Source organism: Streptomonospora salina (assembly GCF_014204715.1).
Taxonomy (GTDB): Bacteria; Actinomycetota; Actinomycetes; order Streptosporangiales; family Streptosporangiaceae; genus Streptomonospora; species Streptomonospora salina.
In genome coordinates this window covers 338,315-395,985 of the sequence record NZ_JACHLY010000002.1, presented here as the reverse complement: position 1 = coordinate 395,985, position 57,671 = coordinate 338,315, and the positions used below count along the sequence as shown (strand labels likewise).

The 57,671-nt window shown below is 74.0% G+C and carries 45 protein-coding genes (2 of these 45 running past the window's edge); 28 read left to right on the top strand and 17 right to left on the bottom strand.

Features of this window, described 5'->3' with window-relative positions; genetic code table 11:
• A protein-coding gene (gene hemE / locus HNR25_RS24625; RefSeq protein WP_221459580.1) for a uroporphyrinogen decarboxylase crosses the window boundary here: on the top strand, nucleotides 1-1,012 show its 3' portion. It extends 14 nt beyond the left edge of the window; the window shows 1,012 of its 1,026 coding nt (coding positions 15-1,026); its start codon lies beyond the left edge, outside the window; it ends in the stop codon at nucleotides 1,010-1,012.
• Nucleotides 1,013-1,115: 103 nt separating this feature from the next.
• Here the strand turns inward: hemE and HNR25_RS24620 are convergent, their stop codons facing one another.
• Entirely contained in the window at nucleotides 1,116-2,111 is a 996-nt protein-coding gene (locus HNR25_RS24620) for a DUF4349 domain-containing protein (RefSeq protein ID WP_184640351.1), read from the bottom strand.
• Nucleotides 2,112-2,269: 158 nt separating this feature from the next.
• On the opposite strand from HNR25_RS24620, the gene hemG reads away from it, so the two are divergent.
• Complete coding sequence (gene hemG / locus HNR25_RS24615) at nucleotides 2,270-3,766, top strand: protoporphyrinogen oxidase (RefSeq protein WP_184640349.1); 1,497 nt, start codon at nucleotides 2,270-2,272, stop codon at nucleotides 3,764-3,766.
• The gene (hemQ, locus tag HNR25_RS24610; RefSeq protein ID WP_184640347.1) at nucleotides 3,763-4,473 is read left to right on the top strand and encodes a hydrogen peroxide-dependent heme synthase; all 711 of its coding nucleotides are present in this window, start codon (nucleotides 3,763-3,765) and stop codon (nucleotides 4,471-4,473) included. Before hemG ends, hemQ begins: the two co-directional genes overlap by 4 nt.
• Nucleotides 4,474-4,534: 61 nt before the next feature.
• Here the strand turns inward: hemQ and pssA are convergent, their stop codons facing one another.
• From pssA to msrB, 3 genes are all read right to left on the bottom strand, one after another.
• On the bottom strand, nucleotides 4,535-5,356 hold the full coding sequence (pssA, locus tag HNR25_RS24605) for a CDP-diacylglycerol--serine O-phosphatidyltransferase (RefSeq protein ID WP_312862776.1): 822 nt from the start codon (nucleotides 5,354-5,356) through the stop codon (nucleotides 4,535-4,537).
• Between the two features lie 31 nt (nucleotides 5,357-5,387).
• On the bottom strand, nucleotides 5,388-6,056 hold the full coding sequence (locus HNR25_RS24600; protein WP_184640345.1) for a phosphatidylserine decarboxylase: 669 nt from the start codon (nucleotides 6,054-6,056) through the stop codon (nucleotides 5,388-5,390).
• A 117-nt stretch (nucleotides 6,057-6,173) separates the two neighbouring features.
• A complete protein-coding gene (gene msrB / locus HNR25_RS24595) occupies nucleotides 6,174-6,596 on the bottom strand; it encodes a peptide-methionine (R)-S-oxide reductase MsrB (RefSeq protein ID WP_184640343.1) in 423 nt (140 codons plus the stop codon).
• Between the two features lie 218 nt (nucleotides 6,597-6,814).
• Between msrB and HNR25_RS24590 the strand changes: the two genes are divergently transcribed.
• Complete coding sequence (locus HNR25_RS24590; RefSeq protein WP_184640341.1) at nucleotides 6,815-7,249, top strand: hypothetical protein; 435 nt, start codon at nucleotides 6,815-6,817, stop codon at nucleotides 7,247-7,249.
• 244 nt (nucleotides 7,250-7,493) lie between these two features.
• On the opposite strand, the gene HNR25_RS24585 is transcribed toward HNR25_RS24590, so the two are convergent.
• The 8 genes from HNR25_RS24585 to HNR25_RS24550 form a co-directional block, all read right to left on the bottom strand.
• Nucleotides 7,494-8,249 carry a GntR family transcriptional regulator gene (locus HNR25_RS24585; RefSeq protein ID WP_312862775.1) on the bottom strand — a complete coding sequence of 252 codons (756 nt, stop codon included), beginning with the start codon at nucleotides 8,247-8,249 and terminating at the stop codon, nucleotides 7,494-7,496.
• Between the two features lie 270 nt (nucleotides 8,250-8,519).
• Complete coding sequence (locus HNR25_RS24580; protein WP_184640337.1) at nucleotides 8,520-9,290, bottom strand: pyrimidine reductase family protein; 771 nt, start codon at nucleotides 9,288-9,290, stop codon at nucleotides 8,520-8,522.
• A 103-nt stretch (nucleotides 9,291-9,393) separates the two neighbouring features.
• Nucleotides 9,394-11,517, bottom strand: coding sequence for a glycogen debranching protein GlgX (gene glgX / locus HNR25_RS24575; RefSeq protein WP_184640335.1), 2,124 nt, complete (start codon nucleotides 11,515-11,517; stop codon nucleotides 9,394-9,396).
• A 206-nt stretch (nucleotides 11,518-11,723) separates the two neighbouring features.
• Nucleotides 11,724-13,358: an acyl-CoA dehydrogenase family protein gene (locus HNR25_RS24570; protein ID WP_184640333.1), complete on the bottom strand. Its 1,635-nt coding sequence runs from the start codon at nucleotides 13,356-13,358 to the stop codon at nucleotides 11,724-11,726.
• Nucleotides 13,359-13,632: 274 nt separating this feature from the next.
• The gene (locus HNR25_RS24565; protein ID WP_184640331.1) at nucleotides 13,633-14,409 is read right to left on the bottom strand and encodes a sirohydrochlorin chelatase; all 777 of its coding nucleotides are present in this window, start codon (nucleotides 14,407-14,409) and stop codon (nucleotides 13,633-13,635) included.
• An 11-nt stretch (nucleotides 14,410-14,420) separates the two neighbouring features.
• Entirely contained in the window at nucleotides 14,421-15,113 is a 693-nt protein-coding gene (locus HNR25_RS24560) for a phosphoadenylyl-sulfate reductase (protein WP_184640329.1), read from the bottom strand.
• The gene (locus HNR25_RS24555) at nucleotides 15,110-15,316 is read right to left on the bottom strand and encodes a hypothetical protein (RefSeq protein WP_184640327.1); all 207 of its coding nucleotides are present in this window, start codon (nucleotides 15,314-15,316) and stop codon (nucleotides 15,110-15,112) included. The genes HNR25_RS24560 and HNR25_RS24555 overlap by 4 nt, the downstream gene beginning before the upstream one ends.
• Before the next feature lie 121 nt (nucleotides 15,317-15,437).
• The gene (locus tag HNR25_RS24550; RefSeq protein ID WP_184640325.1) at nucleotides 15,438-17,117 is read right to left on the bottom strand and encodes a nitrite/sulfite reductase; all 1,680 of its coding nucleotides are present in this window, start codon (nucleotides 17,115-17,117) and stop codon (nucleotides 15,438-15,440) included.
• A 446-nt stretch (nucleotides 17,118-17,563) separates the two neighbouring features.
• On the opposite strand from HNR25_RS24550, the gene HNR25_RS24545 reads away from it, so the two are divergent.
• From HNR25_RS24545 to HNR25_RS24530, 4 genes are all read left to right on the top strand, one after another.
• Nucleotides 17,564-18,766 (top strand): YihY/virulence factor BrkB family protein, encoded by a 1,203-nt coding sequence (locus tag HNR25_RS24545; RefSeq protein WP_312862774.1) that lies wholly within the window; start codon nucleotides 17,564-17,566, stop codon nucleotides 18,764-18,766.
• Nucleotides 18,767-18,820: 54 nt separating this feature from the next.
• Nucleotides 18,821-19,585 carry an HNH endonuclease family protein gene (locus HNR25_RS24540; RefSeq protein ID WP_184640603.1) on the top strand — a complete coding sequence of 255 codons (765 nt, stop codon included), beginning with the start codon at nucleotides 18,821-18,823 and terminating at the stop codon, nucleotides 19,583-19,585.
• Between the two features lie 1,066 nt (nucleotides 19,586-20,651).
• A complete protein-coding gene (locus HNR25_RS24535; RefSeq protein ID WP_184640321.1) occupies nucleotides 20,652-22,061 on the top strand; it encodes a hypothetical protein in 1,410 nt (469 codons plus the stop codon).
• Nucleotides 22,062-22,087: 26 nt separating this feature from the next.
• Nucleotides 22,088-22,930, top strand: a complete 843-nt coding sequence (locus HNR25_RS24530) for a hypothetical protein (protein ID WP_184640319.1) — start codon at nucleotides 22,088-22,090, stop codon at nucleotides 22,928-22,930.
• Between the two features lie 91 nt (nucleotides 22,931-23,021).
• Here HNR25_RS24530 and HNR25_RS24525 read toward each other — a convergent pair whose 3' ends face one another.
• Nucleotides 23,022-24,296: an MFS transporter gene (locus HNR25_RS24525; RefSeq protein ID WP_312862773.1), complete on the bottom strand. Its 1,275-nt coding sequence runs from the start codon at nucleotides 24,294-24,296 to the stop codon at nucleotides 23,022-23,024.
• Nucleotides 24,297-24,505: 209 nt separating this feature from the next.
• Here HNR25_RS24525 and HNR25_RS24520 point away from each other — a divergent pair, with 209 nt between their 5' ends.
• Nucleotides 24,506-25,072, top strand: a complete 567-nt coding sequence (locus HNR25_RS24520; RefSeq protein ID WP_184640316.1) for a GNAT family N-acetyltransferase — start codon at nucleotides 24,506-24,508, stop codon at nucleotides 25,070-25,072.
• 184 nt (nucleotides 25,073-25,256) lie between these two features.
• A complete protein-coding gene (locus tag HNR25_RS24515; protein ID WP_184640314.1) occupies nucleotides 25,257-26,579 on the top strand; it encodes a phosphoribosyltransferase in 1,323 nt (440 codons plus the stop codon).
• 189 nt (nucleotides 26,580-26,768) lie between these two features.
• Here the strand turns inward: HNR25_RS24515 and HNR25_RS24510 are convergent, their stop codons facing one another.
• Both HNR25_RS24510 and HNR25_RS24505 read right to left on the bottom strand, forming a co-directional pair.
• Nucleotides 26,769-27,068 carry a WhiB family transcriptional regulator gene (locus HNR25_RS24510; protein WP_281387821.1) on the bottom strand — a complete coding sequence of 100 codons (300 nt, stop codon included), beginning with the start codon at nucleotides 27,066-27,068 and terminating at the stop codon, nucleotides 26,769-26,771.
• A 533-nt stretch (nucleotides 27,069-27,601) separates the two neighbouring features.
• Nucleotides 27,602-28,252 carry an MBL fold metallo-hydrolase gene (locus tag HNR25_RS24505; protein ID WP_184640312.1) on the bottom strand — a complete coding sequence of 217 codons (651 nt, stop codon included), beginning with the start codon at nucleotides 28,250-28,252 and terminating at the stop codon, nucleotides 27,602-27,604.
• A gap of 314 nt (nucleotides 28,253-28,566) precedes the next feature.
• Here HNR25_RS24505 and HNR25_RS24500 point away from each other — a divergent pair, with 314 nt between their 5' ends.
• The 8 genes from HNR25_RS24500 (at nucleotide 28,567) to HNR25_RS24465 (ending at nucleotide 37,619) form a co-directional block, all read left to right on the top strand.
• A complete protein-coding gene (locus HNR25_RS24500) occupies nucleotides 28,567-28,974 on the top strand; it encodes a YccF domain-containing protein (protein ID WP_184640309.1) in 408 nt (135 codons plus the stop codon).
• Nucleotides 28,975-29,141: 167 nt separating this feature from the next.
• Entirely contained in the window at nucleotides 29,142-30,533 is a 1,392-nt protein-coding gene (locus HNR25_RS24495) for an AI-2E family transporter (RefSeq protein ID WP_425579694.1), read from the top strand.
• Between the two features lie 160 nt (nucleotides 30,534-30,693).
• Complete coding sequence (locus tag HNR25_RS24490; protein WP_184640307.1) at nucleotides 30,694-32,292, top strand: ABC-F family ATP-binding cassette domain-containing protein; 1,599 nt, start codon at nucleotides 30,694-30,696, stop codon at nucleotides 32,290-32,292.
• A 211-nt stretch (nucleotides 32,293-32,503) separates the two neighbouring features.
• The gene (locus HNR25_RS24485) at nucleotides 32,504-32,710 is read left to right on the top strand and encodes a helix-turn-helix domain-containing protein (RefSeq protein ID WP_184640305.1); all 207 of its coding nucleotides are present in this window, start codon (nucleotides 32,504-32,506) and stop codon (nucleotides 32,708-32,710) included.
• A 321-nt stretch (nucleotides 32,711-33,031) separates the two neighbouring features.
• Entirely contained in the window at nucleotides 33,032-33,856 is an 825-nt protein-coding gene (locus HNR25_RS24480; RefSeq protein WP_184640304.1) for an enoyl-CoA hydratase/isomerase family protein, read from the top strand.
• A 296-nt stretch (nucleotides 33,857-34,152) separates the two neighbouring features.
• A complete protein-coding gene (locus HNR25_RS24475) occupies nucleotides 34,153-35,538 on the top strand; it encodes a DEAD/DEAH box helicase (RefSeq protein WP_184640302.1) in 1,386 nt (461 codons plus the stop codon).
• Nucleotides 35,539-35,796: 258 nt separating this feature from the next.
• Nucleotides 35,797-36,870: a permease gene (locus HNR25_RS24470; protein ID WP_312862771.1), complete on the top strand. Its 1,074-nt coding sequence runs from the start codon at nucleotides 35,797-35,799 to the stop codon at nucleotides 36,868-36,870.
• Nucleotides 36,867-37,619 carry a TIGR03943 family putative permease subunit gene (locus HNR25_RS24465; RefSeq protein ID WP_184640298.1) on the top strand — a complete coding sequence of 251 codons (753 nt, stop codon included), beginning with the start codon at nucleotides 36,867-36,869 and terminating at the stop codon, nucleotides 37,617-37,619. Before HNR25_RS24470 ends, HNR25_RS24465 begins: the two co-directional genes overlap by 4 nt.
• 71 nt (nucleotides 37,620-37,690) lie before the next feature.
• On the opposite strand, the gene HNR25_RS24460 is transcribed toward HNR25_RS24465, so the two are convergent.
• Both HNR25_RS24460 and HNR25_RS24455 read right to left on the bottom strand, forming a co-directional pair.
• Nucleotides 37,691-38,140, bottom strand: a complete 450-nt coding sequence (locus HNR25_RS24460; RefSeq protein WP_184640296.1) for an SSI family serine proteinase inhibitor — start codon at nucleotides 38,138-38,140, stop codon at nucleotides 37,691-37,693.
• 197 nt (nucleotides 38,141-38,337) lie between these two features.
• On the bottom strand, nucleotides 38,338-38,508 hold the full coding sequence (locus HNR25_RS24455; RefSeq protein ID WP_184640293.1) for a hypothetical protein: 171 nt from the start codon (nucleotides 38,506-38,508) through the stop codon (nucleotides 38,338-38,340).
• 238 nt (nucleotides 38,509-38,746) lie between these two features.
• Between HNR25_RS24455 and HNR25_RS24450 the strand changes: the two genes are divergently transcribed.
• From HNR25_RS24450 to HNR25_RS24405, 10 genes are all read left to right on the top strand, one after another.
• Nucleotides 38,747-39,055 carry an STAS domain-containing protein gene (locus HNR25_RS24450; RefSeq protein WP_312862770.1) on the top strand — a complete coding sequence of 103 codons (309 nt, stop codon included), beginning with the start codon at nucleotides 38,747-38,749 and terminating at the stop codon, nucleotides 39,053-39,055.
• Nucleotides 39,056-39,281: 226 nt separating this feature from the next.
• Nucleotides 39,282-40,517, top strand: a complete 1,236-nt coding sequence (entS, locus tag HNR25_RS24445; protein ID WP_221459397.1) for an enterobactin transporter EntS — start codon at nucleotides 39,282-39,284, stop codon at nucleotides 40,515-40,517.
• 397 nt (nucleotides 40,518-40,914) lie between these two features.
• Nucleotides 40,915-41,697, top strand: coding sequence for a 2,3-dihydro-2,3-dihydroxybenzoate dehydrogenase (locus HNR25_RS24440; RefSeq protein WP_184640289.1), 783 nt, complete (start codon nucleotides 40,915-40,917; stop codon nucleotides 41,695-41,697).
• Between the two features lie 114 nt (nucleotides 41,698-41,811).
• The gene (locus HNR25_RS24435; protein WP_184640287.1) at nucleotides 41,812-43,005 is read left to right on the top strand and encodes an isochorismate synthase; all 1,194 of its coding nucleotides are present in this window, start codon (nucleotides 41,812-41,814) and stop codon (nucleotides 43,003-43,005) included.
• A gap of 56 nt (nucleotides 43,006-43,061) precedes the next feature.
• Nucleotides 43,062-44,744, top strand: a complete 1,683-nt coding sequence (locus tag HNR25_RS24430; RefSeq protein WP_184640285.1) for a (2,3-dihydroxybenzoyl)adenylate synthase — start codon at nucleotides 43,062-43,064, stop codon at nucleotides 44,742-44,744.
• Between the two features lie 59 nt (nucleotides 44,745-44,803).
• Nucleotides 44,804-45,466 carry an isochorismatase family protein gene (locus HNR25_RS24425; RefSeq protein WP_184640283.1) on the top strand — a complete coding sequence of 221 codons (663 nt, stop codon included), beginning with the start codon at nucleotides 44,804-44,806 and terminating at the stop codon, nucleotides 45,464-45,466.
• Nucleotides 45,467-45,517: 51 nt separating this feature from the next.
• Complete coding sequence (locus tag HNR25_RS24420) at nucleotides 45,518-46,867, top strand: lysine N(6)-hydroxylase/L-ornithine N(5)-oxygenase family protein (protein ID WP_184640281.1); 1,350 nt, start codon at nucleotides 45,518-45,520, stop codon at nucleotides 46,865-46,867.
• A gap of 95 nt (nucleotides 46,868-46,962) precedes the next feature.
• Nucleotides 46,963-47,223 carry a phosphopantetheine-binding protein gene (locus HNR25_RS24415; RefSeq protein WP_184640279.1) on the top strand — a complete coding sequence of 87 codons (261 nt, stop codon included), beginning with the start codon at nucleotides 46,963-46,965 and terminating at the stop codon, nucleotides 47,221-47,223.
• A gap of 60 nt (nucleotides 47,224-47,283) precedes the next feature.
• Nucleotides 47,284-48,783, top strand: a complete 1,500-nt coding sequence (locus HNR25_RS24410; protein WP_184640277.1) for a tryptophan 7-halogenase — start codon at nucleotides 47,284-47,286, stop codon at nucleotides 48,781-48,783.
• A 107-nt stretch (nucleotides 48,784-48,890) separates the two neighbouring features.
• Nucleotides 48,891-57,671 carry the 5' portion of a non-ribosomal peptide synthetase gene (locus HNR25_RS24405; protein ID WP_184640275.1) on the top strand. 5,520 nt of this gene lie beyond the right edge of the window, so only the first 8,781 of its 14,301 coding nucleotides appear in the window; its start codon is at nucleotides 48,891-48,893; its stop codon lies beyond the right edge, outside the window.

Sequence of the window (57,671 nt, the reverse complement as noted above, 5' to 3'; positions counted from 1 at the left end):
ATTCCTCCGCGCCTGCCGGCGCCTGCCGGTGCCGCACACGCCGGTGTGGTTCATGCGCCAGGCCGGGCGCTCATTGCCCGAATACCGCAGGGTGCGCGCCGACGTGCCCATGCTCGAGGCCTGTGCGCGGCCCGACATGATCACCGAGATCACCATGCAGCCCGTGCGCCGGTACGGCGTCGACGCCGCCATCTACTTCAGCGACATCGTGGTGCCGCTCAAGGCCATCGGCATCGATCTCGACATCAAGCCCGGGGTGGGGCCCGTCGTGGCCCACCCGATCCGCGACGCCGAAGGCGTCAAACGGCTGCGCGCACTCGAACCCGACGACGTCCCCTACGTCACCGAGGCGGTGGGCGAACTCGTCGGTGAACTCGGCGACCGGCCGCTGATCGGATTCGCTGGCGGCCCGTTCACCCTGGCCTCCTACCTGATCGAGGGCGGCCCCTCCAAGAACCACGAGAACACCAAGGCGCTGATGTACGGGGCGCCCGACCTGTGGGCCGACCTGATGCAGCGGCTGTCCGCCGTCACCGTGGAGTTCCTGCGGGTCCAGGCGGCCGCCGGCGCCGGCGCCGTCCAGGTGTTCGACTCCTGGGTGGGTGCGCTCAGCGCCGACGACTACCGCGCCTCCGTCCTGCCCTACACCTCCTGGATCTTCGAGCGCCTCGCCGAATCGGACATCCCGCGCATCCACTTCGGAGTCGGCACCGGCGAGCTGCTCGGCCTGCTCAGCGAGGCCGGCGCCGACGTGGTGGGCGTGGACTGGCGGGTTCCGCTGAACAAGGCCGCTCAGCGGGTCCGACCCGGCACCGCGCTGCAGGGCAACCTCGACCCCGCGACGCTGTTCGCACCCTGGGACGCGGTCGCGCACCGGGCCTCCGACGTCGTCGCCGCCGGCTCCGCCGCCGAAGGCCACATCTTCAACCTGGGCCACGGAGTGCTGCCCGACACCGACCCCGACACTCTGGCTCGGCTGACCGACTACGTCCACACCGAGACGGCCCGCTGACACCAGCCCCGTCGCCGGCACGCGCTGCGGCGGCGGGCACGCGCGCCCGGGGGGCGACCAGGTACCCGGGCTCCGCGCCCCCGCCCCCGTCGCCGCAGTCGCCTCAGCCGCGGTCTCCACCCTCCTCCGGATCGCCGCCGGCGGGGTCTGCCTGTGCGCCTCGGGCGGGTTCCGAGCCCTCGCCGGCATGCTCGGCCTGCTCGGACCGGCGCCGCGCCGCACGGCGGCGCCGGGGCAGCCAGACCGCCGCTGCGACCGCTGCGGCCGGGACGGCGAACGGCACCAGCCAGCCCACCGCGACCGACGCCGTTCGGGCCACCCCGACCAGGGCCCGCCAGCCGCGCCGCAGACCGCCGAGGAAGCCGATCGAGTCGCCCGCGCCCTCGTCCACATAGGTCTCCGGCGGGTCCAGATCCAGCCGCACGGTGCCGTAGGACGTCTGCTGGGCCAGGGTCTCCCGGCGGGCCTGCAGCGCCTCCAGATCCTCCTGGCGCGTACTGATCTGCTCCTCCACGGCCAGCACGTCCTCGACGGACTCCGCCTCGTCGAGCAGTTCGCGCAGCCGATCCAGCGACGCCTGGGCCGACTCCACCCTGCTGTCGACGTCGGCCACCTCCTCGGTCACGTCCTCGACGCGGCGTTCGAGGTCGGCGCGTGCCCCCAGCGCCGACAGGTCCTCCAGGGCGGCTTCGTAGCGCTCCTGCGGCACGTGCAGGGTCAGCGACGCGTGCGGCGGCTCGCCCTCGGCGGTGCTCACCTTCTCCGCGGCGACGTAACCGCCGGCCGACTCCGCGACGTCCACGGCCTCGCCGGCCGCCTTCGCCACGTCTTCGGCCTCGACCGCGAGGTCGGCCGTGTGGACGAGATCACGCTCGGCCGCGGACACGTCCGCCGCCGGGTTGGAGCCGGAACCGGAGTCCGCGTCCTCGGCCCGGGCGGCGCCGTCGCCGGCGTCGGCCCGTTCGTCGGGAGCCGCCGCCTCGCCGCCGGCCGTGGTACCCCCGTTCGCGGAGCACCCCGCCAGGGCGGCGAGAAGGGCCAGCGGCGCGACGACGGCGGCGAGCCGGCGGCGTCGGCGGTCGGGGGCGGGGATGCGCATAAACCACATGCCCCTGCGACGCGTGCGGCCGCGCCGGGCGTTTCGGCACGCGGGTTGCGGCTCGGTCACAGTCGGAAGCGGCGGACCCGGGCCCGGCGGAGCCCGCCGCACACCCGACCCCGCACGCAGCGGTCCCGTGTATCTGGAAAGCTGGGATCATGCAGCCGAAACCGCATGTCGTGGTGGTGGGAGCCGGGATCTCCGGCCTCACGGCCGCCTACCGCCTGGGCCGGGCGGGAGCCGAGGTCACCGTAGTGGAGGCGGCGCCGCGCGTGGGCGGAAAGCTGCACGCCTCTCCCGTCGCCGGCGTCCCGGTCGACGCCGGGGCGGAGTCGGTGCTGGCGCGCAGGCCCGAGGCGCTGGACCTCATCGACGAACTCGGGCTCTCCGACCGCGTGGAGCACCCCGCGCCGCTGCCTGCGGCCATCTACAGCCGCGGCCGGCTGCGCTCGTTCCCCAAGGGCCAGGTGATGGGCGTGCCCGGGGACCTCTCGGCCCTCGCCCGCAGCCGGGTGCTGTCGGTCCCCGGCGTGCTGCGCGCCGGTCTGGACCGCGTGCTGCCGCACACCGCGATGGAGGGCGACCCGTCCGTCGCCGGCTACATCGGTGCCCGCATGGGCCGCGAGGTCGTCGAACGCCTCGTCGAGCCGATGCTGGGCGGCGTCTACGCCGGACGGGCCGAGCGGCTGTCCCTGGACTCCACCCTGCCCCAGCTCGCGCCGCAGGCCCGCCAGGAGCGGTCCCTGGCCCGGGCCGTGGGGCGCGCTGCCCGCGAGCAGCGCGCCCGGTCCGCGCCCGGAGCCCCGGCCTTCGCCACGCTGCGCGGCGGAATCGCGACCCTCACCCGGGCCCTGGCCGACAGCGGCGCCGCCCGGGTCGAGACGTCGGCGACCGTGCGCCGGATGGAGCGCACCCCCTCCGGCGGATGGTCGCTGACGGTCGGCGCGGCGGCGCCCGACGCGCCCGCCTCGCCGCCGCGCGAGGTCGCCGCCGACGCCGTCGTGCTGGCCTGCCCCGCACCGGCGGCCGCCAAGCTCCTGCGTCCGCTCGCCCCGGCCGTCGCCGACGATCTCGCCGGGATCGAGTACGCCAGCATGGCCGTGGTGACCTTCGCCTACCCGGCGAGCGCCTTCGCCCGCCGCCCGCCGGGCAGCGGGTTCCTGGTCTCGGCCCGTGAACACCTGACCGTCAAAGCCGCCACCTTCAGCAGCCTGAAGTGGCCGTGGCTGTCGCGAGAGCTCCGCGAAGCGGGCCGGGACCCGGAGACCGTCCTGGTGCGCTGCTCGATCGGGCGTGCGGGGCAGGAGGACCGGCTGCAGCGCGGCGACGACGACCTGGCCGCCGCGGCCGCCGCCGACCTCGCCGCCGTCTGCGGTATCGCCGGCGACCCCGTCGAGCGGCGGGTCACCCGCTGGGGCGGCGGCATTCCGCAGTACAACACCGGCCACGGATCCCGTGTCGAGCGCATCCGCGCCGAAGTCGCCGGGCTGGGCGGCCTCGCCGTGTGCGGCGCCGCCTACGACGGGATCGGCATCCCCGCCTGCATCGCCGGCGCGACCCGCGCCGCCGAGGAGATCCGGGCTCCGGCGGCCGGCGCCGCCGGAGCCCGGGCGTACACGACCACCAGCGACGACCCGACAAGGAGCCATCCGTGAGCACGGGGCACAGCAGCCAGGGCGCGGACGACGCGCAGGACCTCAACCAGCTCATCCGCTACACGATGTGGTCGGTGTTCAAGGCCGGGGACCTGGACGGCACCGACCGCGCCGCCGCCGGCGGGGAGCTGGAAGCGCTGTTCGACGGCGCGGCGGACCGGGGTGTGACCACGCGCGGCTCGTACGACGTGCAGGGCTTCCGCGCCGACGCCGACATGATGTTCTGGTGGATCGGTGAGAGTTCCGAGGCGGTGCAGGAGATGTACGCCTCGTTCCGCCGCACCCGCCTGGGGCGGCTGAGCACGCCGGTGTGGTCCGTGGTGGGCATGCACCGCCCGGCCGAGTTCAACCGCAGCCACGTTCCGGCGTTCCTGGCCGGCGAGGAGCCGGGCGAGCACCTGTGCATCTACCCGTTCGTGCGCTCCTACGAGTGGTACCTGCTGCCCGACGAGGAGCGCCGCGCGATGCTGGCCGAGCACGGCAAGATGGCCGGACCCTACCCCGACGTCCGGGCCAACACCGTCTCCACCTTCGGACTGAGCGACTACGAGTGGATGCTGGCCTTCGAGGCCGAGGAGCTGCACCGCATCGTCGACCTGATGCGCCACCTGCGCGGCGCCGAGGCGCGGCGCCACACGCGGGTGGAGGTCCCCTTCTACACCGGACGCCGCAAGAGCCCCGCCGAGCTGGTCGAGGCGCTGGCCTGAGGCCGGCGGGGCCGATCGGGCGCCGGCCGGCGGGCGGGTCCCGCTCCGCCTGCCGGCGCCGTCAGTCCACGGGCCCGGCGGGCGGCGGCATGGCGGGGCCGGGCGCGTGCGCGCGGGCGTGGCGGCGGCTGGCCAGCAGGTAGACCGGGACCGCCGCCAGCAGGACCAGGACCAGACTGGAACCGGAGTAGAGCAGCGCGTCGGCGGCCGGTGCGTTCACCGCCCACAGGGTCAGGCACGCCACGCTGCCCGCGATCCAGACCAGCACCGCGTAGGCGGCCCGTCCCCGCGGTTTGGGGTATTCGATACGGCTGACCATCAGCCAGGCCACCGCCAGCACCGCGGCCGCGCCCAGCAGCACCGGCGGGTCCAGGAGCACGACGGTGATCACCGCCATGGCGCCGAAAGGGCTGGGCAACCCGGTGAAGTTGCCGCAGCCCGGGCTCTGGCAGGAGAACCGCGCCAGTCGTACCACTACCGCCAGCAGTACCGCTGCCGCGGCCGCGACGGGCAGCGCTCCGCCGTCGCCGCTGAACGTTCCCCAAGCGACGACGAAGAACGCCGGCGCGAACCCGAAGCTGATGACGTCGGCGAGATTGTCCAGTTCGGCGCCCATCCCGCTGCCGCCGAGCTTGCGCGCGACCCGGCCGTCGAACAGGTCGAAGCCCGCGGCCACGAGCAGCAGCACGACGGCGGCCGCGATGGCGCCCCGGTCCAGCGGCCCGGATCCGCCCGCGGCGAGGTGGGCCGACTGGGCTGCCGCCAGCTGCCAGACCGCCATGAACCCGCACAGCGCGTTGCCCAGCGTCAGGTAGTCGGCCACGGCCAGGCGCAGCCGCGGCACGGGCGCATCGGCCGCCGCCCCGCCTGCGGCAGCCGCCACCGGGACGCCGTCGCCGCCGGGAGGTGCGGTGTCACTCCCGGTCGAGGCGGGCTTCCCCGGCTCGAACCTTCTGGCCGACCGCCACCGCCGGGGCGACCCCCGGCGGGAGGTAGACGTCGACACGGGAGCCGAAGCGGATGAGGCCGATCCTCTGCCCCTTCTCCACCTTCTGCCCTTCAGTGAGATACGGGACGATACGCCGGACCATCGCGCCGGCGATTTGAACGACCGTGACCTCACCGATCTCGGTTTGGAAGGTCCAGATGACGCGCTCATTACGCTCGCTGTCCTTGTCGAATGCAGGTCGGAAGCCGCCGGGCCGGTGCTGGACACCGGCCACGACCCCTTCCAGCGGTGCACGGTTGACGTGCACGTTCAGGGGGTTCATGAAGACGGCGACGCGGGTGCTGCCGTCGCTGCGGGGGTCGATGAACTGCACGACGCCGTCGGCCGCACAGGCGATTCCGGCGCCGGCGGTGACGCGGTCGGGATCGCGGAAGAACCACACCATCGCCAGCGCCAGCGCTACCGCGGGCAGGGCGGCCGCCAGCACGACGGGCACGACGGCGGACACGGCTCCCAGGGCGAGGACGAGGGCGAAGGCCGGCAGCAGCCACGGCGCCGACCCGCGGGCCATACCGGTCCGGATGCGTCGCCAGGTGCGGGCGGGGGCCGGTGTCTGCCGGTCGTGTTCGGTCATCGCCAACTTCCGTCGGGGCGGGGGCCGGGCCGGGCCGTGCGTGTGCGGGCGGGCACAGCGATCGTAACGGCTGGAGGACCCAAGACGACCAGCCGAGTAGACCCGTGGAAGAGGATGCTATTGCACTGAGTCGTCCGCCTCCAGCGTGAGGGCCACGGAGTTGATGCAGTAGCGGGCGTCGGTCGGCGTGTCGTACCCCTCGCCGTAGAAGACGTGGCCGAGGTGGGAGTCGCACTGCGCGCAGCGCGCCTCCGTGCGCACCATACCCAGGGAGCGGTCCTCGTACAGCGCGACCGCCTCGCTTTCGGCGGGGTCGAAGAAGCTCGGCCAGCCGCAGTGGGACTCGAACTTCTCGGCGGAGCGGAACAACTCGGTGCCGCAGGCGCGGCAGCGGTAGACGCCGGTGGTCGACGTGGAGACGTAGTCGCCGCTCCACGGGCGTTCGGTGGCCCCCTGGCGCAGCACGGCGAAGGCCGCCGGATCGAGCAGGGAGCGCCACTCCTCGTCGGACTTGTGCACGGAGCCGGTGGTTTCATCCATACCTGCGACGCTACCGCGCTACCGCGTTTCCGCGATTCGCACTCCCTCGTCCGATTGGGGAGACGACGGCCGGTGGGTGTGGAGTCAACACACCATGGGCTGATCAATGCCTGTTTCTTCACTCCTGGGAAGTTCGTCGGAAAGGCGTTCGGGTACGGAACGTAGTGAGGCTATCGGCAGCCGGGAGTGTGACAATGCTGGTTTCGTATCGACAGCCATTGATTCACCGACAGCCGCTCCATGTGGGGTGGGCCCGCTACTACCGCCTCTGGGTCGATCACCAGCTCGGCCGGATCCGTGAGGGGACCCGGCCGGGGTGGAACGCAGTCGCCGCAGCCGCTTCCGAAGTCGACTGGGCCGTCCGGCTCACCGCCGGCGCCGCGGCCTTGCGCGCGCTCCGGGCGCGTCCGGGCCCGTGGACCGACGGGAAGCTGCTCGCGCTGCTGTGTGTGATCGCCTTCGGATCGCTGGTCGTCGCCGGCCTGCTGGGCTTCGCCCTCAGCCGGTGGTTCGCCGGTGGTTCCGGCGACGTCCTGCCCGCCGCGGGCGGGGCGGTCGCCGTCGGAGGAGCCCTCATCGCCCTGGTCTTCCTGGTCTTCGCCTCGGTCGACGGAGACCGGGCGGGGGCGGACCGGATACGAGGGCGGCGGTAGGTTCAGGCACCCGGCTCGCTCGGCGGGCCGGGGCCGTCCTCTCCCGGCCCGCCGAGCACACGGCACCGTGCCGAGACGCGTGGCCGCCGGCGGGGCGCCGCAGGTTCCCTAGTGAACCCCGCCCTCTATACGGGCACGAAAGCGCCTGCACGTCAACAGTCGCCGGCCCGGAAGCCGCACGCGGCCCGGCCGCGCGCAGCGTGCCCGCCGCAGCCCCCACCGCGGCCGGATCCCCGAACGCCGCTCACGCGTCGAAGTCGTACTGCAGCACATAGGCCGAACCGTCCAGGGTCATCTCGTTGAACTCCACGGGCGTGTGTTCGGCGGTCAGCGCCGTGCGCAAGACGTCCAGCACCGGGGTGCCCCGCTGCAGGGCCAGCGCCCGCGACTCGTCGGGCGTGGGCATGCGCACCCGGACCTCCTCGGTGAAGTGGGCGGGCGCCCGCCCCTGCTCGGCCAGGCGGGCGTAGATGCCGCCGGGGCCGGTGTCGGGCTCGGCGATGGCCGTGCCCCGCGCCAGATCCGCCGGGAGGTAGGACGTGGCCAGCTGCATCGGCCGCTGGGCCAACCGGTAGCGCCGGTGGCGCCGCACCACCGGCGCCCGGTCGTCCAGCCCCAGCGCGCGGGCGACGTAGGCAGGAGCGGGGGCCGTGTCCACCTCGATCCCGTCGGTCTCGAAGGAGCCGCCGGCGGCGTCGGCCTGCCAGACGGCGCGCCCCGCGCCCCACAGATCCCGCGACAGCCGTCGCGGACCGTGCCGGCGCAGCGGTCGGAAGGTGCGGACGTAGACCCCGGAACCGCGGATCGCCACGACGACGCCCTCGTCGATCAGCACCGACAGCGCTTGGCGGGCCGTGGCCCGGGCGACGCCGTACTGCTTCATCAGGTCGTTCTCGCCGGGAACGCGGTCTCCGTCGGAGAACCGTCCCGAGGCGATGGCGGCTCGCACATCCTCGGCGATCTCGCGGTAGAGCGGTGCGTCGTTTTCGGACGTCGGCACTGCGTTCATCCTCTCGCCCGGAAAGCACTGGGACGGCGGAAGGGGGCGGCGCTCCGGCCGTGACCGCGCCGCCTTCGCTGGGGGAGCCGGGTCGGGGGTCGGGAATCTTGCCGATTGCCTCGTTTACCACCCACATAGGGGGGAGCGTGATAACGAACCACACTCCGGGTATGTCCCGCAGACGGTTCGGTTATGCGTCCCCGGCGGCGGTCCGGAACCGGCCGGACCCGCCGCCGGCGCGAAGCCCGGCGCTCACGCCGGGACCGGCGATCAGGGCCGCGTGTACCTGATGAACAGCGACTCCTCCGACTCCAGCAGCCCCGCCATGCGCAGGTCGCGCGTGTGGGACGGGGCGTCGCCGGCGACGATCCGGGCGGGCTCGGGGCCCAGCAGACGCGGGCTCAGCGTCAGGCACAGCTCATCCAGCAGCCCCTCCGCCGCGAACTCCGCCAGCAGGTGCGGCCCGCCTTCGGTCAGGACCCGGTACAGGCCGCGCTCGGCCAGCGCATCCAGCACCGCCTGGGGGCGCACCCACGTGCTGCCCGCCACCACCACGTCGGCGGTCCGCTCGGCCTCGCGGCGCCGGTCGGCCGGAGCCGACTCCGTGGTGATCACGACGGTGCGCGAGTGCGGCGGCGCCCCCGCGAGCACGTCGGGATGCACGTCCAGGGTGCGGGTCACCACCGCCAGGGGCGGGGTTTCGGGGCGCCCGTCGCGCAGATCGCCCCACAGCTCGCGCGGGCGCACCGGACGGTACCCTTCGATGCGCGCCGTCCCCGCCCCCGCCAGCACGACGTCGGCGTGCCCGCGCAGCACGCTCATCACGGCGCGGTCGGGCGGGGAGGACAGGTCGGCGGTGCGGCCCGACGGGCCCCAGGCCCCGCCGTCGGCGCTGGAGACCATGTTGGCGCGCAGCCAGGGGCGCGCGAGGCCCTCCGGATAGGCGTAGGCGGCGACGATGTCGGCCCCGTCCTGGGGATGCGGGAGCAGCGCGCGGAACCGGGGGCCCTGACCTGCGGCGGCGGTGGGTGCGGAAGTCATGGTTGCGAGCCTAAACAACACCGCCTGCCGCGGTCCGCCGGGCCCGCGGGTACCGAGCCCCTCCCCGGGCCGGGCACCCGCCGCGGACCCGGGAAGGCGGCCCTCAGCCCTGCGCGGCCCGGCCGTGCGAGACGCGGCGCAGCAGCAGCAAAGCGCGGTCGATCACCCGGACGGTGCCCGAGGCCGGGACCGGCGGGCGGTCGGCCGTGTCGGGTTCGGCGGTGTCCAGGGCGGTCTCCCACGTGCCGCCGTAGGCCCGCCCCGGAAGGGTGAAGTCCACCGGCTCGGCGCCGTTGTTGAGCAGCAGCAGGAACGAGTCGTCGCGCACCGGGCGGCCACGCGGATCGGGTTCGCTGATGGCGTCGCCGTTGAGGAACGCCCCCAGCACGTGCCCGCCCGCGTTCCAGTCGCCGTCGCCCATGGGCGTGCCGTCGGCGCGCAGCCAGGCGACATCGGGCAGGCCGCTTCCGCCGGCCGTGCCGCCCTGGAAGAACCGGCGCCGCCGGAACACCGGGTGCTCGCGGCGCAGCCGCGCCAGGCCGCGCACGAACTCCAGCAGGTCCGAGGCCTCGTCGGCGCGCTTCCAGTCGATCCAGGCGAGCTCGTTGTCCTGGCAGTAGGCGTTGTTGTTGCCGCCCTGGGTGCGTCCGATCTCGTCGCCGTGGGAGAGCATCACCACGCCCTGCGAGCAGAACAGCGTGGCCAGGAAGTTGCGCACCTGGCGGCGGCGCAGGGCCACGACCTCGGGCCGCTCGCTGGGGCCCTCGACCCCGTGGTGGGCGGAGCGGTTGTCGTCGGTGCCGTCGCGGTTGCCTTCGCCGTTGGCTTCGTTGTGCTTGTCGGAATAGGAGACCAGATCGGCCAGTGTGAATCCGTCGTGGCAGGTCACGAAATTGACCGAGGCCACAGGGCGGCGGCCGTCGTCTTGGTAGAGGTCGCTGGAGCCCGCCAGCCGCGAGGCGAGCTCGGGAACCACCGGCTCCCCGCGCCAGAAGTCGCGTACGGTGTCGCGGTACTTGCCGTTCCACTCGGTCCACAGCGGCGGGAAGTTGCCGACCTGGTAGCCGCCCGGGCCCACGTCCCAGGGTTCGGCGATCAGCTTCACCTGGGAGATGACCGGGTCCTGATGGACGATGTCGAAGAAGGTGCTCAGCCGGTCCACGTCGTGGAACTCCCGCGCCAGAGCAGAAGCCAGGTCGAAGCGGAAGCCGTCGACGCGCATCTCGGTCACCCAGTAGCGCAGCGAGTCCATGATCAGCTGCAGCGCATGCGGGTGGCGCACGTTGAGGCTGTTGCCGCAGCCGGTGTAGTCGAGGTAGTAGCGCTGGTCGTCGTCGGCCACCCGGTAGTAGCTGAGGTTGTCGATGCCGCGCAGCGACAGCGTGGGCCCCATGTGGTCGCCCTCGACCGTATGGTTGTAGACCACGTCGAGCAGCACCTCGATGCCGGCTTCGTGCAGCGACTTGACCATGGCCTTGAACTCCTGCACCTGCTCGCCGCGTTCGCCGTTGGCCGCGTACCCGGCGTGCGGGGCGAGGTAGGCCAGGGTGTTGTAGCCCCAGTAGTTGGTCAGCCCCCGTGCCACCAGCGCGTGCTCGGGCACGAAGTGGTGCACCGGCATCAGCTCCACCGCGGTGGCGCCCAGCGAGGTCAGGTAGTCGATCATCACCGGATGAGCCAGGCCGGAGTAGGTGCCGCGCTGGTGCTCGGGGATGTCGGGGTGGCGCATGGTCAGCCCGCGCACGTGCGACTCGTAGACGACCGTCCGGTGGTACGGGATCCGCGGCGGTGCGGAGTTGCCCCAGTCGAAGTAGGGGCTGACGACCACGCACTTGGGAACGTAGGCAGCGCTGTCGCGGTCGTTGCGCCGGCCGGGGTCGGCGAAGTGGTAGCTGAACAGCGACTCGTGCCAGTGCACGTCGCCGTCGATGGCCTTGGTGTAGGGGTCGATCAGCAGCTTGTTCGGGTTGCACCGGTGCCCCTGCTCGGGCGCGTAGGGGCCGTGCACCCGGTAGCCGTAGCGCTGCCCCGGGCCGGTGCCGGGCAGGTAGCCGTGCCAGACGAAACCGTCGTTCTCGGTCAGCGCCACCCGGGTCTCGCCGCCCCGCTCGCCGAAGAGGCACAGCTCGACGCCCTCCGCGGCCTCGGAGAACAGCGAGAAATTGGTCCCCGATCCGTCGTAGGTGGCACCGAGGGGATAGGGGGTACCGGGCCAGACTTCCACCATGGCAAGCAATCTCGTTTCTCATTCGTCCTGTGACGAGATGGTTGTTCCGTCCTGGCCGGTCGAGTATTCCTCCTGTCGCCGAATCGTGCAGGTCACCACGGGGGCGATGCCCGATTCCGACGTGCTTGCCGCATTGGTGTCCGGTTTCGGCCCCCACGGCTGCGCCCGGATCGGGGATTGCGGACACCCCGGCCGGGGCGCAGCTGTCAGGCGGGCTCGGGACGGGCGCGGTCGATGATCGCGGCGGTGTCGGCGCCGCGCGGCAGGGTCCCGAACACGCCGCCCCAGTCGCCGCCCAGACGCGACGCGGCGAACGCGTCGGCGACGGGCCCGGGGCCGTGCCGGATCAGCAGCGAGGCCTGCAGGAGCAGCGCCATGGACTCGACGATCCGGCGCGCCCGGAACTCGGCCTCGTCGGTGTCGTGCAGCAGTTCCAGCAGTGTCTTCAGCGCACCGTCGAACCGGGAGTCGGCGCCCTCGGCGCGGCGCAGTTCGGCGACGAACGCCTCGACCGCCTCGGGACGGCGCCCCAGCGCGCGCAGCACGTCCAGCGCCGCGACGTTGCCCGACCCCTCCCAGATCGAGTTCAGCGGCGACTCCCGGAACAGCCGCGGCATCCCGGACTCCTCGACATAGCCGTTGCCGCCCAGGCACTCCAGTGCCTCGGCGGAGTGTGCGGCCAGCCGCTTGGTCACCCAGAACTTGCCCACCGCCACCGCGACCCGGCGGAAGGCGGCTTCGCCCTCGTCGCCGCGGACCGCCCGGTCTGCGGCGCCGGCCAGGCGCATCATCAGGGCGGTCGCGGCCTCCGACTCCAGCGCGAGGTCGGCCAGCACGTTGCGCATCAGCGGCTGTCCGATGAGGGCACCGCCGAAGGCGTGGCGCTGCGCGGCGTGGTGGAGGGCCTGTACCAGCCCGGCCCGCATGCCGGCCGCCGACCCGATCACGCAGTCCAGCCGCGTGCCGTTGACCATTTCGAGGATGGTGCGCACGCCCCGGCCCGGTTCTCCCACCGGCCAGGCGAAGGCGCCGTCGTACTCCAGCTCCGCCGAGGCGTTGGACCGGTTGCCGAGCTTGTCCTTGAGCCGCTGGATCGCCAGCGCGTTGCGCGTGCCGTCCTCCAGCACCCGCGGCACCAGGAAGCAGGTCAGCCCTTCCGGCGCCTGGGCGAGAGTGAGGAACAGGTCGCCCATCGGCGCCGACGTGAACCACTTGTGCCCGGTGAGGCGGTAGCCGCCCTCGGCGGCGGGCACGGCGCGCGTGGTGTTGGCCCGCACGTCGGAGCCGCCCTGCTTCTCGGTCATCGACATGCCCGCGAGCAGGCCGCTCTTGGATTCCGGCGGGCGCAGCCCGAAGTCGTAGGTGCGCGCCGTCAGCAGCGGCTCCAGGCGCGCGGCCAGCTCGGGGGAGTGGCGCAGCGCCGGCACCGCCGCATACGTCATCGAGATCGGGCAGCCGTGCCCGTTCTCCACCTGCGACCAGGTGTAGAACTTCGCGGCGCGGGCGACGTGGGCGCCGGGGCGGTCGTCGGCCCACGGCGCGGCGTGCAGCCCGCGGGTCACGGCCGTGTCCATCAGCACGTGCCAAGCGGGGTGGAAGTCGACCTCGTCGACGCGGTGGCCGTAGCGGTCGTGGGTGCGCAGCACCGGCTCGTTGGCGTTGGCCTGCTCGCCCCAGGCCTGGGCGCGGGCGGTGCCGGCCAGACGCCCCAGCTCGTGCACCTCCTCGGCCGCCCAGCCGGCCTCCTCGCGCTCCAGCCCCGACAGCAGCGCGGGATCGGCGGCGGCGTCGTGGTCCTCCAGCGGCTCGGGCTGGTTGAAAACCTCGTGCGTAGGGGGCATGGCGCGGCTTCCCTTCGACGACTCCCGAATGCGATTCGGGTCACGGTGGGGGCCAGCCTAACGCCTGGCCGCGCACCGGACGCGGGACCGCCACTCGGGCCAGCTCCGCAGCGTAAGGAAGCTCCGGCAGCGGGGCGCCAAGCGGGGGCAGGAGTACAGGTTCCGAGCTGGCGCCCACCGGGCCCACGCACCGCCGGTGCGGCGCGGCGCCCGCCGTCGGGTGATCCCACGCCCGCCGCCGATCGCCGGCGGGAGGGGCCGCGATCTCGCGCGCCTACCGCGCCGCCGCGTCCGGCACCGGTACGCGGCCCAGCGCCTCGTCGTAGCGGCGCAGCACCGCCTCGGCCACCTCGGGGGCGTCGCCCAGAGCGGGCGAGACCGCCTCCGCGCCCGCGGCGAAGGACCGCTCGGCCACCCGGTCGGCGAAGTAGCCCGGTGCCAGCAGGTAGCCGGCCACGGCCACACGCGCGGCGCCCTCGGCACGCAGGGCGGCCACCGCCTCGCCGGGGTCGGGGGAGGCCGCCGACGCGAACGCCGGAACCACGCGCTCCCAGGGACCGCGCCGCCACAGGTCGGCGGCGGCGCCGGCGATCACCGCGTTGGCGTCGGCGTGGCTGGACCCCGCGGACGCCAGCACCAGCGACGTCCCCGCCCGGCGCGCCCGGGGCGTTCGGGCCAGGCGCCGCTCCACCGCGTCCAGCAGCAGCGGGTGCGGCCCCAGGGTCGAGCCGTAGTGCACCCGCAGCCACGGGCACGACTCCCGCACCCGGTCCAGGACCGAGGGCAGGTCGACTTTGCTGTGGTAAGCGGCCGTCAGCAGCGCCGGCAGCACTACGGCCTCACCGGCTCCCTCGGCCGCCAGCCCGGTCAGCGCATCCTCGGCGCCCGGCGCCACGTGGTCCAGGTAGGCCACGCGCACGTCCAGGCCGGGCCGCATTCCGCGCACGCGCTCGAACAGCGCCTCGACGGCCCGCGCCGAGCGCGTGTCCGCGCTGCCGTGGGCCACCGCTACCAGCGGAACGTCCGCACCGCTCCGCGCTCCGTCGCTCATCCCGGCCCCGCTCAAACGTGTATGCCGCACTCGGTCTTGTTCATCCCCGCCCAGCGGCCGCTGCGCGGATCCTCGCCCCCGGCCACCCGCCGCGTGCAGGGGGCGCAGCCGATGGACGGGAACCCGTCGTACTGCAGCGGGTTGACCAGGACACCCTTCTCCTCGATGTAGGTGTCGACCTCTTCGCGGGTCCACCGGGCGATCGGGTTGACCTTGACCATCTTCTTGCGGCGGTCCCACTGGACCACTCCGGTGCCGCGGCGGGTGGCGGCGTCGTCGCGGCGCAGGCCGGTCAGCCACGCGTCGTAGGGCTCCAGCGCGCGCTGCAGCGGTTCCACCTTGCGCACGTGGCAGCAGATTCCGGGGTTGCGGCCGTGCAGCCGCGGGCCCAGGTCGCGGTCCTGCTCGGCCACGCTGCGCTGCGGTTCGACGTTGATCAGATTGATGGGGTAGACGGACTCCACCGCGTCGCGCGTGCCGATGGTCTCGGCGAAGTGGTAGCCGGTGTCCAGGAAGATGACGTCGATTCCGGGGACGACCTGGGAGGCCAGGTCGACCATGAGTGCGTCGGCCATGGAGGAGGTCATGCACAGCCGGTCGCCGAAGGTCTCGGAGGCCCACTGGATGATCTCCTGAGCGCTTGCGTCTTCCAGTTCGGCCGCGGCCCTGTCCGCCAGGTCCTGGCCGTCCAATGTGACGTTCATGCGTTCCCATCCGTCGGTGTACGGCCGCTGTCGGGGCCGCCGAAAGCGGCCGAGCGCAGGCCGATGAACTTCACCCGGAACACCCGCGCGCAGGCCAGGCAGGCCCAGGGGTAGCCCGCGCCGGCTTCGCCGTCGTCCTCGTGCGGCATCAAGTCCTCGTCCCCGCAGTAGGGGCAGTAGTGCGGGGCGGCGCGTTCGCTCATCGTGTGTTCCTCACCCCTGCCGTCGGGTCGCTCACTCGGTCCGGGCGGCGGGCGGTCCCGCCCCGGCCGCGCAGCGCTGCACGGCCGGCGCCGGCGCTCGCGGGGCGCCGGCATCCTGCGCTCACTTCAGATCGCCGTCCTCGGCGCGGGCGGCCCACGAGGCGAACGACTCGTCCTCCTCGCGCCCGTCCAGGAAGCGCCGCAGCACCCGCTCGATGTAGTCGGGCAGCTCCGCCGAGGTGGTCTTGAGCCCGCGCACCTTGCGTCCGAAGGAGGGGGTGAGCCCCATGCCGCCGCCCAGGTGCACCTGGAAGCCCTCGACCTGCCGGCCGTCGGCGTCGGTCACCAACTGGCCCTTGAGCCCGATGTCGGCCACCTGGATGCGCGCGCAGGAGTTGGGGCAGCCGTTGAGGTTGATGGTGACCGGCTCGGGGAAGTCCGGCAGCCGGCGCTCCAGCTCGTCGATCAGCTCCGAGCCGCGGTCCTTGGTCTCGACGATCGCCAGCTTGCAGAATTCGATCCCGGTGCAGGCCATGGTCTGGCGGCGGAAGACGCTGGGCCGCACCTGCAGGTCCTCGGCCTCCAGCGCCGCCGTGATGGAGTCGAGCCGCCGGTCCTCGACGTCGAGGACGACGAGCTTCTGGTCGGCCGTGGTGCGGATGCGGTCGGAGCCGTGCTCCTCGGCGATACCGGCGATGCGCGAGAGCAGCGTGCCCGACACCCGTCCCACGCGCGGCGCGAAGCCGACGTAGTTGCCGCCGTCGCGCTGGGGGTGGACGCCGATGTGGTCGCGCTGCTGGCCCTCGCGCATATCCACCTCGGGACCGTCGGGCAGCGCATAGCCCAGGTACTCCTTTTCGAGCACCTCGCGGAACGCCTCCGGCCCCCAGTCCTTGATCAGGAACTTGATGCGGGCACGGTGGCGCAGGCGCCGGAAGCCGTAGTCGCGGAAGACCGCGGTGACGCCCGCCCAGACCTCGCTGACCTGGTCGGGGCGCACGAAAGCGCCCAGCCGCTGAGCGAACATCGGATTGGTCGACAGCCCGCCGCCCACCAGCAGGTCGTATCCGGGGGTGCCGTCCGGGCCGACCACGCCCGCGAAGGACACGTCGTTGATCTCGTGGTTGGTGCAGTACGCCGAGCACCCAGAGATCGAGGACTTGAACTTGCGCGGCAGGTTCGAGAACAGCGAACTGCCGACGTACTCCTCGTTGATCTGCTGAATCTGGGGGGTGGCGTCGACGATCTCGTCGGCGTCGATGCCGGCCAGGGGGCAGCCCAGGATCACGCGGGGAGTGTCGCCGCAGGCCTCCATGGTCGACAGCCCCACGGACTCCAGCTTCTCCCAGATCGCGGGGACGTCCTCGACCCGGATCCAGTGCAGCTGGACGTTCTGCCGGTCGGTGACGTCGGCGGTGTCGCGCGCGTAGGAGGTGGAGATCTCGCCGATGGCGCGCAGCTGGGCCACGCTCAACTGGCCGCCGTCGATGCGGACCCGCATCATGAAGTAGCGGTCGTCGAGCTCCTCGGGCTCCAGCACCGCGGTCTTGCCGCCGTCGATGCCGGGAGCGCGCTGGGTGTACAGGCCCAACCAGCGGAAGCGGCCGCGCAGGTCGGCGGGGTCGATGGAATCGAAGCCGGCCTTGGAGTAGATGTCGATGATGCGCTGCTGGACGTTCAGCCCGTCATCGTTCTTCTTGTTCTCTTCGTTCTTGTTGAGCGGTTCCCGGTAGCCGAGGGCCCATTGGCCCTCGCCTCGGCGCGGCCGGGCGCCGCTCGTCGATGCGGACGTGGGAGGCATCGCGGGGTCCTCCGAAGCGATTGCGCGGGGCGCAGAGGGCCGGCGCGCACCACAGCGGAACCTCGCTGTCCGGCACGTCGTCGTGAATCCGGAAGGAGCGGTGGTTCGGCGTGGACCAACGTCGGCGCCGCTTGCGCCCCTGGAGATACGGGCGTGGAAACAGAAAGCGGCGGGGTCAGCCGACGTTGCGACAGATGGCGCTGCGAACTCGAAGGAGGTCTACGTGGCGGCGCACGCAGAGCATCGGGTCCAGGACAGCCATCATGTCTTCGACAATCGCATGCCGCAGACCCGGTTGTCCAGATACCGCCCGCGCCCGCGGCCGTGAACCTCGTCACGCAGCGGGCGGTGCCGGTTCCCGGCACCGGTCACGGTCGGCTATCGAAGAGCGCTTCGAGCGCGCCGCAGGCGGGGCGCCCGGGACCGGTGCACCTAGGTTGGGCAGAGTGTGGGCTTGGTGGAGTCGGACCGCGGAAGCCGCCCGAGCGCGGGCGGCGGCCTGGCGTGCGCGCCACCCGGTGCCGGGCGCGCTGGCCGTGCTCCTGACCCGCACCGTGCGTTCCGTCTCGCGTACGCGCGTGGTCGGGCTGGCCGCCGAGTCGGCCTTCTTCTCCCTGCTGTCGCTGCCGGCGCTGCTGCTGGGGCTCGTGGGGACGCTGGGCCACATGGAACCGGTCCTGGGTTCCGACACCGTCCGGGAGATCCGCGGCTGGATGCTGGGCCTCGCCGCCTCCGTACTCACCTCCGACACCGTCGGCTCGCTCGTCGCCCCGCTCGTCGACGAGTTCCTGGACGGCGCGCAGGGCGGGATGCTCTCGGTGACCTTCGTCGTGTCGCTGTGGTCGGGATCGCGCGCCATGAACGTGTTCATCGACGCCATCACCATCGCCTACGGACTCGACGAACTGCGCGGCTACATGGGCCGCCGCGTGCTGGCGCTGGTCGCCTACCTGGGCGGGCTGCTGTTCGCGCTGCTGGTGCTTCCGGCACTGGTGGCCGGACCCGACGTCGTGCACCGGCTGCTCCCGGCCACCGTCGGCTACCTGCACCTGCTCTACTGGCCTCTGGTGTGCGTCCTGTCGACGCTGGCGGTGGCCATGCTGTACATGCTGAGCACCCCGGTACGCACACCGCCGTGGCGCTACCTGCCCGGTGCGGTGGCGGCGATGCTCATCCTGCTCGTCGGGTCGGCTGTACTGCGCGTGTACCTGGACGCCTCCTTCGGGCAGGTGACCATCTACGGCTCGCTGGCGGCGCCCATCGCCGTGCTCGTGTGGCTGTGGGTGATGGCGCTGGCGGTGCTGATCGGATCGGCGCTCAACGCCGAGACCGACGCCATGTGGCCGACCCCGCGCACCGCCGCGGCCCGCGCCCGGATCGCCGCCCGGCGCCACGAGCGGGCCCGCCGCATGGTGGAGCGCCGCGAAGCCGCGCTTCAGGCCACCGGCGCGCCCGGTGATGCGCTGGTCGAGACGTCGGCGGAGATGGCCGCGCGCATGTGGCGGCGGCTGAGCTGGGGCGAGGGCCGCGACGGCGAGGAATCCGGCGAAGCCCGAGCGGACGCTCCGCCCGCGGAACCGGGGGACGGCGGGCACGGGCCGGCCCACCCCCGCGGGGACGGTCGGCAGGAGCCTGGGGCATCCTCGTAGGAACCGGCGCGTTCCTCCCGAATCCCCATACTCCGCGCCGGCTGGGTGGTCACCATGGTCTGCGCTCCCGGTTCCGTCGGCGGGGTCGCCCGCCGGCGGTCGCGCCGCGCCGCCGGCGCCGCCGCGCTCGTCCTGGCGCTGGCCGGCTGCGGCCTGCTGCCGCCGTCGGACGTCGACACCGGCGGCCCGTCCGGCGCCGAGTCGAGCGCGCCGTCGAGCCCGCCCGCCGACGGGCCGTCGGCGCCCGGGGCGGGGTCCGCCGCCCCGCCCACCGCCGAACGCGTCGAGCAGGCCCGGTCGCGCCTGCAGGACGCCGAGGTGGGCCCCGAATCCTCCGGAGCGGACTACGACCGCGACGCGTTCGGCTCCTCCTGGGTCGACACCGACGACAACGGCTGCCGGACCCGCGACGACGTCCTCGCCCGCGACCTGAGCGACACCCGCACCGACGAGGACTGCGGTGTCTCCGAGGGAGTGCTGGAGGACCCCTACACGGGGGAGCGGACCCGTTTCTCCGCCGAGGCGCCGGCGGAGGTCCAGATCGACCACGTCGTCCCGTTGGCGCTGGCCTGGCGGACCGGGGCGAGCGAATGGGACCGCGACACGCGTGTGGAGTTCGCCAACGACCCCGACAACCTGCTCGCCGCCGACGGCCCGGCCAACCAGGCCAAGAGCGACTCCGGGCCGGGGGAGTGGCAGCCGTATCCGGCGTTTCGCTGCACCTACGCCCTCACCTACGTGGATGTGATCGACGAGTACGGTCTCCGGCTGCCCGCCGACGACCACGCTGCCCTGGAAGAGGCGCTGGCGGACTGCTGAACCGCCCCGCAGCCGCGCCCCGCCTTTCCGCCCCGGACCCCCGGCCCCGGACCCCCGGTTCCGGGGCGGGCGCCGCTGCGCACGCTCCAAACCGGGAGCGAGCGGCCTTTGGCTTCCGCTCCCCGGGCTAAAACCCGGGGATTCCTACGGCGGCCGGATGTGGCCAGAACAGACCCGCAGGGCCGACGACGGCGGATGCCCCGCGGCCGCCGGTGTGCACCGTCGTGCGCACACACGCTGCGACGCAGGCCGCCGTGCGCGGCCCCGCGGAACGATCCGGCGGCGCCGCGGCCGCCGTCGCCCGCTGCGTACCGGGGGCGGGGGCGGCGGGGCGGAAGTATTATCGCCGTGGCGCGACCTTACTCCCTGCAGCAGGCCGACCCCGCAAGGCGGCCGGCTCCGGCGGCGGTGCCCTCCGCCTCCGAGCGCCCGGCACGACAGCATCCCTTAGCGGCGGAACGGGATCGGCCCCCGCAACGGGTTCTCCCGCCTGAAGGCGGGGCGCACCCGCCGGGGGCGAGGCCCGCCGTTACCAGCACCGGCCGACACCCGAGGGAGGTGACCCCGTTGGCTCCGTTGCACACAGGACAGCAGACCCGCCAGGCCGTGCCTCCTCAGCGGCCTGCTCCGGACCCCGGCCGGGCAGACACCCCCGGGAACAGGGACGAACGGGAGCCGGGCGCCCCGCGGCCCCCGGTGCGGAACACGTGCGAGAGGAGGCCGCGGCGCTTCAGCCGGCGGGGCGCCGCCCCCGACCGACCCCCGGTCAGGGAGCAGCACCGTGAGGTGCACCCGGACGTGTTCGTGCGCGACCGGCACCACGGGTTCCCGAGGTTGCGTATGCCCCGCACCGAGGCGTTCTCCGGCATCGCCGCCGGCGGCGGCGGACGGTCACGGCTACACGAACCGGCCCGAAGGCAACACCACCGGAAAGGAGGAAGCGGCGTCCTCCCCGGCCTGACGACCGGGGTATCCGCCGCAGAACCCTGATGACCGCAGCGCCTCCACCGCCGCGTCCGCCGCAGGCGGTGCCCGCCGGTGCGGCCCCGCGCTCCCGGAGGAGGCCGTGAGTGAACCGGCGCCGCACAGCAGTCCCGTGATCCTGGTCGTCTCCGCCGACGAGCGCAGCGCCGAGGTCACCGTCGAGCGCCATACGCACACGGTCGTCGGCACTACGCCGAAAGAGACGCGCAACGCCGCCCTGGACCGGGCCGCCGCGTACGCCGCCCACCTGGGCAGGCCCGTTCTGGTCGACGCCCGCGACGGCAACGGCCTCTGGCGGCTGACCGTCACCCCCGCCGGCGTCGTGCGCGCCGCCGGCGGCACCGAGGCCGCCCGGCTGAGCGGGAAACGCACGTCCACGCGCGGCAGGCGCATCGCCCTGGCCGCGGCCGGCGCGGTCCTCGCCGCGGCGCTCCTCGCCGGCGGTGCTCTCGCCGCCGTGCGCTACGGACCCGAACCGCGGCCCGACACGACCGCCCCTGCCCAGGAGCAGCACGCCGCGACCATGCAGACACGGCAGGCGCCGCCCGGGTTCACCCGGGAAGCGGTCTGGCGCCGGACCATGCACGCCGACACACGGCCCGACGTCGCCCCCGGCGGCGAACGCGCCGCCTACATCGACACCGGCGGCCGACTGAGCGTCGTGGGGCCCGACGGTGAGCCCGTATGGCGGGCCGACCTCCCGATTCCCGCCGACGACGTCGCGGGCTCGCCGCGCTTCGTGCACGCGGGCGCCGGTACGGCCGTCGCGGTGGTCGGCGGCGGAGCACTGTGGCTGTGGCCGCCCGACGGCGGCACCCCGGAGGAGATCGAACTCCCCGAAGGCGCCGACGTCAGCTTCGCCGGCGGCGCGCCGCTGGTCATCGCCGGCGGCCGTGCCTCGATCCCGATCGACGGAGAGCTCGCCTCCGTCGACAAGCCTCAGGGGACCGGCGCGGTGCTCTCCGACGGCGAACAGGTGCTGACCGCCGTCGTGCAGGGCCCGTGGATCTGGGTCGCACCCGACGGCACGAACCGGAGCGTCCAGCCCCGGCCGCCCGAGGGCGCCGGCGCCCTCCACGAGGTCTACACCGCCGGCGGCGGCCGCGTCGTCGCCGCCTGGAGCCTGCCCGGCGAAGACGACCGGGTGCTGCTCGCGTTCCACGACTGGTCGGACGGTTCGGTCGCGGCCGCCGCGGAAGCCCCGTTGGAGGGCCTCCGCGAAGGCGCGTACGTGCACAGCTCCGGCGCAGCCGCCTTCGGCCCCGTCGTCGCCGATCCGCAGGCCGGCGACGCCGACGCCCTGGAGGGGTTCGGGGCCGTCAGCGCCGCCGGCGACACCGTCTTCGGCGCCGTGGGCGGCGGTGCGGTCGCGGCCACCGCGGGCGCAGAGCCGATCGAACTCGAGGGCGACGTCGCGCGGCCGTGGGGGCTGCTCGGCGGCCGCGCGGTCGTCGTCGCCGACGGCGACCTGTACGCCCTCGTGCCCGAATAACCCCTTGATAAGCGGAATGGAGCGATATGTCCTGGAAACCACGTGCGATCGGCGTGGCCGCGGCCGGCTTGATTGCCGCGGGCTTCGCCGGCGCACCGGCCTACGCCGGCACCGCGGACGCGGATGCGGCCCCCGACGCGCAGGAGGCCGTCCCGCCGACTGCGGAGCAGGAGGAGCAGGTCGTCGAGCCGGAGGTCGGACTCGTCGGTGCGGTGGAAGGCGCCGGTGTCCCGGCCCGCGCCGCCGACGAAGCCCCGGAGCCCGCCGACGAAGACCCGGAGCCCGGCGGCGGGGGTGAGGGCCCCGGCGATGGTGATGGCGGGGGTGAGGGCCCCGGCGATGGTGATGGCGGGGGTGAGGGCCCCGGTGACGGTGATGGCGGGGGTGAGGGCCCCGGCGATGGTGATGGCGGGGGTGAGGGCCCCGGCGATGGTGATGGCGGGGGTGAGGGCCCCGGCGATGGTGATGGCGGGGGTGAGGGCCCCGGCGATGGTGATGGCGGGGGTGAGGGCCCCGGCGATGGTGATGGCGGGGGTGAGGGCCCCGGCGATGGTGATGGCGGGGGTGAGGATCCCGGCGATGGTGATGGCGGGGGTGAGGGCCCCGGCGATGGTGATGGCGGCGGTGGCGACGCCGGCGATCCGCCCTCCGGCGCCGGAAACGGCGGTGGCACCGGCGCCGGAGACGGCGGGAGTACCGGTGGCGACGTCGGTACCGCGACGGACAGCGCCTCCTCCGGCGCCGCCGGTGGCGGGAACCTGCCCACCACCGGCGTCGACCTGACCGGCTTCGTCCTCGGCGGAGCCGTCGCGACGGGTATCGGCGCGGTGACCCTCTACGCCACCCGCCGCCCGGCACAGGTGGAGTAGCCCCGCACGGCTCGGCCGCTCCCGGCCCGGCGGCCCCTCGGGGCGGGAGCGGACCCGCGCCTGCTCTCCGGCGACGGCGTCCGGCCCGGCTTCACGCCGGTGCGGCCCGGCCGTGCGCGCCGTTCCCGCGGGACGGGCGCAGCCCCGTCGCCAGAACGGCGGCGAGCAGTCCCGCCACGGGAATCAGCCACAGTCCCGCCGTCAGCGAAACGGTGTCGGCGACCACGCCGATGAGCGGCGGCATCCCCAGAAAGCCGATACGGGCCAGCCACGCCGCCAGCGCCACGCCGTGCCCGCCGGCCAGTCCCGGGATCTCCCCTGCGGCCGCCAGGGAGAGCGGGAAGAGCGTTGCCACACCCAGCCCCATCAGGCCGAATCCCACAATGGCGCCTACAGGTGCCGAAGTCAGCAGCGCCAGCGCCATGCCCCCCGCGGCCAGCAGGCCGCCGGTGCGCGCCACCGCCACCGCGCCGAACCGGTCGGTGATGCGGTCCCCGGTCAGTCGCCCGACCGTCATCATCGCCTGGCAGGCGACGAACGGGAGGCCGACCAGGAGCAGCGGCGCAGCCAGTTCGTCGCGCATGTAGACCGCACCCCATGAGGCCGCGGAGTCCTCGACGGCACCCGCCATCATCAGCAGCACGCTCACTACCAGCAGCATCGCCAGTGAGCGCCCGGGGATGCGCCACCGGCGGAGCGCGCCGCCGACGGGGCCGCCCTGCGCACCGGCGGGCCCACCCCCGGTCCGCTCGCCGGTTCCGGAGGCGGGGGCGTCGTCTTCGGGCCCCGGAAGCAGCAGTCGCGCGATCGTCAGAACACCCGCGATCAGCAGGGCGGTGACCGCGGCGATGTGGGCGGCGACGGGCACACCCCATCCGGCCATCGCCGAACCGACCAGGCCGCCGCCGACCGCGGCGACGCTCCAGAGGCCGTGGAAGGTGTTGATGATGGAGCGTCCGTAGCGGCGCTGTACGCGCAGTCCGTGGGCGTTCATAGCCGAATCCATCCACGCGTCCATCCAGCCGACGCAGAACATCCCCAGCGCGAACACCCACCAGGCCGGCGCTGTGGCTACGACCGGGAGCACGCAGGCCAGCACGGCCCCGGAGGCCACCGCGATCCGGCCGCTGCCGAAGCGGGCGATGAGCGGACCCGCGAGCATTCCGGTGGCCAGGGCGCCCAGCGGCATGGCGCCGATCCCGGTGCCCAGCTGGGTGTTGGACAGCTCCAGTTGCGACTTGATGACCGGAAGCCACGGCACGATGTTGGCGTAGGCGAAGCCGTTGGCGAGGAAGAGGACCACCACCGCCGACCGTGCCCGGCGCGCCTGCGCGTCCGCCCCGCGGGCCGTCTGCTCGACCGCCACCGAACCTCCCCCGTCATCGGATCTTTGGGCGCCCAGCGCCGCGGGAAGCTTATGCCACCACCCGTCGCGGATGCGAAGGGGTTGTGCCGGGGGCCTTCTCGCCTTTACATAGGACCTCCCGGCCGATTCCGCCGGCCCCCGGCCGTTGCGGCCCCGACCGGCCGCGCCGGGACCGCTCATCCGACCGACGACCCCCGGGAGCCCTATCGATGATCGACTTGAGCGCGTTGCGCGAGAAACCCACCTTGGCGGGTGAGCGCGTCAACCTGGTTCCGATCTCGGCCGAGCACGCCGACGGCTTCTTCGAGTCCACCCGCGACGAGGAGGTCCGCAGACTCACCGGATCCCACCGGCGGCCCGGTTACGAGGAGGTCCGGGAGTGGTGCGCCACCCGGGCCGACCAGTTCGACCGCCTGGACCTGGCGATCATCGAGGAGCCCGGCGGCCGGTTCGTGGGCGCCCTGGCGCTGGAGGACGTCGACGTCGACAACCAGAGCGCCGGCTACCGCATCGCGCTCTCGGCGATCGAGTTCACCGGCCAAGGGATCGGCAAGGAGGCCACCCGGCTCGTGCTGGACTACGCCTTCAACCGGGTCCGGCTGCACCGCGTCTGGCTGAACGTCTACGCGTTCAACATGCGCGCCATCGCGGTCTACCGCTCCTACGGTTTCACCGTCGAGGGCCGGCTGCGCGATGCGCTGCTGTGGGACGAGCGCCGCCACGACGCCCTGATCATGGCCGTGCTAGAAAGCGAATTCCGCGGCGCGGGCGACTGATTCCGGACGACCGAGGGCACCGGCCGCGCGAACGCCGCCGGCGGGATTCGCCCGGCCGGGGAGGTTGGCGCACGAACGCGTGCGGGTATGCCTGTAGCACTTTCCGCCGTGCGCGGTGCACGATCCGGACCACGAGCGGCGTTTCCGCCACGCGGCGGCGATGAGGTGGAGCGCCGGAGAGCTTATGAGCCCGCTGCCTGTTTCACTGCCCTTCACCGACCGCTCCGAGGCCGGGCGCGGCCTCGCCGAGCGGGCACGCCCGTATCTGTCCGAGGATCCGGTGGCGCTGGCGCTGCCCCGCGGCGGGGTTCCGGTCGGAGCCGAGCTCGCACGGCTGCTGCGCATCCCGCTGGACGTCGTCGTCGTGCGCAAGATCGGGGCGCCCGGCCACCCGGAGCTGGGCGTGGGGGCCCTCGCCGAGGACGGCCACGTCTGCTACGACGACCGGGCGCTGGCCCGCATGCGGCTGACCCGGCGCGATCTCGACGACACCGTCGCGGCCGAACGCAGCGAGCTGGAGCGGCGCCTCGACGCCTACCGTGGCGCGAAACCGGCGCTCGACCTGCGCGGACGCGACGTCATCGTCGTCGACGACGGCGTCGCCACCGGCGGCACGGCCCGAGCCGCCCTGCGCGCCGTGCGCCGCCGGGGGCCGTCCCGGCTGCTGCTGGGAGCGCCGGTGGCCGCCCAGTCCGCCCTCGACGCGCTGGGTGAGGAGGCCGACCGCATCGTCGCGCTCACCGTCCCCGACAACTTCCGCGCCGTCGGGGAGTGGTATCGCGACTTCCACCAGCTCTCCGACGACGACGTGACCGCGCTGATCGGCGGATCCGCAGACACTCCGGCCCCGCCCACCCGCGCGGTGCGGATCCGCGCCGGCGATGTCGGCCTCGACGCCGAGCTGAGCGCGCCGCCGGGTATGTGCGCGACGGTCGTCGTCGCGCTGGACCAGGGCTGCGCGGCTCCGGCGCAGCGTGCGCTGGCCGATGCGCTGGGCCGAGCGGGATATGCGACTCTGCTGCTGGACCTGCTGACCCCGGACGAGGCGGCCCGCCGGCGCGACGCCCGCGACTCCGGGGGCGGCGCCTCCGAAACCGGCGAGGTGTCGGCGGCCGAGGCCGCCGAGCGGCTCGCGGCGGCGGTGGCCTGGCTGCGCCGCTCGACCGAGGCCGCGCAGGGGCGGGTGGGGGTGCTGGGTTCGCAGCAGGGCGTCCCCGCGGCGCTCATGGCTGCGGCGGCCAACCCCGCCGACATCGCCGCGGTGGTGCTCGACGGCGGGCGCCTGGACTCCGCGGCCGAGGCCCTGGCCGACGTGCGTGCGCCGGTACTGGCCCTGGTGCAGGGGTCCGACTCCTTCGTGCGGGAGCTGGCCGAGTGGTCGCTGGGCCGGTTGGGCGGGCCCGGCGAGATCCGCCACGCCCCCGGCGCGGAGGGGCTGATCGCCGGAGCCGCCGTGTGGCGCCAGGTCGGTTCGGCGGCGGCCGAATGGTTCGGCCGCTACCTGTGAGCGCGTCCGCGCGGACGTCCGCCGGCGGACATCCGCGCGCGGGTTCGCGGGAGCGCACAAACCCGCGGCGCCCTCGACGGGAACCGTCGGGGCGCCGCGGGTTAGCGTGGCCGGGGGCCGCTGCAGAGAACTGTCGTCTCGGGTCGGAGTACGCCTCGAGTCCAGCCCGGAACGGGCGGAGGGACCGGATCAGGCCGCGTTCGCGCGACGCATGCGGCGCCGGCGCTCGGACGCGCGCTCGTCTTCGTTCAGGCCGCCCCACGTGCCGTACTTCTCGGGTCGCGAGATCGCGTAGTCGAGGCAATCGGTACGGACCGGGCACTGGGAACAGATCTCCTTGGCCTTGCGCTCGCGGATCTCCCGCTCCGGCTGGCGCTCGCCGTCGGGGCCGAAGAAGAGCACAAGGTCCTCGCCCCGGCACGCGGCGGCATCCTGCCACCCCCAGCTCGGGCGGGGGCGCAGCGTGGCCTGCCGGCGTACCTGAGACATGGTTGAACCACCTCTACTGAAATCACTAGTAAGCTGTTGGGAAGACAGGGTTAGAAAAAGCAGTCATACGTCATAAGCGTGAGCAACCCCGCACGGCATGAACGCCATGCGTAGCGTCGGTGTTCCCCGGTGTGGTGCAGACCACGGCGCCGAACCGCCGAAACCGGCGGGGCGCTCACACGAAACGGCCGGGGAGGCGGTGCCGCCCTCCCTGCGAGCCGGTACGTAATCATGCCATCCCCACTCCCGCTCGCGCACGGGGGGTGGGGAAATTACTCGCTCAACCGTTACCGGAACCGATCGAGGATGACCAAAGTTTGGTCTTATGTCCGATTTCAGTAATGATCCGCGAGGGGCCGGTCTGTTCAACCGGATGCCAATCATCGTATTGATCGAAGGCGCGCCTGCCTAGGGTCGCGGCGTGATGAGCCGATCACATTACGGTCGAGATCGCGCACATGCGTTCGCCGACCGCGGCGCCGCGGCCGCGGCCCGTCGGGCGCACCGGCGCCTGCCGGCGCCGGGGACGCGGGTCAGACCGCGTCCGCGGTTCCCGGCTCGACGCGCGTATAGGCCACGCCGGGCACGAGCCGCTCCAGGTTCTTCGCGTAGACGCCGACGCCGGCGTCGTTGAGCAGGCCGTCGTGCACGGCCAGCGCCTTGGGCGGGTGCACCTCCCGAAGGTAATCGATCACCTCGGACACCTTCGACCACGGCGCGTTCACCGGCAGCAGCAGGGTCTCGACCGGGTCCTCGGGCACGGTCAGCGCGTCGCCGGGATGGAACACGGATCGCTCGGAGTCGGCCACGCGGAATCCGACGTTGGTGACCACCGGGATGTCGGGATGGATGACGGCGTGGCGCTCGCCGTAGACGTGGACGTCGAACCCGGCCGCGCTCACCGTGTCGCCGTGGGCCACGGTGTGCACCGCAGCGCCCGAGTCGCGCAGTTCCTCCAGCTGGACGGCGATCCCCGCATGGGTGTAGATCTCCAGACCGGGCTTGGCCGAGGCGGCGGCGCGCAGCCGGTCGAGATCGAAGTGATCGGGGTGCTCGTGCGTGATAGCGACGGCGTCGGCGCCCACTGCGGCGTCGGGCTCGCTGAAGACGCCCGGGTCGACGACCAGGGCGGCGCCGCGGTGCTCCAGGCGCACGCAGGAATGTCCCAGCTTGGTGATACGCACGAGGCCGATCTTAACGCGTCGGGGCGCCCCCGACCCAAACCGGAGCACCCGAGCGGTGGCGAACGCCCTGCTCATACGCCATTCGGGGCGGCTCGCCGAAAGCCGGTCCGCATTCCGGTGCCCGACCGGCACAGCCCCCGGGTGTCGCGTGCGGGCCCGTGCCACCCGGCGGCCTCGCGCGGGGATTTCGGTACCGCGGGCAGGAACGGCGGCCGGTCGCGGGCCGTCGTAGGGGAGAGGCCGCCCGGCCTCGTCGACACCCCGGCCGCCGCCCGGCTGCCGGGCAACGGACCCGGAAGGGATGCGAACCCCCAGTGGCACTGCTCCGCCTGCTCCTGAACGTCGTTTGGCTGGTCGTGTCCGGGCTGTGGCTGGCCCTGGGCTACGTCGTCGCCGGCATCGTCTGCTGCCTCCTGGTCGTCACGATCCCGTTCGGCGTCGCGTCCTTCCGCATGGCCAACTACGCACTGTGGCCCTTCGGTCGGGACCTCGTCCGCAGACCCGGCGCCGGAGCGGGGAGCACCGCCCTCAACGTGGTCTGGCTGATCGTCGCCGGATGGTGGCTGGCGCTGGGCCATATCGCCGCGGCTATCGGGCTCGCGGTGACGATCATCGGCATCCCCCTGGCGTGGGCGTCGCTGAAGATGATCCCCGTCGCCCTGGCACCCTTCGGCAACGAGATCGTGGAAAGCGACCGGTACCGCGAGCCGTGGCAGCTGTGAACGCCGCGGCGCCCGTGCTCCGGGCCGGAACCGGCCCCGACAGGCCCCGTGCCGAAAGGGCGGTGCGCGACCGCCGCGATGCGGTAGCTTCGGCTGACCGGCCGCGCGGGGCGGACGGGAGCGGACCAGCGGCGGCAGCCGAGCGAAAGTAGGGGGACGATGTGCGTGTGACACGGCCATGGGAATGGTCGCTGCTGAAGCGCGGGCGCAAGCCGCGCGGCGGATCCGCCGCGCCGGTCGAGCAGCCTTCCCCGCCGCCGGCGACCGCGGCCGAGCCCGCCGCCGAGCGCGACGGGGTGCTGGTGCGGATGGGCAACATGTCCTGGCGGCTGCTGCTCATCGGCGTCGTGGCGGCGCTGATCCTCTACGGCCTGGTCTACATCAGGATCGTCACCATCCCGGTGATCCTGGCGGTGTTCGTCACCGCCCTGCTCATGCCCTCCGCCAACTGGATGCGCCGCAAGGGCCTGGGGCGGGGCTCCTCCACCGCCGTCGCGTGCGTGGGGGCCCTGGTCGTGCTGTCCGGCGTCATCACGATGATCGTGCAGCCGGCCGTCTCCGGCTTCTCCGGGCTGGTCGACAGCGTCCAGCAGGCCGTCGACGACCTGCCCAGCTATCTGGAGACGTTCGGACTCAACCCCGATCTCGCCGGCACCACCATCGAGGCGGCCCAGAGTGAGCTGCGCTCCCGGATGCAGGAGGACTGGTCGCAGTGGGTCAGCCAGGCCTGGGTGGCGGGCACCACCGCGCTGGAGATCCTGTTCGGCCTCCTCCTCATGATCGTGCTGACGGTCTACTTCGTGCACTCCGGCGACCTGCTCATGGAGTGGGTGCGCTCGCTGTTCCCGCGCCGGTCGCGCGTCTCCATCAAGGCCGCCTCCGAGGTCGCCTACGGGGTCATGGGGCGCTATGTGCGCGGTGTGGCCCTGGTCGGCCTCATCGACGCGGTGGGCATCGGCCTGTTCCTGGTCTTCCTGATCGATCCGGGACTGGCCATCCCGCTCGTGGTGCTCACGTTCATCGGCGCGTTCCTGCCCGTCATCGGCGCCTTCCTGACGGGGCTGCTGGCGGCCATGGTCGCCCTGGTCACCGAAGGGTGGATCATCGCGGTCCTGGTGGTCGCGGTCGTCGTGGTCGTCCAGCAGCTGGAGAGCCACGTCTTCGCGCCGCGCGTCTACGGCAAGGCGCTGGACCTTCCCTCCGCGGTGGTCCTGCTGGCCATCACCGTCGGCGGGATCATCGGCAGTGTCGCCGGGATGTTCTTGGCCACCCCGGTCGTGGCGGTGCTGGCCGCACTGCTGCGCAACCGCCCGCTGGTCCGCCCGGCCGCGGCCGGCGACTCCGGCGGGGCCGCCTCCGCAGGCGCGGCGGCCCCGTCCGGACCGGCCGGATCCGCGCAGCCGGATCCCTCCCGGGCGCAGGCGGCCCCGGGCGAGCCGACCGGGGCCGCACCGTCGGGCCGGCCGGATGCCGGAGCCGACCGGGAGCGGGCCCGAGGGTCCGCCGGAGTGAGTGCCGCGGGCGCGCGGGGCCGCGGCGGGCGGGGGCGGTCGGAATGAAGGCGCAGCGGAGCACGTTGCCCCGCGACGGGCACTAGTCTGGGGCGGGTGCGCGATCGTCCGCGCCCCGCTTCCGTGCGGTCGGCCGGGCCCGGTGCCCGGCCGCCGATCGTCCGCACCGTCCGCCCGCACCGCCTGCCGCCAGAAGGTTTCCCGTTCCATGCTGATCGCCTCTGAACTCGAACTGCGCGTGGGCTCCCGGCTGCTGCTGGAGCCCACCACACTGCGCGTCGCCGCCGGCGACCGCGTCGGGCTGGTGGGGCGCAACGGCGCGGGCAAGACCACTCTGACCAGGGTGCTGGCCGGCGAGGAGGCCGCCACCTCCGGCGACGTCACCGCCGGCGGATCGGTGGGCTACCTGCCCCAGGACCCCCGTGCCACCGACCCCGAGGAGCTCGCGCGCGACCGCATCCTCTCGGCCCGCGGCATCGACGACGCGGTGCGGCGCATGCGCCGGGCCGAAGAGCGCATGGCCAGCGACGACGCCACGACCCGGGAAAAGGCCGCGGGCGCCTACGCCCGGGCCGAGGAGCACCTGCACATGATGGGCGGCTACGCGGCCGAGGCCGAGGCCGCCTCCATCGCCAGCAGCCTCAAACTCGACGAACGCGTGCTGGACCAGCCGCTGGGCACGCTCTCCGGCGGCCAGCGGCGCCGCATCGAGCTCGCCCGGATCCTCTTCAGCGGCGCCGACACGCTGCTGCTGGACGAGCCCACCAACCACCTCGACGGCGACTCGATCGTCTGGCTGCGCGACTTCCTCAAGGAGCACCAGGGCGGCCTGGTGGTCATCAGCCACGACGTCGAACTGGTCGAGGACGTGGTCAACCGGGTCTTCTACCTCGACGCCAACCGCTGCGTCATCGACGTCTACAACATGGGCTGGCGCGCCTACCAGGTGCAGCGCGAGGCCGACGAGCGCCGCCGCAAGCGTGAACTCGGCAACGCCGAGAAGCAGGCGAGCGCCCTGGAGAAGCAGGCCGACCGCTTCCGCGCCAAGGCCACCAAGGCGCGGGCCGCCCACCAGATGGCCAACCGGGCCGAGCGCATCCGCAACTCGGTCCAGGGGGAGCGCCAGAGCGAAAAGGTCGCCAAGCTGCGCTTCCCCGATCCGGCGCCCAGCGGGCGCACCCCGCTGACGGCCAAGGGGCTGTCGAAGTCCTACGGGTCGCTGGAGATCTTCTCCGGAGTGGACCTGGCGGTCGACCGCGGCAGCCGCGTGGTCATCCTCGGTCTCAACGGTGCGGGCAAGACGACGCTGCTGCGGCTGCTGGGCGGGGTGGAAGAGCCCGACACCGGCGAGGTCGTGCCCGGGCACGGGTTGCGGATGGGCTACTACGCCCAGGAGCACGAGACGCTGGACACCTCCTGCTCGGTGCTGGAGAACATGATGAACGCGGCCCCCGACCTGCCCGCGGTCGAGGCGCGCCGGACCCTGGGTTCGTTCCTGTTCACCGGCGACGACGTCGACAAGCCCGCGTCGGTCCTCTCCGGCGGCGAGAAGACCCGGCTGGCGCTGGCCACGCTGGTGGTCTCCAGCGCCAACGTGCTGCTGCTGGACGAGCCCACCAACAACCTGGACCCCGCCAGCCGCGAAGAGATCCTCAACGCGCTGCGCAGCTACAAGGGCGCCATCGTTCTGGTCACCCACGACGAAGGCGCCGTCGAGGCGCTTTCGCCCGAGCGGGTCATCATGCTGCCGGACGGGACCGAGGACCTGTGGAGCTCTGAGTTCGCCGAACTGATCACGCTCGCCTGAGCCGCGGTGCGCTGCGGCGGCCGCCGGGACGCACGCCCCGGGGCCGCGGTTGTCGTGCACGTGGTTTCGGTCGCGTATTGGGTCCGACCGAAAACGGCGACGCGCTCCGCGGCGGGGCCGCCCCGGCGGTTGCGGGTAGCCACCGGCCCCCGCATGGCTGATCATGGGCATTTCACTGTCGCGTTGATCACCACGAGCACGGGAGGAAGCTGTGGCCGAGACCCTGAAAAAGGGCACCCGCGTGACCGGCACGGAACGCTCGGAGCTGGCGAGCGAGCTCAAGAGACGTTACGACGATGGCGAAAGCATCCGCTCGCTGGCGGCCGCTACAGGCCGCTCCTACGGCTTCGTGCACCGGTTGCTGACCGAGGCCGGGGTCACCCTCCGCGGCCGCGGAGGCGCCACCCGCCGCGGCTAGCGCCGCCGCACCCTCCGGACCCCGTCGGACGGACGACCGGGCCGCTCACCGGCCCGAGCGCTCCGGCGCAGCCGATCGCCCCTCCGCGCGGCGCCCGCCACCGCGAACCGCGTCCCCGCCCATCACCGCACGGGCCTGCCCCGGCCCCGGCGGGAACGCACGGGAATGCCCCCTGTTTTCGCACGGCGCCCCGCGGAGGGCGCTGCCCGCCCCGGACGAGCCCCGCGCGCCGGCCGCCCCCGCCCGCGCTTAGGCTGGCCGGCGTCACATACGGGTGCCCGCGGCCGCCGCGCCGCGGGACGACGAGGTGCGGAGGTGCGCATGGCTGAGGCGGACGGGTTCGCCGGCGGCGATCTGGAGAAGGCGGGGCTGCGGCTGTCGGTGGCCGGCGAAGTCGCCACGGTCACCCTGGCGCGTCCCGAGCGCCGCAACGCGATGACGGGGCACACCTGGCAGGCACTGGCCCATGTCGGCCAGATGCTGCCCGAGGCTGTCCGTATTGTCATCGTCAGGGGCGAAGGATCCACGTTCTCCTCGGGCATCGACCTCAACATGTTCCGGCCCGGCGGAGTCGCGGGCGAGACCTCGCTCATGGACCGCGTCGCCGACGGCAGCGCCGACGACGCGGAGCTGGACCGGGTCATCGCCGACTACCAGGAGGGCTTCACCTGGCTGCGCCGGCCCGACATCGTCTCCGTGGCCGCCGTGCGCGGCCACGCCATCGGGGCCGGGTTCCAACTCGCCCTCTCCTGCGACCTGCGCGTCCTCACCGACGATGCGCAGCTGTGCATGAAGGAGCCCGCGCTGGGCCTGGTGCCCGACCTCACCGGCACCAAGCCGCTGGTCGACCTGGTCGGGCCCAGCCGCGCCATGGAGCTGTGCCTGACCGCGCGCTCCGTCTCGGCCGCCGAAGCCCGCGAATTGCGCCTGGCCGAGCTCGTCGTCGAGGACGCCGAGCTCGACGGTGCCGTCGACGACCTGGCCGCTGCGCTCCTGGCGGTGCCCCGCGAGGCCGCATCGGCAACCAAGGGCCTGCTGCAGGGCGCATCCGCGCGAACGCTGCAGGAGCAGGCCGCCGCCGAGCGCCGCACGCAGGCCGGCCGGCTCAGGGCGCTCGCCGCCCAAGCCGCCGAAACCCGCGGCTGAGTCCGGCCGACCGCCGGGCCTCCCCGCGGCGGGAGGCCCGGCGGGCCGCCGGGGCCGTCGGATGCGATCCGAATCACCGTCCTGACAACCCGCGTCGTGCACGGATCGCGAGCGCGAGCTAGTACGCTGCACGAGGCGGTCGTTCCGTGCTGCGCGCATCCGGCGCGCCGGGCCGCCAGGCACCGGGGACCCCCGACGATCCCCGAGTCGCGTTATCCGGCGCGTTTGGGCGATCTCTCCGCAAGGGCGGAGCCTTCCTCGAAACGCCGCCGATCGATGAGGAAGGTTTACGTCACTTGACGGACAATGCCGCATGCCCTGGCTTCGACGAACTCGGGCTCCCCGAAAAGATCGTGGACAGGCTCGCGCAGGACGGCGTGACCACGCCGTTCCCGATCCAGGCCGCCGCCATCCCCGATGCGCTGGCAGGCCGCGACGTGCTCGGCTGCGGCCGCACGGGATCGGGTAAGACGCTCGCTTACGGGCTCCCGCTGCTCACCCGCGCCGCCGACCGCCGCGCCGCGTCCCGCAGCCCCCGCGCACTGGTGCTGGTTCCCACGCGCGAACTCGCCCACCAGGTACGCGACGCGCTGCTGGTGTACGGCCGCCTGCTGGGCGCGCGCATCGGAGACGTCGTCGGCGGCAGTTCCTACACCCGCCAGATCAACGAGCTCCGCCGCGGCGTCGAGGTCCTGGTCGCCACGCCCGGCCGATTGACCGACCTGATCAACCAGGGCGCGTGCGACCTCGGCGACGTCGAGCTGTGCGTGCTCGACGAGGCCGACCAGATGTGCGACATGGGCTTCATGCCGCAGGTCACCGAGCTGCTCGACCAGGTGCCCTCCACCAAGCAGACACTGCTGTTCTCGGCGACGCTGGACGGCGACGTCGACAAGCTGGTGCGGCGCTACATGAACGAGCCCTCCACCCACTCGGTCGACCCGCCGGTCTCCCACGTCACCACGATGGAGCACCACCTGCTCAAGGTGCTGCCGCGGGACAAGAACCGCATCGTCACCGAGATCGCGGCGCGCGACGGCCGCACGCTGCTGTTCGTGCGCAGCAAGCACCGCGCCGACTCCATCAGCGAGCAGCTCGTGGCCGCCGGCGTGCCCGCCGCGTCGCTGCACGGCGGCAAGAGCCAGAGCGTGCGCACCAAGACCCTGGCGAAGTTCCGCGAAGGCCGGGTGCAGACGCTGGTCGCCACCGACGTCGCCGCGCGCGGCATCCACGTCGACGGCATCGACATGGTCGTCAACATCGACCTGCCCACCGGCCACAAGGACTACCTGCACCGCGGCGGCCGTACCGCCCGCGCCGGCGAGTCCGGCTGCGTGGTCTCGCTGGTGGCGCCCAACCAGCGCCGTCTGGCGCGCCGCCTGCTCGGCGACGCCGGCGTGCGCGCCGAACAGCACCTGGTCAATCCCGGTGACGAGCTGCTCAGCGAGGTCACCGGTGCCCGCGAGCCCTCCGGCGTGCCGTGGGTCGAGCCGCCCGAGCCCGAGCGCGCCCGCCGCGGCCGCGGCGGGCCCCGCCAGCGCGGCGGCGGTGGCGGCAACCAGCGCCCCCGGGGCGACCGCGGCGGCCCCCGCGACGGACGCCGCAACAGCGACCGGCGCGACAACCGCTCGGCCAAGCCCGCCCGCGGCGACCGTCCCAACAGCTCGGCCGCGCGGGGCTGACCGACAGCGCGCCCGTCCGGCCGGACGGGCGCGCGAGCGCGGCGCCCGCCGGCGGCGGACACGGACAGGGGCGGACTCCCGGCAACGGGGGTCCGCCCTTTTCCGTGCCGTGCCGCAGCGGGCCGCGGGCGCCGCCGGGATTCTGCGCATGCGATGAAAACCGTTCCCGGTATCATTTCCGGGAACGGTCGACCACGTCGCGTGCCCGCCGCCGCATGCGCGGCGCATCCCGCCCACGAGCCCTCACGGAGTACCAGCGTGCCCCAACGTCCGACGGGACCCGCCCCGCCCGCCCAGGCGTCCTTGGGCGATTCCCTCGCCCCCGGATGGGACGAGCCCGACGGCGAGCTTCCGCCGCCCGACTGGGGCCGGAGCCGCGGCCCGCGGCGGCTGGCCACCGTCTGGATGTTCGCGCTGTTCACGCTGGCGCTGGCCGCCGGCAACGCCTGGCTGTCGGACCGGCTGATCGGCGAGGCGTTTCTGGCCTGGGCCACCGTCTTCACCGCCATCAGCCTGCAGGCGCTGCCGTTCCTGGTGTTCGGCGTCGCGCTGTCGGCCGCGCTGACCGCGTTCGTGCCCGCATCGTTCTACCGGCGTGTCATGCCCGCCAACCCGTTCGCCGCGGTGCCCGCCGCGGGCACGGCCGGCATGGTGCTGCCGGGATGCGAGTGCGCGTCGGTCCCGGTCGCCGGCGGGCTGATCAAGCGCGGGGTGGCGCCGGCGGCGGCACTCACGTTCCTGCTGGCCGCACCCGCCGTCAACCCGGTCGTGCTGGTGGCCACCGCCGTCGCCTTCGCCGGGCAGCCCGAGATGGTGCTGGCGCGGCTGGCCGCGTCGTTCGGCGCCGCCGTGGCGGTGGGCTGGGTGTGGGCGCGCATGGGCCGCACCGACTGGCTGCGCCCGCCCCGCGCCCTCCACGGCCCCGGCGCGTCCCGCTGGCAGGCCTTCCGCGAGTCGATGCTGCACGATCTGATGCACGCCGGCGGGTTCCTGGTCCTGGGCGCGCTCGCCGCGGCGACGGTCAACGTGGCCGTGCCCCGCGCGTGGGTGTCCGCGCTGGCCGACATGCCCGTCGTCTCGGTGCTGGTACTCGCGCTGTTCGCCGTCGTGCTGTCGATCTGCTCGGAGGCCGACGCGTTCGTCGCCGTCAGCCTCACCGAGTTCTCGCCGACCGCCAAGCTGGCGTTCATGGTCGTGGGACCGATGGTCGACATCAAGCTGATCGCGCTGCAAGGCGGCACCTTCGGGTGGACGTTCGTACGCCGTTTCGTCCCGCTGACCCTGGCGGCCGCGCTCGTTTCCACGTTCCTGATCGGAGGGCTGCTGCTGTGAACAGGATCGCGCAGGGCATCGTGCTGGTGCTGCTGGGCGCCGGAGCGCTTGGCAGCACCGTGTCCACCGACCTCTACCTCAACTACGTCCAGGCCGGGTTCCGCCCCTTCCTGATTGCGGCCGGCGCCGTGCTGATCGCTTTGGGGGCGATCGTGGTCGCCGCCGAGGCGCGGTCGGCGCTCCGCGGCGACGCGCCCGCCGAACCGGCCGGGTGCGGTCCCGGACACGACGAATCCGGCGGGCACGGGCACGGCGCCCCGCGCGTGGCCTGGCTGCTGCTCCTGCCGGTCTTGGCGGTCTTCGTCGTCGCGCCGCCGGCCCTGGGCTCCTACACCGCCGAGAACGCTTCCACGGGGGAGCCGCCGAGCGAGGGCGGCTCCTACGACGAGCTCGGCGAGGCCGAATCCGGGGGCCCGGCCGAGATGGAGATCCAGGAGTTCATCGCGCGCGCCTGGACCGACGAGGAACGGTCGATGGAGGGGATGACCGTGCGCCTGACCGGGTTCGCCGTGCCCGCCCCCGAGGGGGAGGGCTGGTATCTGGCGCGGCTGCAGATGGCCTGCTGCGCGGCGGACGCGATCGTGAACCGGGTGCTGATCACCGACCGCCCGGAGCCGCCGGAGGACAGCTGGTGGCGCGTCGAGGGCACCTGGCAGCCGCCCGAGGGCGACCTGCGGAGCGTCCGCGACCACCGGTTCTCCGTGGCGGCCATGGAGGAGGTCGACAACCCGCCCGACCCCTACGAGTAGTCGAACGGGCCGCCACCGGGAATCCCGGGCACCCTGCGCGGGGGTGCCCGGGCGCGGCCGGTGCCTCCGTTCTACCGGGGCTCGAAAGCGAAGACCCCTCCGGTCTCCGCGTGGGCGACACAGGCGTTGCTGAACGTCTCGCTGTAGTCCACCGGTGCCCCGCGCCACACGCCGTCGGCGCTCAGCCGCACCGGCGCGTACTGCATCGTGCACATCGTCGCCTGCTGGGACCGCTCGCCCAGGGTCTGGAAGTCCCCCTCGGCGCCCTCAAGCGCGGTGCAGGCCTGCTCGGCGCGCGGGTGGGATCCGCCGGACGGGCTGCAGTGCAGCGTGGTGCTGTCGACCGTGCGTTCGTTCGGAACGGCCACCGACAGCCGCATCACGGAGTCGGGCATCTGCGCCGCCCGCGCCGCCTCCCCGGCCGAGGACGCGGCGGAGGCCTCCTCGGCGTGCGCGGCCGGAGCCATGGCCGCCAGTCCGGCGACCAGGCCGAGAAGCACCGGTGTGCGTCGTTTCCGCATGTTGCCTCCTCAGGCGGGGCGGTAACGCCCCGCGACCGATTCATTGCACAGAGCAATTGAATCGCGGTGCAGCGCGTTCTGCCGGGGTTTCCCGGGAAACGGATGCGGAGTGTCGCGGACCCCGGCGGCGCGGCGCCGAGGCACGCCCCGCCGGAGGCGGACCGGTGCGGCCGGGAGCCCGCAGCGCCCGGCGGAGCCTACGCCTGCCCGAGCTCGCGCTCCCCGTCCGGCGCGGCGCCCCGCTCCTGCAGCCGGCCGCAGAGCCGGCAGCGCACCGTCTCGGGCGGCAGCGGGCAGGGGCAGTAGTGGCAGGTGGTGGTGCACGCCGCGTCGAACTTGACGAGGAGGGCGTCGCGCATGTCGTCCATGGCATCACCCTGCCAGAGGGGCGGCCCGGACCGCGCCTGCCGCCGCCCCCTGCCGCGGAGCGGGGGCCGGTCCGACAACCGCAGCAGCGCACAGGCGCGTGTCGGCGTTCCGGCTCCCCGCGGTTCCGATGCCTGGAAAATGGGTCCGGATCGAAGACCGGAAGGACCCGGCGGGCCGCTCGCGCCGCCCGCGGGTGCGAGCGCAGTGCGTGGACGGGCCGTGATGTGCCAATTGGACGTGCGATTCAGCGACCGCGACGGACGTACCGTCATGCACCTGAGAGGGGAGTTGGACATCGCCGCCGTCGACCGCTTCGAGCAGACCGCCGGCACCGCCGAGATCGTCTACGGCCCCCGCATGACCGTCGACCTCACCGGGCTGTCCTTCATCGACTCCGTCGGCCTGGGTGCCCTGGCCCGGTTGCACCGCCGCCTCGTCCGCACCGGCGGCGCCTGCACCGTCGTCGTCCCGCCGGGCAAGATCGACCGCATCTTCCACTACAGCGGGTTGAAGAGCGCCATGGACATCCGCGCCCCGCTGGAATGAGACCGCGCCGCGCGCACCGGTGGCGCGCGCGGCGCCGATCCCGGCGCTGAACCGGAACCCGGCCCACGATCGGGGCCCGTTCCGGCGCCGTCCCGCTTCGGGGGCTAACGTGGCCCCGGACCGCGCACGGGGGCGCCGGGCAGGTGGCCCGCTGCGGCCCCTCGGGCCGGTCGGCGGCCGGATCCGGCCGCTCGTCCCGTTTCGTCGGATCGTCAGGAGCGCCGCAGTGCCCGGAGTCATGCTGGACCTCGGTCCGCTGCGGTCCAGCCGCCCGTTCCGGGTGCTGTTCGTCTCCCGGGCGGTCGCCCTGATCGGGGTGAGCCTCACCCTGGTCGCGTTGTCGGTCCAGGCCTACGATCTGACGGGATCGTCGCTGGCCGTGGGAACGGTCAACGCCGTCGCGGGCACGACCCTGGTCGCCGGGACGCTGCTGGGCGGCGTGCTGGCCGACCGGTTGGAGCGGCGTGCGCTGCTGCTGATCGCGCGCGCCGCCGCCGCGGGCGTGTTCGCCGTCCTCGCGCTCAACGCGGCCTCCGATCGTCCCGGCATGCTGGCCGTCTACGCGTGCGCGGCCGTCCTGGGCGTCGTGGACGGCGTCGGCGAGACAGCCCTGGTGACGGTGACCCCCGAGCTCGTGCGCGCCGACCAGTTGGCCGCCGCCGGCGCTCTGACGGCCATCACCACGCAGCTGGCCACCATGGTGGGCCCGTCGGTCGCCGGGCTCGTCGCGGCTGGACCGGGCGTGGCGGCCTGCTACGCCGTGACCTGCGCCGCCACGGTCGCCCAGGTGGCGCTGATGCTGGGGCTTCCGCGCCTGCCCGCGGCCGCCGGGCCGGAGGAGGAGCAGGCCCGGCACCCGCTGCGCGCGCTGGCGCAGGCCTGGCGGTTCGTCCGGAGCCACCGCGTCGTCGCCGGACTGCTGCTGGTGGAGCTGTGCGGCGGGCTGTTCGCCCTGCCCTACGCCGTCTTCCCCGCTATGGGGGAGCGGGTGCTCGCGGGCGACGCGCGCACGGTCGGCCTGCTCTACTCGGCGCCGGCGGTGGGCGCCTTCCTCGGTGCGCTGTTCAGCGGCTGGGCCGGGCGCATCCGCCGCCCGGGAGGGGCGCTGCTCGCCGCCGGCCTGCTGTGGGGCGCGGCGATGGCGGGATTCGGCGCCGTCCCGAGCCTGCCGGCGGCGCTGGTGCTGCTGGGGCTGGCGGGCATGGCGATGGTCACCGCCGAGATCCTGCAGCGCGCGCTGCTGCAGCGGTACACGCCCAGCGCACTGCTGGGCCGCGTCAGCTCGTTCTGGCTGGTGCTGGCCACCGCGGGCCCCGCCGGGGGCGGCGCGCTGGCCGGTGGCCTGGCCCAGGCACTGGGACCCGCGGCCGCCGTCGTCGTCGGCGGCCTGGTCTGCACGGGCGCCGTGGCCGCCGTGGCGGTGGCGCTGCCCGGCCTGCGGCGCGCCGAACCGGCACCGTAACCGCGCCGGCCGGTCGCGGGGCCGCGGGGCGCCCCGGTCCCGCCTGGCGCCGCCGTGACCTGAACAGCGCCGTGCACGGGTGCGGTGCCGCCTTCGCAGCTCCTTTCGGCGGCCGAAGCGGATGCGGCGTTCGTACCCGAAACACCTGTCGCCGACGTCACAGTGGTCTTCCCCGTTCGCGGCGCCGCGCGCCCCGCGCCGGTCAGCGGATTCCGGCCGGCGGGGGAGAGGGCACCGGTGCACCACCCTCATCCTCATCTGTCTCTTTTGTCTGAACTGTCCGAGTTTCCAGGGTTGACACGATGCGCTCTGCCGGTCAAGACTGACGGATAGTCGCTAAGGTAAGCATTGCCTTAGTGAGGTTTGCTTATCCTTGTTCATCTGCGGAAGGAGAGACGTGTCCCATACCGGGATCGCGGGGACCGTCGCCCTGGTGACCGGCGCCGCCCGCGGCATCGGGCGGTCCGTGGCCCTGCGGCTCGCCGCAGAGGGGGCCGCCGTCGCGGCCGTCGACGTCGACACCGACGGGCTCGCCTCGCTGGTGGCCGACGTGCACGCGGACGGGCGCGGAGCCGCGGGCCACACCGTCGACGTGCGCGACTCCGCGGCCGTGGAGTCGCTGTTCGACGCCGTCGAGCGCGACCTCGGTCCGATCGACCACGCCGTCAGCGTCGCCGGCGTGCTCACCACCGGCGACGTCGCCGACACCCCCGACGCCGACTGGGAACGCGTCTTCGCCGTCAACACCTCCGGCGTCTTCCACGCAGCCCGCGCCGCCGCCCGGCGCATGGGCCCGCGGGGCGCGGGCACCATCACGACCGTGGGCTCCAACGCCGCCGGTGTGCCCCGCTCCGGGATGGCCGCCTACGGCGCCTCCAAAGCCGCGGCGGCCATGTTCACCAAATCCCTCGGCCTCGAACTCGCTCCGCGCGGTATCCGCTGCAACGTCGTCTCGCCCGGCTCGACCGACACCCCCATGCAGCGCGGCCTGTGGGACGGCGACGGCGCAGGCGGAGTGATCGCCGGAGCGCCCGAGCGGTTCCGTGTCGGCGTTCCGCTGGGCCGCATCGCCGAGCCCGACGACATCGCCGAAGCCGTGTGCTTCCTCGCCTCCTCCTCCGCCCGGCACATCACCATGCACGACCTCTACGTCGACGGGGGCGCGACGCTGCGGGCCTGACCCGCCCAGAAGCCCCCCGTTCATCCCAGTCCGCGCTGATTCCACACTTCACCGACCGGATCAGTGGGCTCCGCGCCCGAACCCGGCCGGTGCCGGACAGAAAGAGACCTGCCGGTGTTCCACCAGCACAGCGCCCCCGCCGCCGCGGCCGGCGACCTCCTCGACGCTTACCGCCCCGGGGACGCCTTCCTCGCCGCCCCGAGCGGCGCGATCCTGGGCCAGGGCACCGTAGCGACGGCCCAGCGCCTGGAGGACGTCGGCGACCTGCTGGCCCGGGGCACCGCCGACTCTCCCGCCGGCCCCGTCGCGATCGGCGCGATCCCGTTCGATACCGCTTCCCCCGGACGCCTCGTCGTTCCGGCCACCGTGCGCACCGCGCCCCCGCTGGCCGAATGCGGACTGAGCGGCCGCGTGCAGCGCCCGCTGCCCGGACCGTGGGACCGGCTCCCCGTGCCCGAACCCGCCGAGCACGCCGCCGGAGTCGAGCGCGTCCGCACGCTGCTGGCCCGGGGCGCCGGCGACCACGGCCCCGCCAAGATCGTGCTCGCCCGGTCGCTGCGGCTGCGCGGCCCCGGACCGGTCGACGTCGGCCGGCTGCTGGGCAACCTCGCCTGGCGCGACCCGGGCGCCTACACGTTCGCCGCCGACCTGCCCGCCGCCGCATCCGCGCCGCGCACCCTCGTCGGCGCCAGCCCCGAACTGCTCGTGGCCAAACGCGGCGGCCGTGCGTTCTCCAACCCGCTGGCCGGGTCGGCACCGCGCAGCGCCGACCCCGACCAGGACCGGTTCAGCGCCGCGGAACTGCTCCGGTCGGCCAAGGACCGCCACGAGCACGCCGTCGTCGTCGAAGCGGTGACCGAGGCGCTGCGCCCCTACTGCCGCACCCTGGAGGTCCCCGAGCCCGAGCTCGCCCGGACCCCCACCCTGTGGCACCTGTCCACCTCCGTCACCGGCGAGCTGCGCGACCCCGAAACCCCCTCTCCGGTGCTCGCCGCCGCCCTGCACCCCACCCCCGCCGTATGCGGCACGCCCACCGGCGCCGCCCGCGCGGCCATCGCCGAGACCGAGCCCTTCGACCGCGGCTTCTACACCGGCGCCGTCGGCTACACCGACGCCCGCGGCGACGGCGAGTGGATCGTCTCCATCCGCTGCGCCGATGTCGCCGGCGACACCCTCGGCCTGTTCGCCGGCGGCGGCATCGTCGGCGACTCCGACCCCGACGCCGAGCTCGCCGAAACCTCCGCCAAACTGCGCACCCTGCTGCTCGCCCTGGGCGTGGAACCGCCGGACGCCGGGCCGCAGCACTGACCCGCCCGCACCGCGCACCAGCCGCCGACACCGACCGGAAGGAAGCGCCCACCGCCATGCTCGCCGGATGCACCCCCTGGCCCCCGGAATTCGCCGACCGCTACCGCGAGCGGGGCTACTGGACGGGCGAGACCCTCGGCGCGTTCCTTCGCGACCGCGCGCACCGCTTCGCCGAACGCACCGCCCTCGTCGACGCAGACCGGCGCTGGAGCTACGCCGAACTCGACACCCGCGCCGACCGGACCGCAGCCGGGCTGGCCCGGCTGGGCATCGGCGCCGGCGACCGCGTCGTGGTCCAGCTGCCCAACGTCTGCGAAGTCGTCGAAGTCGCCTTCGCCCTGTTCCGCCTGGGCGCCCTGCCCGTGTACGCGCTGCCCGCCCACCGCCGCGCCGAGATCTCCTACCTGTGCTCGTTCACCGACGCCGCCGCACTGGTCGTCGCCGACACCCGCGCCGGGTTCGACTACCGCGACATGGCCCTGCAGGTGCGCGCCGAGACCGGCGGCCCCGAACACGTCCTCGTCGTCGGCGACACCGGCGGCCGCCCCGGCCTCACCCCGCTGGAGCGCGTCCGCGAGCAGGGCGGCGCCGGCCCCGGCGCCACCGCCGATCCCGACCCCGCCGACGTCGCGTTCCTCCAGCTCTCCGGCGGCACCACCGGACTGCCCAAGCTCATCCCGCGCACCCATGACGACTACCTCTACTCCGTACGCGCCAGCGCCGAGATCTGCGCGCTGGACACCGGCACCGTCTACCTCGCCGCGCTCCCGGCCGTGCACAACTTCCCGATGAGCTCGCCCGGATTCCTCGGCGTCTTCAGCGCCGGCGGCACCGTCGTGCTGGCACCGGACCCCGGACCCGCGACCTGCCTGGCACTGATCGAGGAGGAGGCCATCACCCACACCGCGCTCGTGCCGCCCGCGGCGATGCTGTGGCTGGACGCCGTCGACGGGGGATCCCAGGCCCACCGCGACCTGTCGTCGCTGCGCGTGCTGCAGGTCGGGGGCGCCAAGTTCGCCCCCGAGGCCGCGCGCCGCGTGCGCCCGGTCCTGGGCTGCGCGCTGCAGCAGGTCTTCGGCATGGCCGAAGGGCTGGTCAACTACACGCGCGACGACGACCCCGCCGAGACCGTCGCCACCACCCAAGGCCGGCCCGCCTCGCCCGACGACGAGATCCGCGTCGTCGACAGCGACGGGACCGACGTGCCCCCCGGCGCGCTCGGCGAACTGCAGACGCGCGGCCCCTACACCGTCCGCGGCTACTACCGCGCCCCCGAGCACAACGCCGAGGCGTTCACCGCCGACGGCTTCTACCGGACCGGCGACCTCGTCCGCACCACCCCCACCGGCCATCTCGTCGTCGAAGGCCGCGCCAAGGACCAGATCAACCGCGGCGGCGAGAAAGTCGCCCCCGACGAGGTCGAGGACCACCTGCTGGGCCACCCCGGTGTGCACGACGCCGCCGTCGTCGCCGTGCCCGACCCGTTCCTGGGCGAGCGCACCTGCGCCTACATCGTCCCGCGCGGCGCCGGACCCGCCCGAGGCGAGCTGGCGGGGTTCCTGCGCGAGCGCGGACTGGCCGCCTACAAGATCCCCGACCGCGTGGAGGCCGTCGACGCCTTCCCCGCCACGGGTGTGGGCAAGGTCAGCCGGCGCGAACTGCGCGAGGCCGTCCGGGCCGCCCACGCTCCCGACGCCCACGCCCCGCCGCCCGCCCCGGCCGCGCCCCCGCAGCCGTGACGCCGCCGCACACGCCCGCCACCCGCGGGCGCGCCCCCGAACCGTCGAACGGACCCCCGATGCCGCTTGCGCACATCGACCCCTACGAGCTGCCCGACCCGGACCGGCTGCCGCCCAACCGCGCGGACTGGCGCCCCGACCCCGCGCGGGCGGTGCTGCTCGTCCACGACATGCAGCACTACTTCCTGCGCCCCTACCGCACCGGCGCGCCGCCGCTCGCGCACGCGCTGGCCAACATCGCGGCCTTGAGCGAGCGGGCCCGCGCCGCCGGCGTGCCCGTCGTCTACACCGCCAAGCCCGGCGGCATGCCGCCCGACGTCCGCGGCCTCGAAGGCGACTTCTGGGGCGCGGGCATGCGCGCCGACCCCGAGCACACCGCGATCACCGCTGCACTGCAGCCCCGCGAAGGCGACACGCTGGTCACCAAGCGCCGCTACAGCGCGTTCGTCGGCACCGACCTGGCCGAACGGCTGGAGCGCCGGGGCCGCGACCAGCTGCTGATCACCGGCGTCTACGCGCACATCGGCTGCCTGCTGACCGCCGCCGACGCGTTCATGCGCGACGTTCAGCCGTTCCTGATCGCCGACGCCACTGCCGACTTCAGCGCCGAGGACCACCGCTCGGCGCTGGGCTACGTGGCCCGCCGCTGCGGGGTCGCGCTGTCGACCCGCCGGGCCGTCGAAGCGCTGGCGCAGGACCCCGCGCTCGACCCGCACGTGTGAACACCGCCCCTGCCCCACCCGGAACCCGTCCCGGCGAGTGAAAGGATCCCCGTGACCGACACGCCGCAGCCCCCGCCCTCCCACGACCTGGTGGGGGTCGGCTTCGGGCCCTCCAACGTCGCGCTGGCCATCGGCCTGCGCGAGCAGCGCGAGTGCGCCGCCGCCGATCCCGCCACGCCTCCGCTGAGCGGAATCTTCCTCGAACGCCAAGCCGAGTTCGGGTGGCACCGCGGCATGCTGCTGGACGACGCCACCATGCAGGTCTCCTTCCTCAAGGACCTGGTGACCACCCGCAACCCCGCGAGCGACTTCGGCTTCCTGTCCTATCTGCACTCCGTGGGCCGGCTGCACGACTTCATCAACCACAAGACGCTGTTTCCGCTGCGCACGGAGTTCCACGACTACCTCGCCTGGTGCGCCGGACGCGTCGGCGACCAGGTGAGCTACGGCGCCGAGGCGGTGGGCGTGGAGCCCGTCCGCGACGAAGCCGGGCGCATCGCCCAGCTCGACGTCCTCGCGCGCACCTCCGACGGCGCCCTGCAGCGCCGCCGCGGCCGCAACGTCGTCTTCGCCCCCGGGCTCACCCCGCGCCTGCCCGAAGGGGCGCGGCTGAGCGCGCGCGTCTGGCACAACGAGTACCTGCTGCAGAGCCTGGAGGGGCTGGACGCCGGCGCCGATCCCCGCTCCTTCGTCGTCGTGGGTGCCGGGCAGAGCGCAGCCGAGTGCGTCGAGCACCTCTACCGCCGCTTCCCGCGCGCCCGGGTGCACGCCGTGTTCTCCCGCTACGGCTACAGCCCGTCCGACGACAGCCCCTTCGCCAACCGCATCTTCGATCCCGAGGCCGTCGACGACTTCTACAGCGCCTCCGCCGCGACCAAGGCCGACATCATGGGATACCACCGCAACACCAACTACTCGGTGGTCGACCCCGACCTGATCGACACCCTCTACCAGGCCGCCTACCAGGACAAGGTCAACGGCGCCGAGCGCATGCGGATCCACAACACCTCCCGCGTGGCCGACGTGCACGACGGCCCCGGCGGCGTCACCGCGATCGTGGAGGACCTGGTCGGCGGCAAGCACACCGCCGTCGAAGCCGACTACCTCGTCTACGCCACCGGCTACGACGCGGCGGACCCGCGCGACCTGCTCGGCGAGGTGGCCGAGCACGTCGCCAGCGACGCCCGGGGCCGGCCCGCCGTCGAGCGCGACTACCGGCTGGCCACCACCGACGAGGTCACCTGCGGCCTGTACCTGCAAGGCGGCACCGAGCACACCCACGGGATCTCGTCGTCGCTGCTGTCCAACGTCGCCGTGCGCGTCGGCGAGATCCTCGACGCGATCGGCGCCCGCACCGGCACCGCCGCGGCCCCTGCCGAAGCTGCGGTCTCCGGACGCTGACCCGGCCGGCCGGGCACGCCCGCCCGCCGCCGCCCGCCCCGAGACCGAAACGCCCCACCCGACCCGAACGCCTGCGATCCGAGGAGAACACCGCCGTGTCCGAAAACCCCGCCGCCGACGCCTCCACCGACACCGGACTGACGGCCCGGCGCCTGCGCGCCGACGTCGAACAGGTACTGGGCGAGCCCGCCGACACCCTGGGCGAACACGACAACCTGCTCGACCGCGGAATGGACTCCATCCGCCTGATGAGCCTGGTCGAAAGCTGGCGCTCCGCGGGCGTGGAGACCGACTTCATCACTCTGGCCGAAGAACCCACCGTCGCCGCCTGGACCCGGATGCTGCTCGACACCTGACCCGCCGGCCCCGACCCGCCCCGCCCCGTGCACGACCGTCCCAGACCAGGAGCCGCGAGCATGAGCGCCCCAGAGGAATTCGATGTCATCGTCGTCGGAGGCGGCCCCGCCGGTTCCACCGCCGCCACCCTGATCGCCGACCGGGGGCACCGCGTCGTGCTCCTGGAGAAAGAGCGCTTCCCCCGCTACCAGATCGGTGAATCGCTGCTGCCGGCCACCGTGCACGGCGTATGCCGCCTGCTCGGCGCCGACGAAGAGATCCACGACGCCGGCTTCACGGCCAAACGGGGCGGCAGCTTCCGGTGGGGCACCAGCCCGGACCCGTGGAACTTCCTGTTCGCGCTGTCGCCCGAACTCTCCGGACCGACCTCCTACGCCTACCAGGTCGACCGGATGACCTTCGACGACATCCTGCTGCGCAACGCCGCCCGCCACGGCGTCGACGTGCGCGAGGAGTCGGCCGCGCTGGACGCGGTCACCACCGGCGGACGCGTCACCGGCGTCGTCTACAGCGACCCCTCCGGAACCCGCCGCGAACTCGCCGCCGCCCACGTCGTCGACGCGTCCGGCAGCACCGGCCGGCTGCACGCGGCCGCCGGCGGCACCCGGCGCCACTCCGAGTTCTTCCGCAACCTCGCCGTGTTCGGCTACTTCTCCGGCGGCGGCCGCATGCCCGAGCCCGACGCCGGCAACATCCTCTGCGCCGCCTTCGACGAAGGCTGGCTGTGGTACATCCCGCTGCGCGAGGACCTCACCAGCGTCGGCGCCGTCCTCCACCACGACCAGGCCGCCCGCATCCAGGCAGACCGCGAAGGCACGCTGTACGAGTCCATCCAGCGCTGCGACATCGTGCGCGACCTGCTCGGCGACACCGAGCGCATCACCGAGGGCACGTACGGACGCGTCCGCGTGCGCCGCGACTACTCCTACGCCGACACCCGGTTCTGGGCGCCCGGCATCACCCTGATCGGCGACGCCGCCTGCTTCATCGACCCGGTCTTCTCCACCGGAGTGCACCTGGCCACCTACAGCGGGCTGCTCGCCGCACGCTCGGTCAACAGCGTCCTCGCCGGCGAGCTGAGCGAAGAGCGGGCCTTCGGCGAGTTCGAGGGCCGCTACCGCCGCGAATACGCGGTCTTCTACGAGTTCCTCGCCGCCTTCTACGACATGCGCCAGCGCGAGGAGACCTACTTCTGGCACGCCCGCAAGGTCACCGACATGGCCACCGACGACGTGCAGGCCTTCGCCACCCTGGTCGCCGGTGCCTCCTCCGCCGAAACCGCGCTGGTGGGCGCCGACGCGCTCACCCGGCGGTTCAGCTCCGCCTCCGCCGAGCTCACCGGGGCGGTGGAACGCACCGGCGCGGCCCGCACCGACAGCGGCGAACGGATGACCGAACTGTTCCGCGCACCCGTGGTGGCCGACGTCATGTCGGAGATGAACCGCATCCAGCGGCGCGGCGCCGCCGGGCCGGCCGCCGAGGCACCGCTGCTGGAGGGCGGATTGGTGCCGACAGCCGACGGCCGCAGCTGGGCCGAACCCGGCACCGCCCCGGCCTGACCGCACAGACCGCCCTACGGCCTGCGCCCCCGGGCGCGGGCCGCCCCTCCTCCCGTTCCCTCGACACCGCCCCGTAGGCCACGTTTCTCCGAAGGCAGCGCCCCACCATGAGCCGGACCCGCCCCACCCGCACCCCCGTGTCCCTGGCACTCACCGGTGCCCAGCGCGGCGTCTACTACGCCCACCACGTCGCGCCCGGCGGCGCCGACCCCGCCGCAGGGCGCTTCAACGTGGGCCAGTACATCGATATGCCGCACGGCCCGGACCCCGCGCTGCTGCGGTCGGCGCTGGAACACGTCGTCGCCGAAACCGACACGCTGCGCATCCTCGTCGAAGAACCCGACCGGCACCGCGGCGAGGACGGCGCGCCCCGCCAGGCCCTCTACCCGGACCTGCCCGGGGACCGGCCCCTGTTGGAGGAGGCCGACCTGCGCGGCGAGGCCGATCCGCGCGCCGCCGCGCTGGAACTGATGCACGCCGACATGGCGGCTCCGGTCGAGCTGTCCGCGGGGCCGCTGCACCGCTTCGTGCTCTACCGCATCGGCGACGACCACCGCCTGTGGTACCAGCGTTTCCACCACATCGTCGCCGACGCCTACGCCATCACCACGTTCACCCGCCGCGTCGCGGAGGTCTGCACCGCGCTCGCCGGCGGCAGCACGCCCGAGCGCCGGTTCGGCGACCTGGCCGCGGTGGTGTCCGAAGAGGAGGACTACGCCGCCTCCGACCGCCGCGCCGCCGACCGCGCGTACTGGAGCGATCTGCTGGCCGACCGTCCGGAACCGGTGCTGCTCGGCGGCGCGCTGCCCGCGCCCGCCCCGGCGGTGGTCACGGCGCACGGCGCACTGGACGCGGCGACCGCCGGGCGCCTGGCCGAACTGGGCGAGCGTTCCGGCGCCAGCTGGGCCGAGACCGTCGTCGCCGCCTTCGGCTGCTACGTGCACCGCCGCACCGGCGCCCGCGACGTCGTGCTCGGCATACCCGCCATGGGACGTCTGGGCTCGGCCGCCCTGCGCACTCCCGCGATGGTGGTCAACGTGCTGCCGCTGCGCCTGCGGCTGCGCCCCGCCGACACCGTCGCCGATCTGCTCGCCGGCACCACGGGGCGCCTGCGCGAGCTGCGCGCCCACCAGCGCTACCGCGCCGAAGACGTGCGCCGCGACCTCAACCTGGTGGGGCGCGGCACCGCGCTGCACGGGCCGGTGGTCAACATCAAGGCCTTCGACTACGACTTGGATTTCGCCGGAGCACGCGGCACCGCCCGCACCCTGTCGGAAGGGCCGGTCGACGACGTGTCGCTGTCGGTCTACCGCGACGGCACCGACGGCGGGCTGCGCTTCGAACTCAACGGCAACGCCGCCCGCTACACCCGCGCGGACCTGGACACGCTGCTGGCGGAGTTCGGCCGGCTGCTGCAGGGGACCGCCGACGCCGGCACCGCACCCGGGGAGGCCCGGCGCCGGCCGCTGGGCACCCTCGACATCGCCGACGCCGGCACCGCAGCTGCCTCGGGACCGGCGGGCGACGCGCCCGGCGACCCGGTCGCCGACCGGATCGCCGCCACCGCCCGCCGCGTCCCCGGCGCGGTGGCCGTGGAGGCGGGTGGTGTTTCGGTGGCTTTTGCCGAGTTGTCGGAGCGTGTCGATGTGTTGGCGGAGCGGTTGCGCGGGGCGGGTGCGGGGCCGGAGTGTGTGGTGGCGGTGGCGCTTCCGCGGTCGGTGGAGCTGGTGGTGGCGCTGTTGGCGGTGGGGCGTGCGGGTGCGGCGTATCTGCCGGTGGATCCGGGGTTTCCCGCTGAGCGGATCGCGTTCATGCTGGCCGATTCGGGTGCGCGGGTGCTGGTGACCGATGCCGTGACCGGGGCGCATCTGCCCGAGGGGCCGCGCCGGCTGCTGGTGGACGATCCGGCTACCTGGCCCGAGCCCGCCCCGGCCGGCGCCGGCGCGGCGGTTCCCGCGCCGGACAGCGCCGCCTATGTGCTGTACACGTCCGGGTCGACGGGGCGGCCCAAGGGTGTGGTGGTCTCTTATGGGGCTCTGGGTAATTTCCTGGCCGATATGGGCGGGCGGTTCCCGCTGGTGCCGGGGGAGCGGCTGCTGGCGGTGACCACGGTCGGTTTCGACATTTCCGCGCTGGAGCTGTATCTGCCGCTGCTGGCGGGGGCGACGGCGGTGCTGGCGGATCGGGACACGGTGCGTGACCCGGCCGCGCTCGCCCGGCTCGTCTCCTCTTCGGGGGCTTCGGTCATGCAGGCCACCCCGAGCCTGTGGCGGGCGCTGGTCGAGGAGGATCCCGGGGCGGTGGCCGGGTTGCGGGTGCTGGCGGGCGGTGAGGCGCTGCCCGAGTCCCTGGCCCAGACGCTGGCCGCACGCGCCCGGGAGGTGGTGAATCTCTACGGGCCCACCGAGACCACGATCTGGTCCACCGCCGCACCGATCGGACCGGGCCGCGACCGCCCGGCCGCCGCGGCCGCCCCCATCGGTGCGCCGATCGCCGCGACCCGCCTCTACGTGCTCGACGCGGCGCTGCGCCCCGTGCCCTCGGGCACGGCCGGCGAGCTCTACATCGCCGGCGCCGGGCTCGCCCGCGGCTACCGCGGCCGCCCGGGCCTGAGCGCGGAGCGGTTCGTCGCCGACCCGTTCGGCCCCGCCGGATCGCGCATGTACCGCACCGGCGACCTCGTCCGCCGCGAGGCCGACGGAACGCCGGCCTACATCGGCCGCTCCGACTTCCAGGTGAAGGTCCGCGGGTTCCGCATCGAACTCGGCGAGATCGAGACCGCCCTCGCCGAAGGCGACGGAGTCTCCCACGCCGTCGCCGCCGCCCGCGACGACACCGGCGCAGGCCCCCGCCTCGTCGGCTACGTGCGTCCCGGACCCGGCGCCGCTCCCGATCCGGAATCCCTGCGCAGCGCCCTGGCGCTGCGCCTGCCCGACTACATGGTGCCCTCGGCCGTGGTGGTGCTGGAGGAGTTCCCGCTGACCGCCAACGGCAAGATCGACCGCGCCGCACTGCCCGCACCCGGACCCGCCGCCTCCGGCGATCCCGACACGCCCGCCGGCCCGTTCGAAGCGCGCTTGCGCAGCGTCCTCGCCGCGGTGCTGGACACCGGTGCCGTCGGCGGCGGCGACGACTTCTTCGCCCTGGGCGGGCACTCGCTGACCGCCACCCGCGCCGCCAACCGGATCCGCGCCGAGCTGGGTGTGGACGCGCGTGTGCGCGACCTGTTCGACGCCCCCACGCCCGCCGCACTCGCCGTCCTGCTCGCCGCGCGCCCCGCCGCCCGGCCGCCGCTCACCCGCCGCCCCGACCCCGACGCGCCCGTGCCGCTGTCCTACGCCCAACAGCGCCTGTGGTTCCTGGACCGGCTGCACGGTCCCGGCGCCGTTTACAACGTCCCGCTGGCCTTCCGGCTGCGCGGCACCGTCGACACGGACGCGCTCGCCGCCGCCCTGCGCGACGTCGTGCTGCGCCACGCGATCCTGCGCACCGTCTACGCTCCCGCCGACACCCCCGGCGAGGGCGCCGCGCACCAGCGCGTCCTGGACCCCGACGAGATCGGCGACCTGGTGGAGGTGTCCGACACCGCCCCCGCCGACCTGGACGGGCACCTGCACGAGGTACTGCACCGGCCCTTCGACCTCGCCCGCGACACCGCCGTGCGCGCCGCGCTGCTGCGCACCGCACCCGACGACGCCGTACTCGCGTTCGCCTTCCCGCACATCGCCACCGACGAGTGGTCCGAGGCGCCGTTCATCCGCGACCTCGACGCCGCCTACGCCGCACGCCGCGCCGGGAGCGCCCCGCGGTGGGAGCCGCCGGCGGCCGACTACGGCGACTTCGCGGTCTGGCAGCGCGACTGGCTGGGCGCGGCCGACGATCCCGCCGGTCCGATGGCGCGCCAACTCGCGTTCTGGCGCGGCACGCTCGCCGGCGCGCCGGCCGAACTCGACCTGCCCGCCGACCGGCCGCGCCCCGCCGCGGCCGACGGCGCGGGCGCCTCCGTCGCGTTCACCCTCGGCCCCGCCGAGCACCGCGCGCTGCTGGAGCTGGCCGAACGGCAGGGGGCCACCCCGTTCATGGTGCTGCACGCCGCGGTGGCCGTGCTGCTGCACCGCACGGGAGCCGGCGACGACATCACCGTGGGTACGCCCGCCGCCAACCGCGACGACACCGCCCTGCACGACACCGTCGGCATGTTCCTGAACATGCTGACCCTGCGCACCGACCTCTCCGGAGGTCCCGCCGCCGGCGAACTGCTGGCGCGGGTGCGCGCAGCCGACGTCGCCGCCTTCGCCAACGCCGACGCGCCCTTCGACCGGGTCGTGCAGGAGTGCGACGCCCCGGCCTCGCTGGCGCGTCACCCGCTCTTCCAGGTCATGCTGACCTACCGGCGCGACCCCGACCGGCCCACGCTGCTGGGCACCGAATCCGCCGCCCACTCGGTCGACATGCGGGCGGCCAAGCTCGACCTGGAGTTCGCCTTCGCCGAACGACCGGGCACCGACGGGCTCGCGGGCACGCTGCGCTATGCCACCGCCCGGTTCGACCGCGTGACGGCCGAGCGCCTGGTCGAACGGTTGCGCCTGGTGCTGGAGGCGATGACGGGCGACCCCGCGCGCAGCGTGTCCGCCATCGACGTGCGCACCCCGGACGAACGGCGCATGCTGGCGCGCGCCAACGCGACCGAGCTGCCCGTCCGACGCCCGCTGCTTCCCGAGGGCATCGCCCGCGCCGCCGCCGAGCATCCCGACCGCATCGCAGTGGAGGCGGGTGGTGTTTCGGTGGCTTTTGCCGAGTTGTCGGAGCGTGTCGATGTGTTGGCGGAGCGGTTGCGCGGGGCGGGTGCGGGGCCGGAGTGTGTGGTGGCGGTGGCGCTTCCGCGGTCGGTGGAGCTGGTGGTGGCGCTGTTGGCGGTGGGGCGTGCGGGTGCGGCGTATCTGCCGGTGGATCCGGGGTTTCCCGCTGAGCGGATCGCGTTCATGCTGGCCGATTCGGGTGCGCGGGTGCTGGTGACCGATGCCGTGACCGGGGCGCATCTGCCCGAGGGGCCGCGCCGGCTGCTGGTGGACGATCCGGCTACCTGGCCCGAGCCCGCCCCGGCCGGCGCCGGCGCGGCGGTTCCCGCGCCGGACAGCGCCGCCTATGTGCTGTACACGTCCGGGTCGACGGGGCGGCCCAAGGGTGTGGTGGTCTCTTATGGGGCTCTGGGTAATTTCCTGGCCGATATGGGCGGGCGGTTCCCGCTGGTGCCGGGGGAGCGGCTGCTGGCGGTGACCACGGTCGGTTTCGACATTTCCGCGCTGGAGCTGTATCTGCCGCTGCTGGCGGGGGCGACGGCGGTGCTGGCGGATCGGGACACGGTGCGTGACCCGGCCGCGCTCGCCCGGCTCGTCTCCTCTTCGGGGGCTTCGGTCATGCAGGCCACCCCGAGCCTGTGGCGGGCGCTGGTCGAGGAGGATCCCGGGGCGGTGGCCGGGTTGCGGGTGCTGGCGGGCGGTGAGGCGCTGCCCGAGTCCCTGGCCCAGACGCTGGCCGCACGCGCCCGGGAGGTGGTGAATCTCTACGGGCCCACCGAGACCACGATCTGGTCCACCGCCGCACCGGTGGAGCCCGGGCGCCCGGTCACCGTCGGCGCCCCGATCGCCAACACCCGGGTGCACGTGCTCGACGCGGGGCTGCGCCCGGTACCGCCGGGCACGGCCGGCGAGCTCTACATCGCCGGCGAGGGTGTGGCTCGCGGTTACCGCGGCCGCCCGGGCCTGAGCGCGGAGCGGTTCGTCGCCGACCCGTTCGGCCCCGCCGGATCGCGCATGTACCGCACCGGCGATGTCGTGCGCTGGGACAGTACGGGGAGCCTGGACTACCTGGGCCGCTCCGACTTCCAGGTGAAGGTCCGCGGGTTCCGCATCGAGCTCGGCGAGATCGAGGCGGCCCTGGCGCGCCGGTCCGGCGTCGGCCAGGCGGTCGCGACAGTGCGCGCCGACGGCGGCGCCGACGGCGCGATCACCGGCTACGTCGTCGCCGAGCCGGGGGCCGGAGCGCTCGACGGAGACACGGTGCGCGCGGGTGCCGCGGAGCACCTGCCCGACTACATGGTCCCTTCGGTCGTGGTGGTGCTGGAGGAGTTCCCGCTGACCGCCAACGGCAAGATCGACCGCGCCGCGCTGCCCGCGCCCGCCACCGCCGCCCGCGAGGCCGTCCGCCGCGCGCCGGGTACCCCGCAGGAGGAAGCCGTCTGCGCCGCGATCGGCGAGGTCCTGGGCACCGGCTCCGTCGGCGGCGGCGACGACTTCTTCGCGCTGGGCGGGCACTCGCTGGCCGCCGCCCGCGTCGCCAACCTGCTGCGTGCCCGGCTCGGCTCCGAGGTCGGCGTGGGCGACGTGTTCCAGGCGGCCACACCGGTCGGCATCGCCGCGCGGATCACCGAGCGTGCGGGAGACGCCGCCGCGGCGCGGCCGGCGCTGACCGCGCGCCCCCGGCCCGCGCGTGTTCCCCTCGCCGCCGAGCAGCGGCGGCTGTGGCTGCTGGAGTCCGCCGGCGCTGCCACCGGCGGCGCCTACAACGTGCCCTGGGCACTGCGCATCCGCGGCCCCCTCGACAGCGCCGCGCTGGAGGATGCGCTGGGCGACGTCCTCGCCCGCCACGAGGTCCTGCGCACCCGTTTCCCCGCAGGCGCCGGCGGCGAGCCCCAGCAGCGCGTCGTCGGCGTCGCCGACCTGCCGCGACCGCTGCTGGAACGGGAGGCCGTGCCCGGCGTCTCCGAGGAGCGGCTGGACCGTGCCGCGTGCGAACCCTTCGACCTGGCCGGCGGCCTGCCGGCGCGCTTCCGGCTGTTCGTCGGGGACGCAGAGCACGTGCTGCTGGCCGTGTTCCACCACATCGCGGTGGACGAGTGGTCGCAGGAGCCGTTCCTGCGTGATCTGGATGCGGCTTATCGGGCGCGTGCGGCCGGCGGGGTTCCGGAGTGGGCGCCGCTGCCGGTGTCCTACGGGGATTACGCGCTGTGGCAGCGCGAGCTGCTGGGTTCGCCGGAGGATCCGGGCAGCAGGGCATCGCGTCAGCGCGGTTTCTGGCGGGAGGCCCTGGCGGGGCTGCCCGAGGAGATCCCCCTGCCCGCCGACCGGCCCCGCCCGCGGGCCGCGAGCGGCAGCGGCGGACTGGTGCGCTTCGCGTTGCCCGCGGACGTGGCCGCGGACGTCGAGCGGATCGCCGAGCAGACCCGCACCACGCGCTTCATGGTGCTGCGGGCCGCGGTGGCCGTGCTGCTGTACCGGATGGGCGCCGGCCCCGACGTCCCGCTGGGCACGCCGGCGGCCAATCGCGCCGATGAGGCGCTGCACGAGGCGGTCGGCATGTTCCTCAACACCCTGGTGCTGCGCACCGACCTGACGGGCGCCCCCGGCTTCCGCACGCTGCTGGAGCGTGTGCGCGACTCCGATCTCGCCGCGTTCGCCAACGCCGAGCTGCCCTTCGACGACGTCGTCGAGGAGCTCAACCCCGTGCGTGCTACCGGGCGCAACCCCCTGTTCCAGGTCATGGTCAGCCACCAGAGGCGGCCCGAGGGCACCGACGGTCTACTGGGCCTGCGCACCCGGCTGGACGACCGGGTGATCGACACCGCGAAGTTCGACCTGGAGGTCGTGTTCATCGAGCGGCCCGGCGCCGAGGAGCTGGACGCGGCGGTGCGCTACTCCGCCGACCGGTTCGACCGCACCACCGTCGCCGACCTGACCCGGCGGTTCACCCTGCTGCTCCGCGCCGCCCTGGACGATCCCGATCGGCCGGTCGCCGGCCTTCCGCTGTTGGGGGAGGGTGAGCGGGAGCGGCTGCTGGGGGAGTGGGGCGCGGGCACCGCGCCGCGTGCGGTGGCCGAGCGGACGCTGCCGGAGCTGGTGGCCCGCGGCGCGGAAACCGGTGGCGGTTCGGCGCTCGCGCTGGTGTCCGACACCACCTCTGTCTCCCGCGCGGAGTTCGATGCGCGGGTGCACCGGTTGGCGCGGGAGCTGATCGCGCGTGGTGTGGGGCCGGAGAGTGTGGTGGCGGTGGCGCTGCCGCGGTCGGTGGAGCTGGTGGTGGCGCTGCACGCGGTGGTGTGTGCGGGCGGGGCGTATCTGCCGGTGGAGACCGACGAGCCCGGTGAGCGGGTCGCGTTCGTGCTGGAGGACGCGCGTCCGGCACTGCTGCTGTGCCGCGGAGCGGACGCCGCCGATCTGCCGCGGGTCGACGGTGTCGAGACTGTCGCGCTCGACGCGCCGGAGACCGCGGCGCGCATCGCCGAGCACCCGGCCGGCCCCGTCTCCGACGCCGATCGACGGGCGCCGCTGCGGGGCGGGCACCCGGCCTATGTGCTCTACACCTCCGGTTCCACGGGCCGGCCCAAGGGTGTGGTGGTCTCTCATGCGGCGATCGTGAACCGGTTGGCGTGGATGCAGGGCGCCTATCGGCTTGGGACCGATGACCGGGTGCTGCTGAAGACGCCGGTGTCCTTCGACGTGTCGGTGTGGGAGCTGTTCTGGCCCTTCGCCGCGGGGGCGTCGCAGGTGGTGGCCGCACCGGGCGGGCACCGCGACCCCGCCTACCTGGCCGAGGCGGTCACCGCCAACGGGGTCACGGTGTGCCACTTCGTCCCCTCGATGCTGCGGGTGTTCGCCGACGCTCCCGGCGCGTCGGCGTGCACGTCGCTGCGCCGGGTCTTCGCCTCGGGCGAGGCGCTCGGCGCCGGCACCGCGGAACGCTTCCGCGCGCTCCTGCCCCAGGCCGCGCTGGCGAACCTGTACGGGCCCACGGAGGCGGCGGTGGACGTGACCGCCTTCGACGCCGGCGCCGAGGAGTTCTCCGGTGCGGGGGTGCCGATCGGGCGTCCGGTGTGGAACACGGGCGTCTAC

Excerpts from the sequence above, each read along its gene's own strand:
- HNR25_RS24620 (WP_184640351.1), bottom strand. The coding sequence starts at position 2,111 with ATGCGCATCCCCGCCCCCGACCGCCGACGCCGCCGGCTCGCCGCCGTC.
- hemG (WP_184640349.1), top strand. The coding sequence starts at position 2,270 with ATGCAGCCGAAACCGCATGTCGTGGTGGTGGGAGCCGGGATCTCCGGC.
- HNR25_RS24600 (WP_184640345.1), bottom strand. The coding sequence starts at position 6,056 with ATGACCGAACACGACCGGCAGACACCGGCCCCCGCCCGCACCTGGCGA.
- msrB (WP_184640343.1), bottom strand. The coding sequence starts at position 6,596 with ATGGATGAAACCACCGGCTCCGTGCACAAGTCCGACGAGGAGTGGCGC.
- HNR25_RS24580 (WP_184640337.1), bottom strand. The coding sequence starts at position 9,290 with ATGACTTCCGCACCCACCGCCGCCGCAGGTCAGGGCCCCCGGTTCCGC.
- glgX (WP_184640335.1), bottom strand. The coding sequence starts at position 11,517 with ATGGTGGAAGTCTGGCCCGGTACCCCCTATCCCCTCGGTGCCACCTAC.
- HNR25_RS24570 (WP_184640333.1), bottom strand. The coding sequence starts at position 13,358 with ATGCCCCCTACGCACGAGGTTTTCAACCAGCCCGAGCCGCTGGAGGAC.
- HNR25_RS24565 (WP_184640331.1), bottom strand. The coding sequence starts at position 14,409 with ATGAGCGACGGAGCGCGGAGCGGTGCGGACGTTCCGCTGGTAGCGGTG.
- HNR25_RS24560 (WP_184640329.1), bottom strand. The coding sequence starts at position 15,113 with ATGAACGTCACATTGGACGGCCAGGACCTGGCGGACAGGGCCGCGGCC.
- HNR25_RS24555 (WP_184640327.1), bottom strand. The coding sequence starts at position 15,316 with ATGAGCGAACGCGCCGCCCCGCACTACTGCCCCTACTGCGGGGACGAG.
- HNR25_RS24550 (WP_184640325.1), bottom strand. The coding sequence starts at position 17,117 with ATGCCTCCCACGTCCGCATCGACGAGCGGCGCCCGGCCGCGCCGAGGC.
- HNR25_RS24540 (WP_184640603.1), top strand. The coding sequence starts at position 18,821 with ATGGTCTGCGCTCCCGGTTCCGTCGGCGGGGTCGCCCGCCGGCGGTCG.
- HNR25_RS24530 (WP_184640319.1), top strand. The coding sequence starts at position 22,088 with ATGTCCTGGAAACCACGTGCGATCGGCGTGGCCGCGGCCGGCTTGATT.
- HNR25_RS24520 (WP_184640316.1), top strand. The coding sequence starts at position 24,506 with ATGATCGACTTGAGCGCGTTGCGCGAGAAACCCACCTTGGCGGGTGAG.
- HNR25_RS24515 (WP_184640314.1), top strand. The coding sequence starts at position 25,257 with ATGAGCCCGCTGCCTGTTTCACTGCCCTTCACCGACCGCTCCGAGGCC.
- HNR25_RS24510 (WP_281387821.1), bottom strand. The coding sequence starts at position 27,068 with ATGTCTCAGGTACGCCGGCAGGCCACGCTGCGCCCCCGCCCGAGCTGG.
- HNR25_RS24490 (WP_184640307.1), top strand. The coding sequence starts at position 30,694 with ATGCTGATCGCCTCTGAACTCGAACTGCGCGTGGGCTCCCGGCTGCTG.
- HNR25_RS24480 (WP_184640304.1), top strand. The coding sequence starts at position 33,032 with ATGGCTGAGGCGGACGGGTTCGCCGGCGGCGATCTGGAGAAGGCGGGG.
- HNR25_RS24460 (WP_184640296.1), bottom strand. The coding sequence starts at position 38,140 with ATGCGGAAACGACGCACACCGGTGCTTCTCGGCCTGGTCGCCGGACTG.
- HNR25_RS24455 (WP_184640293.1), bottom strand. The coding sequence starts at position 38,508 with ATGGACGACATGCGCGACGCCCTCCTCGTCAAGTTCGACGCGGCGTGC.
- HNR25_RS24430 (WP_184640285.1), top strand. The coding sequence starts at position 43,062 with ATGCTCGCCGGATGCACCCCCTGGCCCCCGGAATTCGCCGACCGCTAC.
- HNR25_RS24425 (WP_184640283.1), top strand. The coding sequence starts at position 44,804 with ATGCCGCTTGCGCACATCGACCCCTACGAGCTGCCCGACCCGGACCGG.
- HNR25_RS24410 (WP_184640277.1), top strand. The coding sequence starts at position 47,284 with ATGAGCGCCCCAGAGGAATTCGATGTCATCGTCGTCGGAGGCGGCCCC.